This window comes from Amycolatopsis sp. NPDC059021, assembly GCF_042739895.1.
In the GTDB taxonomy this organism is placed as follows: domain Bacteria; phylum Actinomycetota; class Actinomycetes; order Mycobacteriales; family Pseudonocardiaceae; genus Amycolatopsis.
The window spans coordinates 1-55,589 of the sequence record NZ_JBHYIQ010000039.1 but is presented as its reverse complement, the minus strand read 5'-3'; the positions used below and the strand labels follow the sequence as shown (position 1 = coordinate 55,589).

Genomic DNA, 55,589 nt, shown 5'->3' with positions numbered 1-55,589 from the left:
AGCTGCGTTTCGCCGATATCCCGTACACGCCGAAGTCCCGGACACGGACGAAACCGTCGCGAAGGCGGCGTTAGGCGGGCGCGGCCTTGAGCAGTTCGGCCAGCGCGTCGGGCAATGCGTCGGCGAGCGGCCAGAGATCCTGGACGAGTTCCTTCGCGCCGAGCAGCCCGACGTCGACCTTGCCCGCGTTGGACAGCACGGTGATGTTGAGCCCGGCGCCGTGGAACACCGGCCCCAGCGGGTAGAGCCCGGTGATCCGCGCGCCGAGCAGGTACAGCGGCATCGGCGGGCCCGGCACGTTGGAGACGACGAGGTTGTGCACCACCGGGTGTTTTTCGGCCAGCCGCAACGCCGAATACGCGCGCACCGCCAGGCCGAACATCGACGCGGCGGAGAACTGCGCCCAGTCGGCCAGCATGTCGGCGTCGATGTCGTAGTGGTGTGCCTTGGACCGCCGGTTCGCCTCGGCGAGGAAGAACACGCGCGCGGCGGGATCGGGCAGGTGGGTGGGCAGCGAGGCGAAGAAGGCGGACACCTTGTTGCTGCCGCCCTCGCGTTCGGTGCGTTCGTGCACCGACACCGGGACGGTCGCCACCAGCGGGTCGCCGGGCAGTTCGCCGCGATCGTCGAGGAACTGGCGCAGCGCACCGGAAACGAGCGCGAGCACGACGTCGTTCACGGTGACGCGGAAGGCGTTCTTGACGCGCTTGACGTCTTCGAGGTCGAGTTGCGCGTAGGCGACGCTGCGGTGCCCGGTGATGGTCCCGTTGAGCGAGGTCCTCGGCGCGGTGAACGGCACGGGCATTCCCTTGCCCCGCAAGGCTTTCCCGAGCCAGCCGGGGACCAGCTCGACCAGGTCGGGCAGCAGTTTCACCAGCGCGTAAGGACGTTTGACCACCGTGGCTACACCCGAGCGCAGCAGGTCGAACCTGCCCGGCACATGCGCGTTGCGCCGCTCTTCGGGTTCGATGTCCGGCGGCGGTGCGTCCGGGGAAAGCCCGGCCAGATAGGCGATCAGGCTGGCGCCGCTGACACCGTCCACACTGGCGTGGTGCATCTTGATCAGCACCGCGATCCCGCCGTCGGCGAGGCCCTCGATCACGTAGAGCTGCCACAGCGGATGCGTGCGATCCAGCTGCTGGCCCGCGATGTGCGCGCACAGCTCGGCCAGTTCGGTGCGGTCGCCGGGCGCGGGCACGCCGATGCGGTGCACGTGGTGGTCGAGGTCGAAGTCCTCGTCCTCCACCCACACCGGATGCCCGACATTCCAGAGTGGATTGTGCAGTTTACGGCGGAATGCCGGGATCAGCAGGACCCGTTCGGCCAGCTGCCGCTTGAACTCCGCGAAGCTGTACCCGCCCGGCATCGTCGTGCCGTCGAGGGTGATCAGGCCGCAGACGTGCAGGACCTGCGAGGACGTCTCGAGGTAGAGGAAGCTCGCGTCCAGGCCGCTCAGTCTCTGCATACCGCAAGCCTAAGGCAGATCCAGTAACCCGGCCGCCGCGTGTACGCGCGGGTAGCATCGGGCGGGTGCAGCCGAATTTCCTGACCCGCCGCGCGATCCAGCTCGCCCTCACGGCCAACGCCGTGCGCCCGGTGCGTTCGAAGCGCGCGACGATCCCGCTGTTCTTCGCGGGCTGGCTGGCCGACGAACTGGCGCCCCAGCAGCTCGCGCTCACCGCCGCCGACACGGCCGTCCACCTGGCACGGCACGGTGCGCGCAGGCCGTCGGACCGGATCGGGCTCGCGCTGGCCGGGCTGACCGCCGCCGGGCTCGGTTCGCTGATCGCGACGGCCCGGCGCGCCAGGGGCGAGGTCGAGGACGCGCTGACCGAGGCGCTCGGCGAGGACTACGGCTCGCGGCTCGCCCACCCGCCGAACCCGCGCGACCTGGCGACCCCGTGGGGCCAGCTGCTGCTGCCGTTCCGGATGCACGACCCGGAGGTGGTGGTCGAGCGGAACATCGCCTACGCCCCCGGCGGCAAGCGGTACCTGCTGGACGTCTACCGCCCGCGGAAACCCGTGTCGGACGCGCCGGTACTGCTGCAGGTGCACGGCGGGGCGTGGGTGATCGGCAACAAGGAGGAGCAGGGCAGGCCGCTCATGCTGCACATGGCGCGGCGGGGCTGGGTCTGCGTCGCGATCAACTACCCGCTCGCCCCCGCCGCCCGCTGGCCCGCGCACATCCTCGGGGTGAAGCAGGCGCTGATCTGGATCCGCGAGCACATCGCCTCCTACGGCGGGGACCCGCGGTTCGTCGCGGCCACCGGCGGTTCGGCGGGCGGGCACCTCGCCGCGCTGCTCGCGCTGACCGCGAACGATCCGATGTACCAGCCGGACGCCCCCGGTGTCGACACGAGCGTGCAGGCCTGCGTCCCGCACTACGGCGCCTACGACTTCGCCGCGACCACCGGCTCCCGGTCGAGCACGCTCCGGCGGGACCAGCTGCTGGCGCGGCGGGTGTTCGCCCCGGACCGCGATCCGGTAAACCACCTCGACGACTACGTCGCGGCGTCCCCGCTGGACCGGATCACCGGGGACGCGCCGCCGTTCTTCGTCATCCACGGCAAGCACGATTCGCTGATCCCGGTGCGGGAGGCGCGCGAATTCGTGCGGCGGCTGCGGGAGAAGTCGCGGGAGCCGGTCGCGTACGCGGAGCTGGCCGGGGCACAGCACGCGTTCGACGTGTTCCCGTCCATCCGCAGCGCGCACGTGGTGCGTGGAGTGGAACGGTTCCTGGAGCACAGTTACCGGAGCTGGGCGGCGAAGTAGGCGAAGTCGCGTACCCGGACGGACGACTCGCGTAGCTGACCGGTCGGCTCGCGTGCCTCGGCGGCGGGCTCGCGTGATTGGACGGCGCGCTCGTGTGATTGGGCGCGTAACTCGCGTGATTGGGTGGCGATCTCACGGGGTGGGGTAGGCGAGGTCTAGGGGGTCATCGGAGGGCGGGGCGTCCAGGCGCCATTCGGGGCCTTCGCGGACGAAGCGGTACCAGCGGGCGTCGCGGCCGTAGCGGAGCTGGACGTCGCCCTGGGTGACGCGGTTGCGCCAGACCTTCACCTGACCGGTCAGGCCGGCATCGGCGAGTTCGGCGCGGGCGCGTTCGAGGGGGCCGGGACCCGGCTGCCAGGATTCCCGGAGCACGGCAAGGCCGCCGCGGCCCGCCTCCCGCCAGGCATGGGCCCAGCGGGTCAGCTCGCGGAGCGGGACTTCCGCCTCGGCGGCGAGCGGGCCGAGGTCACCAGGGCGGGTGGCCGCGCGGCGGGCCAGATCCTCCTCGAACGTCAGATCCGCCACCGCGGGCGCGCCGTGGACCAGCAGATCGCGGGCCAGCGCGGCGGCGTCGGCGGCGAGAGTGGTCAGCGCGGCGGCGGTCCAGCCGGTGCTCGCGGGCGGATCCAGATCGAGGACGGCCGGGGTGCCCGCGGCCTCGGGCGCGGCGGGCAGCGGCGGGACCGGGCCGACGCGTCGGGAGAACGCGGCACGCGGGGTCAGGCCGGGATTCTTCTTCGGTGGCAACGCCTTTCCGGGCTTCTCGCCGTCGCCGCCGCGGGGTGTGCGGCGGGCGCGGAGTTCCGCGAGGACGTCGTCACGGGATCTGCCGCGGAGCAGGAACAACACAAACGGATCGGCGTCGACCTCGTCGGCGACGACGTAGTACACGGCCGCGACGTGCTTGCAGGGGTTGGCCGAGTCCGGGCAGGAACACCGCGGCTTGAGGTCGCCGGGGCCGGGGAGCAGATCGGCCCCGGCTTCGCGGGCCTGCTCGGCCAGTTCCTCCGGCAGTTCGCCGTCGAGCAGGGCCGCGGCATGACCCAGCCGCGTACCGGCGACCTCGAGCAGGGCGTCCCACTCCGCCGGGGCGAACTCCCGCATCCGGATGGTCACCTTGTACGGGACGGGGCGGCTCCCCCGGACCCGCGCGGAGATCTCCCCGACACCGACGGCCAGCCCGCCGACGGTGCCCTTGCGGGCGTACGTCCGCCCGCGCGGCAGCCGGTTCGGGTCCAGCTTCGCCCGCTGTTCCAACGCGTCGACCCAGGCCCGCCCCCACCAGGTGTTGCCGAACGTCCGGCGCGGCGGCATTACCCCGAACCCAGGCGGACCAGATCGGCGAGCTGATCGTCGGACAGCTCGGTGATCCAGTCCTCACCCGCGCCCACGACGGCGTCGGCGAGACCCCGTTTCTGTTCCAGCACGGCCGCTATCCGCTCTTCCAATGTTCCCTCGGCGATCAGCCGGTGCACCTGGACCGGCCGGTCCTGCCCGATCCGGTACGCCCGGTCGGTGGCCTGGTCCTCCACCGCCGGATTCCACCAGCGATCGTAGTGGATGACGTGCGTGGCCCTGGTCAGGTTCAGCCCCACGCCGCCCGCCTTGAGCGAGAGCAGGAACACCGGGATCTCGCCCGCCTGGAACCGCTCGACCATGTCCTCGCGCTCGGCGGGTGTGTTCTTCCCGGACAGCAACGCCACCGGCAGCCCGCGTTCGGCCAGCCTGCGCTCCAGCAGTTCGCACAGCTTGACGTACTGGCTGAACACCAGCACGCTGTCGCCCTCGTCGAGGATGACGTCGAGCAGTTCCTCGAACGCGGCGAGCTTGCCCGACCGCCCGGTCAGCGCGCCACGGGGCTCCTTGAGGTACTGGGCGGGATGGTTGCAGATCTGCTTGAGCTCGGTGAGCAGCTTGAGCACCTGGCCGCGCCGCTGCACGCCCTCGGACTCGCGGATCAGCGCGAGGTTCTCCCGCACCACCGCCTCGTACAGGGTCGTCTGCTCGGCGGTGAGCGGGACGAACCGGTCGGTCTCGGTCTTGCGGGGCAGCTCCGGCGCGATGTCCGGGTCGGTTTTGCGGCGCCGCAACAGGAACGGCCGCACGGTGCCGGCGAGCCGCTCGGTGACCGCCGGATCGCGGTCGCGCTCGATGGGCTTGGCCACGGTGCGGCGGAAGCGGTCCAGCGGGCCGAGCAGGCCGGGCGTCGTCCAGTCCACAATGGACCACAGCTCGGTGAGCCGGTTCTCGACCGGGGTCCCGGTGAGCGCGACCCTGGCCGCGGCCGGGATCTTCCGCAGTTCCTTCGCCGTCGCCGACAACGGGTTCTTGACGTGCTGGGCCTCGTCGGCCGCGACCAGACCCCAGTCCACTTCGGACAGTGCGGCCCGATCCCTGCGCAGGACGCCGTAGGTGGCGAGCACGACCTCGCCGGGCCGCAGCTCGTCCAGATGCCGCCCGCCGCCGTGGAACCGGCGGAGCGGGACCCCCGGCGCGAACCGGGCGAACTCGCGTTCCCAGTTGCCCAGCAGCGACGTCGGGCACAGCACCAGTGTCGGCCCCGCCGCGGTCTCCTGCCGGTGCAGATGCAGCGCGATCAGCTGGATCGTCTTGCCCAGCCCCATGTCGTCGGCGAGGCAGGCGCCCAGGCCCAGCCCGGTCATGGTGGCCAGCCACGCCAGCCCGGCCCGCTGGTACGGGCGCAGCGTCGCGCACAGCCCCGGCGGCGGTTCGACCGGCTCGCCGGCCCGTTCCCGGATCCGTTCGACGAGCCCGCCCAGTGCCGAGGGCGCCTCGAACTCGACGCGTTCGCCGTCGAGCTCCAGCTCCCCGGACAGCGCGGCGGCCAGCGCCTCCGCGCCGGTGAGCGTGCGCTCGCGGCGGGCGCGCATCCGCGCGAGGAGGCCGGGATCGACCCGGACCCACTGGCCGCGCAGGCGGACAAGGGGCCGTTTCGCCTCGGCGAGCGCGTTCACCTCGGCGTCGGTCAGCTCCTCGCCGCCGAGGCTGAGCCGCCAGCGGAACTTCAGCAGCCCGTTCAGGTCGAACACCGGGCCGGTGACGCTCCCCGGCTGCTGGGTAGCCCCCGCCTTCGCCTTGACCTCGCCGCTGAAGAGGCCCTTCTGCCACAGCACCTCGATCCCGGCGCCACCGAGATCGCGGCTGCCGTCGGTGAGCAGGTCGACGACCTCCTCGTCGCTCAGCGGCAGCTCGGCAGGCGCGGGTTCGGCCAGTACCTTGCCCAGCGGTGCCCATGCCCGCGCCCCGCGGCGCAGGCCGAGCAGCAGCTGGGTCTCGACCCCGTCCCCGAGCCGGTTCAGCACGGCGTCCGGCGCGTCCCAGAGTGTCGCCGCCTCGACCACCAGGCTCGGCTCGGCGACGCTGCGCACCGCCAGCACTCCGGCGAACGTGGACTCCTGTTCGGGTTCCTGTCTCGCTTCGACGCGCAGGAGGAGCTGAGCACCGCGAGGCTGACGCGCGTCCAGCTCGGCGAGCCAGGCCGCGCCGTCCTCACCGACGAGGGCAGGCTCGACCGCCGAGAACGCCGCCGGGCCGCCCGCCGCTGCCGCCGGAGTGCGCACCAGCACATCCGCCGTGGCATCCCACAGCGCGCGGACGAGCGACTCCGGCGAATGCAGCCGGATCCGTTTCAGCCCGGACAGCGGCAGCGCGTGTGCCTCGGGCGGCAACGCGCCGGCCAGGCCGCGCAACAACTCCTCGTCACCCGCGTCGAGCGGGCCGACTCGCCACGAGCCGACGCCGCTCGGCGAGACCGAGGGCCGCAGCCTGCCGCGTGCGACGAGGTTGACCCCGGCGTTGACCGCGGCCGACCACGCCGCCATCGCCGGGCTCGCGTCCTCCCCGACCACCAGCAGCCGCGGGATGGCGCGCGCCAGCGGGACGACGCTCGCCTCGACCTTCGTGCGCCGGAACTTCTTGCCCTCCGGTAACACGAGCTCGATGGCGGTATCGCCCTCGACGCCTTCTCCCCACAGCGCGAGTACGCCCTCCCTCGGCGGATCCGAGGGGACGTAGGTGGCCTGGGTGCCTGCTGCGAACTCCACGCCGTGCACGGTATGCCACGGGTACGACAAACGGCGGTACCGCGCCCACCGGGAAGGTCACCGGGGCAGGCCGAGCAGCCGTTCCGCCGTGAGCGAACGCAGCACCTGCGTGGTGCCGCCCGCGATGGAAAGGCAGCGGGACACCAGGAATTCGTGCTGTGCTTCGGCCGCCGCCCCGCCCGCGGCGAGGATGTCCGCGCCGTGGAATTCGAGCGCGAACTCGGCGACCTCCTGGCGATGCCGGACGCCGAGCAGCTTCCGGACGCTCGACTCCGCGCCCGGGTCCTGTCCGCCGAGACGCCGCAGTGCCGCGCGGAGGTCGAGCACGGAACACGCGCTGCCCTGGCCGATCAGACCGCCCAGCCGTTCACGGGCGGTGACGTCGAGCTGCGCGAGATTCAGTGTCGCGACAAGGTTTTCCACGCCTTCGCCGACCGAGGAGCCACTGCCGAGCGCGACGCGCTCGTTGGCCAGCGTCGTCCGCGCCAGCCGCCAGCCGCCGTCGATCTCCCCGACGACGTCGGAATCCGGCACGAAGACGTCGTCGAGAAACACCTCGTTGAACACCGCCTCGCCGGTGATCTCACGCAGCGGCCGCGTCGTGATGCCCTCGGCACGCATGTCCACCAGGAAGTACGTGATCCCCTTGTGCTTGGGGGCCTCGGGATTGGTACGGGCGAGGCAGATGCCCCAATCCGCTTCGCGCGCGAGCGACGTCCACACCTTCTGCCCTGTGAGCCGCCAGCCGCCGTCGACGCGGCAGGCGGCGGTGCGCAGCGACGCGAGATCCGAACCTGCGCCGGGCTCGCTGAACAGCTGGCACCAGGTGAGTTCGCCGCGCAGCGTGGGCAGGGCGAACCGGGCCCGCTGCTCGTCGGAGCCGTGTTCGAGGATGGTCGGCACGGCCCAGGCGCCGACGACGAGGTCGGGGCGGCGGAGCCCGGCGTCGGCGAGCGCGTTGTCGATGCGGAGCTGCTCGGCGGCGCCGGCGTCTCGGCCGTACGGGGCGGGCCAGTGCGGGGCGAGCAGGCCGGCGTCGGCCAGTGCTGCCCGTTGCTCTTCCACCGGCAGGTAAGCGATTTCGGCGACCTGTTCGCGCAACGCCGCGTCGTCCCCGACGTCGACGGCGAGGGTGCGGTGCGCCCCGCCGAGGGCCAGATCGGCGGCGCGGCGGCGCCAGCGCGCGGACCCGCCGAGCCACCGCCGGACGGCGATCGCGCGGCGCAGGTACAGATGCGCGTCGTGCTCCCAGGTGAACCCGATGCCGCCGAGGACCTGGATACAGTCCTTGGCGTTCTCGACCGCGGCGTCCAGCGCGACCGACGCGGCGGCCGCGACGGCGAGCGGATGGCCGGCGGACGCGGCGTCCCAGGCGAGCGCCTCGGCGGCCTCGGCGCGGGTGAGCATCTCGGCGCACAGATGCTTGACTGCCTGGAACGACCCGATAGGACGGCCGAACTGCTCACGGACCTTCGCGTACTCCACCGCCGTCGTGAGACACCACCGCGCGATACCCGCCGCCTCCGCGACGCCCAGTGTCGCGGCGAGGTCGTCGACATCGGACAGCGCCAGTACGGCGTCGGCAGCGACCTCGACGCCGCTGAGCCGGACGCGGCCGAGCGGCCGGGAGAAGTCGAACGGCGCCAACGGTTCCACGGTCACCCCTGGCGTTCCCGGTGCGAGCGGGACGTACCCGCCGTCGCAGGGCACCAGCAGCCAGGACGCCGGATGCGCGTCGAGCACCGGACCGCTTTCGCCGTCGAGGACCAGCCTGTCGCCCGAAGTGGCGAACGACACGTCGAGCACGACCGCGGCCTGGGCGGTGCCCTCGGCCAGCGCGGGCAGGATCTCCTTGGCGGACGGGCGATCCGGATCACGGGCGAGCAAGAGCGCCGCGAGCGCGGTGCCGAGCACCGGGCCGGGGACCAGCGCTTCGGCGGACGCGGCGATCCCGGCGGCCAGATCGGCCACCGTGCCGTCCGCTCCGCCGACGTCGTCCGGGAGCGCCACGCCGAACAGCCCGAGCTCGGCGAACCCCGGCGGGAGCGCCCCGCCGCACGTGCTTTCGGCGGCGCGGACGGCCTCCACCGGATGGCGCGCGGCCGCCCAGTCGTGGATGGCGGCGGCCAGCGCGGCCTGTTCCTCCGTCAGCGCGACCGGCATCGGCGACCTCCTCGCGGTAGGACCTGCGGGTACCCACGGGTACCGGCTCGGACTACTCGCGAGTGTAGAACGTGTTACAGTTTTTCGGCCAGTGGGTCGACCGGCGCGGAGTCCGCCAGGACAGGTACGCTACGTCGGGAACTGGAACAAGTTCCGAAGCCAGCTTTGGGGACGGGAGAGGGGCCCATGCCAGGAAAGGCGAAGGCACCGGTGGCCGCGAAGGGGCGCGGCAACGGGCTGAGCGGCGCGGGGACCGAGGAATTGGGCTCGGCCGCCCAGCGGGACCGGCGGCGCCGGATCATCGACGCGACGCTGGCGCTCGCGGCCAAGGGCGGCTACGACGCGGTCCAGATGCGGGCCGTCGCGGAGAAGGCCGACGTCGCGCTGGGCACGCTGTACCGGTACTTCCCGTCCAAGATCCACCTGCTGGTGTCCGGGCTGGCCAGGGAGTTCGAACGGGCGCAGGAGAAGCTGGAGCGGTCGGCCATCCCCGGCGACACCCCGGCCGAGCGGCTGATGTTCGTGCTCGGCCGCAACACCCGGCTCATGCAGCGCGACCCGCATCTGACCGAGGCCATGGTGCGCGCGTTCATGTTCGCCGACACCTCCGCCGCGGCCGAGGTCGAACAGGTCGGGCGGCTCATGGAGAACATGTTCGCCAAGGCGATGGGCATCACCGACCCGACCGAGGCCGACCGCGACATCTTCCACGTCATCGCCGACGTCTGGATGGCGAACCTGGTCGCCTGGGTGACCCGGCGCGCCTCGGCCGCCGACGTCGCGCACCGCGTCGAACTCTCGGTGCACCTGCTGCTGGACAAGTAGCGCCCCCGTGTGCTGAAGGGGACGTTCGTCGCGTCTCATGCGATGAAGGGGACTTTCCTCGCGTGTAACGAGAGGAAAGTCCCCTTCAGCTCACGCGGTGAGCTTCGGCAGGACGTCGCGCCCGAAGGTCTCGATGAACGCGTCCTGATTGCGCCCCACGTTGTGGACGTAGATCCGATTGAACCCGGCGTCGACGTACTTCTGCAGCGCCGCGCGGTGCACGTCCGGATCGGACGAGACGACCATGCGGCCCTCGAAGTCCTCCCGCCGCACGAGCTTCGCCATCTGCGCGAAGTCGAACGGCGAGCGGATGTCGGCCTTCGGGAACTTCATGCCGCCGTTGGGCCACTGGTCCAGCGCGTTCGCCCACGCCGTCTCGTCGTCCTCGGCCCAGGACAGGTGCACCTGCAGCAGCTTCGGCATCGTGTCCGGGTCCTTGCCCGCCTTCTTCGCGCCCTGGTTGAAGTTGTCCAGGATCCCGCCGAGCTTCTCCAGCGACGCGCCGGGCGTGATCAGCCCGTCGGCCAGTTCGCCGGTCTTGCGCGAGGTGTACGGGCCCGCCGACGCGATGTAGATCGGCGGCGGCGCTTCGGGCAGTGTCCACAGCCGGGTGGTGTGCAGCTTGAAGAACTCCCCCGAATGCTTGACGTCCTTGCCGCCGAACAGTTTCCGGATGATCTCCAGCGCCTCGAACATCCGCCGGACCCGCTCGGGCGCCTCGGGCCAGTAGCCGCCGATGATGTGCTCGTTGAGCGCCTCGCCGGAGCCGATCCCGAGCCAGGTGCGGCCCGGATAGGTCGCCTCCAGCGTCGCCGCGGCCTGCGCGACCATCGCCGGGTGCAGCCGGAACGACGGGCAGGTCACCCCGGGCCCGAGGTCGCCGGTGGTGTTCTCCGCCAGCGAGGCGAGCACGCTCCACACGAACGAAGCTTCACCCTGCTGAGGGACCCACGGCTGGAAGTGGTCCGCCGCCATCTGGCCGGAGAATCCGTGCTGTTCGGCCAGCGCCGCCAGCCGGATCGACTCCCGCGGCGAGAACTGTTCCAGCGCCGCGGCCAGGCCGATTTGTACGTCACTCACGTGGTCATCAAACCCTTCAGCGGTTGGCCCGCGCGAACGCGGCCAGTTCGTCCAACTTCCGCAGCGTCTCGCTCTCCGGCAGGGTCGGCAACATCAGGTTCACCTGATCGACGCCGCCCTCGGCGTAGCCGTCGATCACCGCCTGGTCGGCGGGCGAGCCCCACACCACGAAGGGGACGTCGGTGCGGCCCTGCTCGCCCAGCCACTTCCGGACGCGGTGCAGCTCCTCGGGCGACGCCCCCGGCGTGGGCAGCCAGCCGTCCCCGTGCGCGACCAGCCTGTTCAGGGCCGCCTTGCTCGCGCCGCCCACGAAGATCGGCGGATGCGGCTTCGCCACCGGCTTCGGCCACGAGAAGATCGGATCGAAGTCGATGTGCTTGCCGTGGAACTCGGCCTCGTCCTTGGTCCAGATCTCCTTGAGCGCGGCCAGCTGCTCGTTCATCAGCGCCCCGCGGGTGGCCGGGTCGGTGCCGTGGTTGCGCATCTCCTCCTTGTTCCAGCCGACCCCGACGCCGAAGTCGAACCGCCCGCCCGACAGCAGGTCGAGCGTGGCGACCTCCTTCGCGGTGTGGATGAGGTCACGCTGGATCAGCAGCGTGATCCCGGTACCGAGCCGGAGGGTCTTCGTGGCCACGGCGGCCGCGCTCAGCGCGAGGAACGGGTCGAGCGTGCGGTAGTAGACCCGCGGCAGCTCACCGCCCGAGGGATAGGGCGTCTCGCGGCTGGCCGGGATGTGCGAGTGCTCGGCCAGCGACAACGCCGTGAACCCCCGCTCCTCCACCGCCTTGGCCAGCACGTCGGGCCGGATTCCTTCGTCGGTCACAAAAGTCCCAATACCGAAGTCCATGTCAGTCAACTACTCCCGCGGCGCGCCCGATATTCCCGCGACCGTGTTGACACCTCACCAAGATCGGCAGCATGATGGAACTCATCGGGCGTTGAATAACCTGGGAGGATGCGATGACCAAGCCGGGGATCGATCTCGACGACGTCGACTTCGAGGAGATGTACCAAGGAAAAACGAGCGTCGGGCCCACCATGCCGTGGGACATCGGGGCGCCGCAGCCGGCACTGGTGAAAGTGGAGAGCGCGGGGGAAATCGGCGGAGATGTCCTCGATGTCGGATGCGGTCTCGGCGACAACGCGATCTTCCTCGCCTCGCGCGGGCACCGGGTCACCGGCGCGGACGGGTCCGCCACCGCGCTCCGGCAGGCTCGCGAGCGCGCGGCGGCGCAAGGCGTCGACGTCGAGTTCGTCGAAGCCGACGCGACCCGCCTCGACGGGTTCGAGAACCGCTTCGACACCGTGGTCGACAGCGCGCTCTACCACTGCCTCGACGAGGAAGCGCGACGCGCGTACGTCGCCGCCGTCACTCGCGCCGCGAAGCCCGGCGCCCGCCTGCACATCTTCTGTTTCCCCGAAGGGCTGCCCGAAAGCTTCCCGGTGCCGCATCTGATCAGCGAACGCGATCTGCGCGAAAAGGTCGGGCAGAGCTGGACCATCACCCGGCTCGAAAAGACCGTGTACACCACCTCGATGACAAGGGACAGCATGGCGGCCATGATCCAGGCCGTCGAACCGGAACGCGAGATCGACCGCACCGCGCTCGCCGAGTTCGACGTCGACGAGCGCGGCCGGATCCAGGTGCCGGTGTGGCACCTGACCGCCGTCCGCCCCTAGGCGGCCACGCGCAGGAACCAGCGGACGATGTCGCCGGTGGCGGTCACGTTCGACGCGAGATGCGTCGATCCATTGTAGACGGAGTGCGGCAGCCGCACGACGTCCGGACGAAGCCCGGAATCCCGGAATCCCGCGGCGCAGCGGTCGGTGTTGGCGGTGGCGGCCTGGTCGTCACCGTCCATCACGTACAGCCGCATCGGCGCGCCCGGCTTCCAGCCGGCGCACACGCCGTCCGCGACGCGCAACGCCGCGGCGAACCGGGGCGAGGGATGCCGCAGCAGTTCGATCCCGGCCGGGGTGACCAGTTCGCCGAGGGTGCCGGGCGTGCCCGCCATGAGCTGCTTTCCGGTGTGGTTCCCGTCGAAGAGTCCTTCGATCGTCTTGTCGTAGGGAGCGCGGAAGATCTCCGAAGGCGAACGGTAGAGGTGGTGCAGCCGGTTCCACGAGACCAGCAGGTACGCCGCGTACAGCCCACTCGACTTCGGTTCGAGCTCACCCGCCAGCAACGCTGGGATTTCCGCGTCCCGGAAGGCGTAGCCGCCGCTGATCGGCGCCAGCGCGCGGAGCCGGAACCGCGGATCCGCGTGCCCGTCCAGCGCCCGCGCCAGGCCCAGCGCCGCCGACGCGCCCTGGGAGAACCCGGCGACCAGCACGTCCCGGCCCATCCGGTGCCCGAGGAACTCCCGCGTGGCACGCAGCATGTCCAGTGACGCGGTGGTCTCGGACGGAACGTCCATCCACGGATGGAAGCCGGGCCCGGTGCCCAGCCCGAGGTAGTCGGGCGCGACAGCGGCGAAGCCCGCCGACGCGTAGGTCAGCGCGGGCGACGTCGCGAAGTCCTTGGCACGCATCGAAGGCGCGTCACCGCGATAGCTGGTGGTCCCGTGTTCGGTGACCACAGTGGACAGTTCGCCGGACCCGCCGTCCGGCACCATCAGCAACCCGCTCGCCGTGGCCGGCCGGTTCCGCGCGTCCACCGTCCGGTACTCCAGCCGGAACGCCTGCACGCCGTGACGCGCTTCGCCGGCGTCGAAACCGGTCGCGGTGAGCTCCCCGGCGGCGTCCGCGGCGCTCAAGGTGCGCAGCGGCACGACGCCGGCGAGCCGTCCTCTCTCCTGTGCCTGCGCCGTTCCCGGTCCCGCGACAAGGGCACAGGCGACGACACCCGCGACGAGCGCGGCACCCCAGCGATGTATGGAAGTCATGGTTCCGCACGCTACGAACCCAGGGCCCGGTACACACACCGGTCGGCCACCGGATCCGTGGTAGGGCTCTCCCCCGGAACCCTTGCGCTGGAGCGCACTCCAGCTCCTACCGTCGCCCCGTGACCACACAGCACAAGATCGGCTCGGGCTTCGGCGCCCACAGCACCGCGGACGACGTCCTGGCGGGCATCGACCTTTCCGGCAAGCTCGCGCTCGTCACCGGCGGCTACTCGGGCATCGGCCTCGAAACGACGCGCGCGCTGACCAAGGCGGGCGCCGAGGTCGTCGTCCCGGCACGCCGGCCGGCCGCCGCCCGCGACGCGCTCAGTGGCATCGACGGCGTCGAGGTCGGAGAACTCGACCTCGGTGATCTCGACAGTGTCCGCGTCTTCGCGGAGCGTTTCCTCGCTACAGCAAGGAAAATCGACATCCTCATCGCGGGCGCCGGGATCATGGCCTGCCGCGAAACCCGTGTCGGCCCCGGCTGGGAGGCGCAGTTCGCGACCAACCACCTCGGCCATTTCGCGCTCGTCAACCGGCTCTGGCCCGCACTCGCCCACGACGGCACGCGTGTGGTCATGGTGTCCTCCGCGGGCCACCAGCTCAGCGGAATCCGCTGGGACGACGTCCAGTTCGCCACCGGCTACGACCGGTTCCTCGCCTACGGCCAGGCGAAAACCGCCAACGCGCTGTTCGCCCGCCACCTCGACACCCTGGCGAAAAGCCTTGGCGTGCGGGCGTTTTCCCTGCACCCCGGCAAGATCCTCACCCCGCTGACCCGGCACCTCGACACCGCGGAGATGATCGGCAACGGCTGGATCGACGAGCACGGCACGGTGATCGACCCGTCGTTCAAGACGCCGGAGCAGGGCGCCGCGACCCAGGTGTGGGCTGCGACTTCCCCGGCGCTGGCCGGACTCGGCGGCGTCTACTGCGAAGACTGCGACATCGCCGAACCCACCGACCGTTCCGACATGGTCGGCGGTGTCCGCGCGCACGCGACCGACCCCGGCGAGGCCGAGCGCCTCTGGGCGCTCTCGGCCGAACTCACCGGGGCCGACGCGTTCGCGGCCACACGTGTATGACGCGTCAGACGTTGCGGCGGTACTGCCCGCCGACCTCGAAGAACGCCTCGGTGATCTGACCCAGCGAGCACACCCGCGCGGCATCCATCAGTACCCCGAACAGGTTACCGCCGCGGGTGGCCGCCTCGCGCAGCGCCTTCAGCGCCTGCTGGGCCTCCTCACGGTGCCTGCCCTGGAAATCGTCCAAACGCGACAGTTGCGAACGCTTCTCGTCCTCGGTCGCCCGCGCCAGCTCGACCTCCACGTCGTCCTCGCCCTCGTGCGGGTTGCGGAACGTGTTGACGCCGATGATCGGCAACGAGCCGTCGTGCTTCTTGCGCTCGTAGAGGATCGACTCGTCCTGGATCTTGCCGCGCTGGTAACCGGTTTCCATCGCGCCGAGCACGCCGCCGCGTTCCGAGATCCGGTCGAACTCCAGGAGCACGGCTTCCTCGACGAGGTCGGTCAGCTCGTCGATGATGAACGAGCCCTGCAGCGGGTTCTCGTTCTTCGACAGGCCCCACTCCTTGTTGATGATCATCTGGATGGCCATCGCGCGCCGCACCGACGACTCCGAAGGCGTGGTGATCGCCTCGTCGAAAGCGTTGGTGTGCAAGGAGTTCGCGTTGTCGTAGAGGGCACACAGCGCCTGCAGCGTGGTGCGGATGTCGTTGAAGCTCATCTCCTGCGCGTGCAGCGAGCGCCCGGAGGTCTGCACGTGGTACTTGAGCTTCTGCGAGCGCTCGTTGGCGCCGTACCGCTCCCGCATCGCCACGGCCCAGATCCGCCGCGCCACCCGGCCCAGCACCGAGTACTCGGCGTCCATCCCGTTGGAGAAGAAGAACGACAGGTTCGGCGCGAAGTCGTCGATGTCCATGCCCCGCGCGAGATACGACTCGACGTAGGTGAAGCCGTTGGACAGCGTGAACGCCAGCTGCGAGATCGGGTTCGCCCCGGCCTCGGCGATGTGATAGCCCGAGATCGACACCGAGTAGAAGTTCCGCACCCCGTGCTCGATGAACCACTCCTGGATGTCGGCCATCATCCGCAGGCTGAACTCGGTGGAGAAGATGCAGGTGTTCTGGCCCTGGTCCTCCTTGAGGATGTCGGCCTGCACGGTGCCGCGCACGTTGCGCAGCGCCCACTCCCGCAGCTCCGCGGCCTCCTCGGGGTTCGGCTCGCGGCCGTGCTCGGCGCGGAACGCCTCGATCCGCTGATCGATCGCGGTGTTGAGGAAGAACGCCAGGATCGTCGGCGCCGGGCCGTTGATCGTCATCGACACCGAGGTGTTCGGCGCGGTCAGGTCGAACCCGTCGTAGAGGACCTTCATGTCCTCCAGCGTCGCGATGGACACGCCCGAGGTGCCGACCTTGCCGTAGATGTCGGGCCGGGTGTGCGGGTCGTGGCCGTACAGCGTGACCGAGTCGAACGCCGTCGAGAGCCGCTTCGCCTCGGAATCCGACGAAAGCAGCTTGAACCGCTGGTTCGTGCGGAACGCGTCGCCCTCGCCCGCGAACATCCGCGCCGGGTCCTCGCCGTCCCGCTTGAACGGGAAAACGCCTGCGGTGTAAGGGAAGTAGCCCGGCAGGTTCTCCCGGCGCAGGAACGAGAGCAGCTCGCCGGGGTCGGTGTAGCGCGGCAGCGCGACCCGCGGGATCCGGTTGCCGGACAGCGTGTCCCGCCACAACGCGGTACGCAGTTCCTTGTCGCGGATCTTCACCACGAACTCGTCTTCGCGGTAGGCCTTGACCAGTTCGCGGAAGCGGGCGAGCAGGTTCGTCGACTCACCGTCCACATCGGACTCGGCGGCGGCGAGCAGCCCGTCGAGGGCGTCCGTCGAGGCGTCGGCACCCAGCAGCGCCTCCCGCGCCGCGGCGAGGTGATCCCGCTTGCGCAGCGCGGCGACCTGCTCCTCGGTCTTCGCGTGGTAACCGCGGACGGTCTCGGCGATCTCGGCCAGGTACCGCGCCCGGTTCCCGGGGATGACGGTGCTGGCGTCGGTGGACACCTTGCCCTCGACCTTCGGGAGCACCCCGGCGGACACCGAAAGCCCGCGCTCGGCGAGCGAGTCCCGCAGGTGCTGGTAGAGCGCGGTGACGCCGTCGTCGTTGAATTTCGCCGCACTGGTCCCGAAAACCGGCATGTCGGCGGGGTCGGAGTGGAACGCTTCCCGGTTGCGGACGAGCTGACGCGCGACGTCGCGGCGCGCATCCTCGGCGCCCCGGCGCTCGAACTTGTTGATCGCGACGACGTCGGCGAAGTCGAGCATGTCGATCTTCTCCAGCTGCGACGCGGCGCCGAACTCCGGCGTCATCACGTACAGCGATTCGTCCACGTAGTCGACGATCCCGGCGTCGCCCTGGCCGATACCCGGCGTCTCGACGATCACCAGGTCGTACCCGGCGGCCTTGCACGCCAGGATGGATTCGCTCAGCCCGGCGGGAATCTCGCCACTGCTGCCCCGCGTGGCCAGCGATCGGAAGTAGACGGGCGAGCCGTCGAGGCAGTTCATCCGGATCCGGTCGCCGAGCAGCGCGCCCCCGCCGCGGCGGCGCGTCGGGTCGACCGCGAGGACCGCGATCCGCAGCTTGTCCTCCTGGTCGAGCCGGAAGCGGCGGATCAGCTCGTCGGTGAGCGAGGACTTGCCCGACCCGCCGGTGCCGGTGATGCCGAGGACGGGGGCCGTGCGCTTCTTGGCCGTCTCGGTGATCGCGTCCAGCCAGTCCGGGGCCAGCGTCCCCGCCTGCAGCTGCGTGAGCACGCGGGCGAGCGAAGGCATGTCACCGGAGAGGAACTCGTCGATCGAGGACGGCGGCCGCGCGGCCAGGTCGACGTCACAGGCCTCGATCATCGTGTTGATCATGCCCGGCAGGCCGAGGCGGTAGCCGTCCTCCGGCGAGAAGATCCGCGCGACACCGCGCGAGTGCAGCAGCTCGATCTCGGCGGGGACGATGACGCCTCCCCCGCCGCCGAACACCTTGATGTGCCCCGCGCCGCGCTCGGCGAGCAACTCCACCAGGTACGAGAAGTACTCGACGTGCCCGCCCTGGTAAGCCGAAATGGCGACACCCTGCACGTCCTCGGCGATGGCGGCGGTGGCCACCTCGTCGACCGAGCGGTTGTGCCCGAGGTGCACCACCTCCGCGCCCTGCGACTGCAGGATCCGCCGCATGATGTTGATCGACGCGTCGTGCCCGTCGAACAGGCTCGACGCGGTGACGAACCGGACGGGGTTCGCGGGGCGGTACAGGTCGCTGCTCATCCTTCCAAAATACTTGGACTTCCTACTATTGGAAACCCTAGAGGCCGTGACCCGGCTCTCATGCGAAGACACGACGGGTTGACAAGTCCCAGCTCACGGCTATATTCAACCTAGAAGTTAATTAACCGATCGATTGAGAATCCATGGCCACTGATCAGCTCAGCGCCACCTTCGCCGCGCTCGCCGACCCGACCCGGCGCGCCATCCTCGCGCGGCTCTCCACGGGCGAGGCCACGGTCAACGAACTGGCCGCCCCGTTCGAGGTGAGCCTCCAGGCGGTGTCGAAGCACCTCAAGGTGCTGGAGAACGCCGGGCTCATCAGCCGGGGCCGCACCCGGCAGTGGCGCCCGTGCCGGCTGGAGGCGGCGCCGCTCGCCGGCGTCGCGGACTGGGTCGCCCACTACCGGCGGTTCTGGGAAGACTCGTTCGACCAGCTCGACGACCATCTGCGCCGGCTCCGCGAAGCACAGGAAGGAAACCGGGATGCCTGACCACGAACTGACCATCACCCGGGTGTTCGACGCGCCACGGGAGCTGGTGTTCGCCGCCTGGACCGACCCCGACCAGCTCGCCGCGTGGCTCGGCCCGAAGGGCTACACCGCCCCGGCGGTCACGCTGGACCCGCGTCCCGAGGGCGCCTGGCGTGCCTGCATCCGCAACGAGGCGGGCGACGACGAGCACTGGATGCACGGCACCTACCGGGAGATCTCCGCGCCGGAACGGCTGGTGTTCACCTTCACCTGGGACACCGAGGGCGACATGCGCGGGCAGACCCTGGTCACCATCGACTTCGCCGATCTCGGCGGCAAGACCGAGATGACGTTCCACCAGACCGGCTTCCCGTCCGCCGCCGAGCGCGACGGCCACCACGGCGGCTGGTCGGAAGCGTTCGACGACCTCATGCTCCACCTGGCGTGAAGCACAAGTCCCCCGGACAAGGAGAGCACGATGGGAGAAACCATGACGCTGCCGAAGATCGTCTCGCCCGAGGAATGGCAGACGGCCCGAGACACCTTGCTGGTCAAGGAAAAGGAGCTCACCAAGGCGCAGGACGCGCTCGCCGCCGAGCGGCGCAGGCTGCCGATGGTGCGCTTCGACGCGAAGTACGAGTTCGACACGCCGGCCGGGCCGAAGAGCCTGCTCGATCTCTTCGAGGGACGCCGCCAGCTGATCGTGTACCACTTCATGCTGCACCCCGGTGACGAGGTGGGCTGCCCCGGCTGTTCGCTGGTGGTCGACAACATCGGGCACCTCGCGCACCTGCACGCCCGCGACGTCACCCTCACCGTCGTCGCGCCGGCGACGCTCGCGGAGATCGAGCGGTACAAGACACGGATGGGCTGGACGGTCCCGTGGGTCTCCGCGCACGGCAGCGAGTTCACCGCCGACTGCGGGGTCGGCGGCGGCTTCGGGATCAGCGTGTTCCTGCGGGACGGCGACGAGGTGTTCCGCACCTACTTCACCACCGGCCGCGGCGGCGATCAGCTCGTCGGCACCCTGCGCTACCTGGACCTCACCCCGTTCGGGCGCCAGGAGGACTGGGAGGAGGACAGCCCCGGCACGGACGCACCCAGCTCCTGGTGGCGCCGCCACAACGAGTACTGACCCCCGGCCGCGAAAAACCTCCCGGAAAAAACCGCGGCTGGATGTCAAGGTCGCGCGGGGTGCTCCGACTACCCGGTGAAGGACCCCTTCACCGAACCGAGGAGCACCCCATGCGCGAGATCGTCTACTTCGTCCACACCTCCCTCGACGGCTACATCGAGGGCCCGGCAGGCGAATTCGACTGGCCGGTCATGGGCCCCGAGCTGTCGGCCTACTCGCGGGAGCTGACCGACCGCAGCGACACGTTCGCCTACGGCCGCCGGGTGTGGGAGATGATGGCGGCGTACTGGCCCGAGGCCGAATCGCACTCGGACCACCCGCACGACCTGGCCTTCGCCCCGGTCTGGCGCAAGACCCCGAAGGTCGTCTTCTCCCGCACGCTGGAAAAGGCCGACTGGAACACCCGCGTCCTCGGCGGCGACCTCGCCACGGAAACCGCCGCGCTGAAGCGGGAACCGGGTGGGGACATCGTGCTCATGGGCGGCGCGGAACTGGCCACCGCGCTCACCGGACTCGGCCTGATCGACGAGTACCTGATCGTCGTGCATCCCGTCGTGCTCGGCGGCGGGAAGCACGCCTTCCCCGGCAGCCCGGACAGGTTCGGCCTGGAACTCACGGAATCCCGGGTTTTCGACGGGAAAGCCGTCCTGCTGCGCTACCGGCGTGCTGTCAACGCTGGGAGCTGAACCGGCGTCGCGGGAGAGTTCCGACGGCCGGACCGGGAGAGGGGACAGCACGGGCCAAGCTTGCCGACTCGCCCGCGCCGTCCCACCGTTCACGCTGCCGTCAGCCCCTCGACAAGGCCGGTCGTCGGCCTGCCGAGCAGCCGGGAAAGATCGTCGCCGACGCGGGCGAAAACCCCGGCTGCGATGGTTTCGTCGAGACTCACCAGGAAGCCGGCCAGTTCGCCGTCCATCCCCGAATCGACGAGCGCTGTCTGCAACTCTTCGGGAGTGACAGGCTGATAGGTGACCTCTCGCCCCAGCACGACCGACATCGCTTCGGCAATGTCGGCGTAGGTGAAGTTCGTATCGCCCGAAAGGCTATAAGTGACATTGTCGTGCCCATCGGTGGTGACCACGACGGCCAATGCCTCAGCCAGGTCCTTCCGGCCGGCCGCCGCGACGACGGCGTCACCGGTCGCCGCGGCGAGAACGCCGGTGAAGCGGGGGCCTGCCAGCGCCTGAATGTAGTTCTCGATGTACCAGGTGTTCCGCAGGATCGTGTACGTCACCCCGGAAGCGACAAGAGCGTTCTCTGTCGCCCTGTGGTCCGCATTGATCTCGAACCGGTCATCTTCGGCCCGGACTCCGCTCGTGTAGTAGACGTGCCGGACATTCGCGTTCTTCGCGGCTTCGATGACCGACTCGTGCTGGGCAAGGCGATCCGGGTCGCGGCCCGAGATCAGCACGATGTCGGAGTGCCTGGCCACCAGTTCTTCGACACCGGCCGAATCCGACAGCTCGACGGCGGCGGTGCCGAACCCGGCGGACTCGAGTTCCCCGAGACGCGCTCGATTCCGGCCGGCCGCGGTGATCGTTGCGGGACTGACGCCCCGGGCGACCAGCGCGTCCAGGACGTGGCGGCCGAATGCCCCGGTGGCCCCGAAGACCAGGATGCTCGCCTCAGGCACGGTCATGGAGGGTGACCTGGTAGCCGTCGGGGTCGGCGAAGGTGAACGTCCGGCCGAAGGGGCCGTCGATCGGCGCGGAGACGATGGTGTGACCGTCGGTGGCGAGCGCGTCGTGGATGGCCTGGACATCGGTGGCGTGGAGCCAGATCGCGACACCGATGCCGGGCTGGGCGACGGATGCCAGATCGGTGCCGGGAACGATGTCGCGGAGCGCGAACGCGATCGGCTTCGTCTCGAAGACGACGGCGTGCGGGGGTCCGGCCGGCGAGCGGACGAGGCCGAGGTACCGCTCGTAAAACGCCTGCGAAGCGTCCAGGTCACGCGCTTGCAGCGAGATGAAGTCGGGGCCGATGGCGGGCAAGGTGATACTCCTTCTTTCCATGTCAGTCTTCTGACACGCACCAAGGTATGTCAGAATACTGACATGAGTCAAGGCGGTGTCGACCTGAAGACGTCACTGGGCTACTTGCTGAAGGAGGCGTCGAGCGCCCTGCGCGCGGCCATGGAGGAGGTGCTGCGGCCGCTCGGGATGAGCGTGACGCACTACTCCTGCCTCGAGTTGCTGGCTCAACGACCGGGCTTGTCGAACTCCGAGCTCGCGCGGGGCGCGTTCGTGACCCGGCAGACGATGAACGTGCTGCTGCAGACCCTAGAACGAGACGGCTATGTGACCAGGCCCGCGGAGGCGCCCGTGGGGAAGGTTCTTCCCACGCGGCTCACGCCTCGCGGCAGGCGGAGCCTGGAGAAGGCGAGCGCGGCGGTCCGGTCCGTCGAAGTCAGGATGCTGGCCGGCATGACCGAAACCGAGCAGTCGCAGGCGCTCCGGATCCTGCGGAGCATGATCCGCTCCCTGCGCGACGACGACGCCGGCGCCTAGCCCGAAGCGAAGCGCCGGGCTCGCCGCGTGCGGAGCGGTCGGCGGCCCGAGGCGGGAAACGGGCCGCTGCCGAGTTCAGGTGAGTGATCAAGGGAGGACCTACGCGACCTTCATCGAGGGCGAATCGAAGGCCGAACGGGACCGGCGCGATGACCGGGTTCGTCCAGCCACACCCACTGCTCGTCCGGCGCCACCGTCAGACCGAACCTCGTATACGCGGGACGCCCATGGCTCTCCCACCACGTATGCGCACGCTCGACCTCGTCCCACAACCGCCGCGGCCCGGACTGGCGCACGGGATACCGGCCGGTTTCCACGGTCTCGCCGGTGACTTCGACGGTCGCCCATGATTCCGATTCCTCGTGGAAGATCAGCACGTCGTACTCGGTCCGTTCCTCGTTCCCATACGCGATGCTCCGTTCGCAATCCGGCATGAGCACGCTGACCGCGAAAGCGCCACCGTCGTAGTCACCGCACGGTTCATAGGGATGCAGCTCGGTCACGCTCTCCCGCACACCGGAACGCTCGTCCGTGTCGGGCCAGTAATCACCGATCCGCTGCGCACGCAGCCGCATGAACACCGCGTGATCCACGAAACCGCCCGAGGCTGTCCCGTCGTCAGCCACCGTCAAGCGCAACAACGCACTATTGAGATAGCGCGTTCCTCGTGGCGTCACGATCAGTCCGCCGGGTGCGGTCTGAGCGACCCATGCGTACGGCACCTCGGTCACCGCGACCGTGGCTAGCACCCTGTCGTAGGGCGCACCCTGCGGGTAGCCCTCGGCGCCGTCGCCGATGACCAACGTCGGCAGGTAGCCCGCGCGTTGCAACGCGAACCGCGCCTGTTCGGCGACCGCCGTATCGATCTCGACGCTGACGACGGACTGATCTCCCAACCGATACGCGAGCAGCGCGGTGTTGTAACCGGTTCCGGTACCGATCTCCAGTACTCGCATCCCCTGCCGCACGTCGAGCGCCTTGAGCATCGCGGCCATGACACCGGGCATCGACGAGGAACTAGTGACTCCCTGGCCGATCCGGCCGGGTTCGAGCGGCGCGCCATCATTGACCTGGGTGATCACGAATTCGTTCCGGTGCACCGCCTCGAACCATCCGGCCGGATCCTCGGACCTGCGCAACGGCACGAATCCCCGGCTGCCCGGGTCGTATCGCCAGATCGTCGCCGGAATGAACTCCTCTCGCTCCACAGCAAGGAACGCGTGACGCCATTCCTCGGAGAGATCACCCGACGCGACGATCTTCTCGATCACCTGAGCCCAAGATTCAGTCACACTCATTTTCCGTGTTTTCCCGGCTTGGGCTCGCGCGGATCAGGGTTCAGCCAGTGCGGAGGCAGCTGCCCGTCGCCTTCTCGCCGTTTTTCTTCCTTGTTCTCGTGCTGCGGCTCGCCTTGCGGGTCCTTGCTCACAGTCATCCCCTCTCACCCAGTGTCATCATAGCCATGCAGACGGTACGACAAGAACGGCCACAGCGGCAGGTGTAGTTGGTGTACTTACTGGCACGTCAAGTACACGGGTCGTAACGTTGTGCTCATGGGCAACGACCGGCTGCGGACGCTCCTGACCGAGGTGGGCTGGCGCCCGGAAACGTTCGCCAAGCGCATCGCCGCACGAGCGCGCAGGCTGGGTTTCCGGGTCACCGTCCACGAAAAGACGCCGTACTCCTGGATCCGCGACGGCCGCTGCCCGCACGATCCCCTCCCCCACATCGCCTGCGACGTCCTCGCCGAACAGCTCGGACGTGCTCTCACGCCGTCCGATCTCGGCTGGACTCCCAAGCCCGGCGGCCTGGTCCGGGCTGATGACGGGCTGGCCGATCTATGGTTCGCTGAAGGCACGATCCTCGGCCTTGAGGAGGTGTCATCGGGCGTGCACCGGCGAAATTTCCTTGCACTGACCGGTTCGGCGCTGACCGCGGTGGCGCTGCAGGCAATCGTGGCGGACACACCACGGCTGAACGCGGCCCTCGAAGGTGGCCGCAGAATCGACGAGCGCATCGTCACCGATCTGGAACGGCTGGCCGAACTCCGCCGGAGCATGGACGACCAACTCGGCGGCGGAGCGCTCTACGAGTCGGTCACGGCCGATCTCCGGCTGATCACCCAACTTCTCGCGAACACAAGCTACCCCGAGGCACTGGGACGCCGGATGTACGGAGTGGCGGCCGAATTGGCACGACTCGCGGGTTACGCATGCCACGACAACGGGCACGAAGGTGCGGCCCAGCGATTCTGGCTGGTCGCGCTCCGCGCCGCCCACCAGGCACAGGACAAACCACTCGGCGCGAATGTCATGACCTTCATGGGCGTGCAGGCACTGGAAATCTGCGGTGCGAACGAAGCCGTGACTCTGTTCGCGTCGGCTCAGCATGCGGGCGGGACGGAGATCGGGGCCACCCAACGTGCGGCCATCGCGAGTCTGGCAGCCTGTGCCCACGCCAAGGCAGCGGATTCCTCATCAGCCGGGAGAAGCATCGACGAGGCATTCACTTGGCTGGATCAATCCCAGCCGACGGACGATCCGTCCTGGATCTACTGGGCGGACATGGCCGAACTTTCCGGAAACGCGGGTTCGGCGCTGCTCCGTCTCGGCGAGAACACGCGAGCACTGCCCCATCTGCAGGCAGCAACGGACAGCCTTCGGCCCAGCAGTTCCCGGGATCGCGTGCTGTGGATGTCCACCCTCGCGTCCGCGCACCTGCGGGCAGGCAACGCCGACCAAGCTCTCGCGACCGCACACCAGGCGATCGACATCACCGCCCGGCTCTCGTCGGATCGGATGCGGCATCTGCTCGGCGACTTCTGTCGCGAGGCCACCGGAACGCTCGGCAATCCCGCGTCCGCCGCACTGGTGGAACACGCCCGCACCACAGTGAAACTCTGAGCACCCCGCCTCTGTTGCGAGGTCGCCCGCTGGAGCGCCGCGGCACCACCGTACGGGAGGCGACGCTATGGGGGTCAGCGAGCTGGCAGCAGCCGTCCGGGTGATACTCGGGGTACTGCCGACAAACCTCGACATCGCCGCAAGACATTTGACTGAGAGCTACGAAACCCTTGCCATACTGGCTGCCGGTTCCGCCGCGCGCGAACTCGAAGATGCGGTCCACGCGCTTTCCGAGGCCAGGCAGGACATCGATGCGGTATCGGAGCTAATTGGCCGGGTACGGCACAACCTTGAGACCTACCTCAGACATCTCGGTGTCGACAAGCCAATCAGCACCCCTCGAGCCACGCTTGCCGAGCAGCAGCCAATTCCGGTCACACCGACCGATGCTCCTGGCGCTCGGATCGCTGACTACCGGAAACGGTTGGAACAGCCATGGCCCTACGGCAAGCCCCTACGAGGATGGCGCTTGTCGTCAGCAGGCGAAGAGGGCGATGAGGAGCTGAGTAGTGGAACCAAGCTCAAGTCCGGGGAAACCGATCCACGATACGTCGCCGCGGTCAAGCGAGCGGAGGGCCTTGGACTCGCCCGCGGAGGATTCGTACCTGACATCGCCCGGCACATCGAAGTCAAGGAGGCTTCCGACATGCGCGAAGGCGAAACTCGCGTTGTAGTGCTCGGCAAGGATCCGTGCGGGATCGACCCGGTCACCAACGTAAGCTGCCACCGGTTCCTGCGCCACTTCCTGCCCGCCAATGCGACACTGATCGTGTACGGGCCAACCGGTGAGCCATACCGGTACGAAGGGAAACGCACGCCGTGACGATCCAAGTCCAATACTGGGTGCACACGACCGACCAGGCGCCCGTCGAACACGTGACGAGGCTGTCCACCCCTTCGGACGTCGAGCGCTTCGCGTGGACGCTGTCCGGCGACACCGTCAGCGACGCGATCGTGACCCATGAGCAACGACCCAGGATCGAAACCGCGATCCCTGATGACGATGCCCCCGGGTCGTTCCTGACCATTCCCGATCACTCGATGATCGTCGGCGTACACGGCGACCGGGCCGCACTGTCGTATCGAGGCTGCGACGGATACTCAACCGAAGCGGTCCACCTCTACAGCCTCGGGGACGGTCCCGACCATCCGGTGCTCTACGAAACCGATGAATTCCCGCCCCGCTGCGAAGTACCTGTTCAAGCCATGATTCAGGCCCTCACAGAGTTTCTTCACACCGCCAAGCGTCCCACGCTGATCGCCTGGCAACCTGCTCAGGCGCAGACTCGCATCGACACCCAGTGACCTCTTGGGGGCCGACCACCGCCGCACTCGTGGAACACGCCCGCACCACAGTGAAACTCTGAACACCCCGGCCGCACCGGACACACCACAGTGGACAGTTCCCGCACCGGCACGCGCCCGGTTGGCTGGCGTCATGACCCCAGAGCCGGACAGTTCCGACCTCGTGTACCGGATCCTGCGCACGCTGACCGACAACTACCTGCCCGGCGCCGAGAAAGCAGCCGAGCTGGAGCGGCTCACGGCGGAACTGGAACCCTTCGCCGTCGGCGAAGGGTTCCGCGAGCGCCACCTCCGTGAGCTGTGCGCGCAGCTGCACCGGACCATCGATTCCTACCGGCGGGCAGGAGCCGGGGTCAGCGAGCGTTGGCCGCCCGCAACGCGATCCACTGCCGCATCGCGTACTCGACGAGCGTGATCAACGTCTGCTTCGTCGACTCGCGATCCCGGGCGTCGCACCGCACGATCGGGATGTTCGGGTCGATCGACAACGCCTCGCGCACGTCGTTGATGTCGTGCTCGAGGATGCCGTCGAACGTGTTGACCCCGACGATGTAGGGCAGCCCGCGGTCCTCGAAGAAGTCGATCGGGGCGAACGAATCGGCCAGCCGACGGGTGTCGGCGAGCACCACCGCGCCGATCGCGCCGCGGACCAGGTCGTCCCACATGAACCAGAACCGCTGCTGTCCCGGCGTACCGAACAGGTAGAGGATCAGGTCCGCGTCCAGCGACACGCGGCCGAAGTCCATGGCCACGGTCGTCGTCGACTTGTTCGGGGTCTGGTCGAGATTGTCGATGCCGCGGCTCGCGTCGGTCATCATCGCCTCGGTCGTGAGCGGAACGATTTCCGACACCGAACCGACGAACGTCGTCTTGCCCGCACCGAAACCGCCGGCCACCACGATCTTCGCCGAGGTCATGGTGGGAGGCGCGGTCTCCCGCGGAGCCTTATAGCCGACGGAGTCCACTCAAAACCCTTTCCATCAACACCAGATGTGCCTCGGCGCCGTCATTCCCGGATATCGTCCTGTGCACCGTGACCAGCCCCGCGTCCGCCGCGTCGCTGATCAGCACTCTGGCCACACCCAGTGGTACGCGCAGGGCCGCCGCGATCTCGGCGACCGAACGCGGGGTCCGGCACTCTTCCATGATCGAGATGGTCTCGATCCGATCCGCCGCCCCCTCGGGGAGGCCCCCCGAAGCGGCGTAGTCCTTGGTGGAGATCAGCGTCTCCAGCTCAAGAGCATAATTGGCCCTCGTCCGGCCACCGGTGAGGGCATAGGGCCGCACGATCGCCGTCTCCTCCGCCGGGCTCGGCGGATCGAACACGGCGGGCATCACGAACTCGCCGCTGGGCGGGCCCGGGTCGAACATGCCGCCCGGTCTCGGCCCATCGGCGTCGGTACTGCCCGGGGGAGAGACTAGTGAGGTCACGCGGTCTCCTTGCTCGGCAGGCGGCTGCTCGGCAGCCGGTTCCGCGGCCGCGTGTGCTCCGGCGGCCGGGGGTGGTTGCGGGGACTCCTTGTTCTTCTTCCGTTTCCGCCGGGCACGGCCCGAGTCCAGGGTGAAGCCGTTGAGGACGTCGGCGAACGTGCCGTCGTCCCCGCCACCGGAAACGTCACGCGCTTCCGGCTCTTCGCCGAATCCGGACCCCGTGCTCATCGCGGTATCATCCCACCGGTTCGCCGATCAGCGACCCGCCCGCGCCCTGAAGCTGGGCGCGAAGTTCCGGGGTGAGGATCTGGCCGACCCGGTCGACCAGCATCGTCATCTCGTAGGCGACCTGCCCGATGTCGCAGTTCGGCGCCGCGAGGATGGCCAGGCACGAGCCGTCGCTGATCGACATCAGGATCATGATGCCGAGTTCCATCTCGACCACGGTCTCGTTGACCGCGCCGGCCTCGAAGCACCGCGCGGCGCCCTGGGTGAGGCTGACCAGGCCCGACGCCACCGCGGCGAGCTGGTCGGCGCGGTCGAGCGGCAGCCGGTTGGAGGCGGTCAGCAGCAGGCCGTCCGCCGAGACGACGACAGCGTGCGCCACGCCCGGTACCCGCTCGGCGAAGTCGTTGACGAGCCAGCCGAACTGGTTCTGCTGCGGCTGCCCGGTACTCGGCGAGGTCATTCACCCTCCAGTGTTTCGTGGTTGCTTTCGGCGGCCCGCGCGTTGTGGTGCCGTCCGCGCTGGATGCCCTGCTGGAAGCTGCTCAGGCGACCACGCACGTCGTGCGCGTCGCGTTGTGGTCGGGGATTGGACCCTCCGGCGAGTGGTGCGACGCTACCCGGAAGCAGTTGCTCCCCGCGACGCCGCCGGGGCAATCCTGCCGAAGTGAACGCCGTGGGCGTCGACTGGGACACCGATTGCGCGCTCCGCCAGCCCTCGTCCGAGCCGAACGACCAGGCGGCGTCCGCCGTCCGGTCGGCCACCGTCGTGGCCGGGACCTCGGGCCGCGGCTGCTCCAGCGGTTCGACCAGCGGCGGCTGGGGCGCCTCCGCCGCGGGTGCCTCGGCGGGCTGCTGAGCGGCGGGCGCCTCGGCTCCCGGCTGTGCCACGGGCACCTGGGGCACCGGTGGCTGGGCGACCGGCTGCTGAGCGCCGGGTGCCGCGGCGGCGGGCTGGGCGGCGGGCGGCGGGGTGGCCGGACGGCGCCGGGACGGCAGCACCGGCGGCGGCGTGGCGGGACGGCCCGCGGGCGTGGTGCCCGGCGCGGCCTGCGGCGGCTGCCCGGCGGTGGCCGGATTCGCCTGCTGGTCCGGCTGGTTCGGGGCAGCAGGCTTCTCCGGGGCCGCGGCGGGCGCTTCCGGCGCGGCCTGCCGGGTCTCCAGGCGGCCGCGGTGCACACCCTGCTGGAAGCTGCTGAGCCTGCCCCGGACATCGGCCGGATCCCGCACCGGCAGATCCAGCTTGGGCTCCGCGGTTTCCTCGGCCGGGGCGGGCGACGCCGGGACGGCGCTGCCCGGCAGCAGCCGCTCGCCACGACGGCGGCGCGGCAGCCCGGCCTGGGTGAACGACGTGGGCGTGGCCTGTGCCTGCGTCACCGCCTGCACGGTCCGCCAGTTCTCGTCGCTGGCGAAGTCCCAGCTGCGCCGTTCCTGCTCCGCGAGGTCCGGCTCGGCGGAACCCTTGCCGCCCTGGGCTTTCCCGGTGTCCTTTCCGGATTCGTCCTTTTCGGACTCTTTCGCCCCGGGTTTCGCCGCGGGCTTCTGCTCGCCGTCCGCGGCGGGTTTGGCGGGCTCGCGGAACCACGCCGACAGCATCTCGTCGAAGATCGGCGTCGTCTCCGACCGCTTCGACACCGGCGGCGGTGCCGGAGCGGGCGGCGGCGCCGAGGTGGCCGCCTGCTGCCACCAGTCGGACAGCGCGGTTCCGTTGGCGGAGAACAGATCCTTCCCGGAAGGCAGCTCCGTGGGCTCCTCGGCCGCCTTCGGCTCCGGTTCGGGCTGCCGCGGCGGTGGCGGCGCGGCAGGCGGCGCCGGCGGGGCGGCGGGGGGCTCGTCGCTCGGGATCGGGCTGAACAGCGCGGTACCGGAGATCTCCAGATCCGACGGCGGCCGCGCCACCTGCGCCGGCGTGTGCCCGTTGTTCGTGTGCCCTGCCAGATCGCTCGCCGAGGGCCACCGGTTCTCCCCCGGCTGCACCGGGACGTGCACCGCCGAGCCGTTGACCGGCAGCCGCCGCGGCAGCCCTCCGGTGGTCTGCGTGTTCGGCGCGGGCGGCCGGGTGATCGGCCCGGTCGCCGGGCCCGCGTCGGTCACCGTGACCAGTTCGGCGGGGACGACCACGGTCGCGCGCACGCCGACGATGTCCTTGCCGCCGTGCAGCGAGACGCCGATGCGGTGCCTGCTCGCCAGCCGCCCGACCACGAACAGGCCCATCCGGCGCGAGGTCGCCAGGTCCACCGAGCCCGCCTCGGTCAGCCGGGCGTTCGCCTCGGCGACCTCGGCGGCGTTCATCCCGATGCCCTTGTCGAGGATGTCGATGTTGAGCGAACCGTCCTCGCCGAGCCTGGTCGCCACGGTCACCTGCGTGGCCGGTGCCGAGAACGCCGTCGCGTTGTCCAGCAGCTCCGCCACCAGCCGCATCAGGTCGCTGGCCGCGTAGCCCACGATCGTGGCCGGGGGCGGCGGCTGCACGACCACGCGCTGGTACTGCTCGATCTCCGACACCGCGGCCCGCAGCATGTCGGTGGTGCCGACCGGCCTGCCGGAGCGGCGGCCGGGCTCGGCGCCGGAGAGCACCATGAGGTTCTCGTTGTTGCGCCGCATCCGGGTGGCGAGGTGGTCGAGCTGGAACAGCGTGGCGAGCTGGTCGGCGTCCTCCTCGTCCCGCTCGAGCTGTTCGATGAGCTGCAGCTGCCGCTGCACCAGGCTCTGGCTGCGCCGCGACAGGTTGACGAACACGCTGCCGTACCCGGTGCGCATCGCGGCCTGCTCGGTGGCCAGCCGCAGCGCCTGGTGGTGCACCTTGTCGAAGGCGCGCGCCACCTCGCCGATCTCGTCGTCGGCACCGACCGGGACCGGCTGGACCTCGGTGCTCTGCGCGCGGCCCTCCTGGATGTTGCGGACCGCGTCGGGCAGCTGGTTCTCGGCGACGTCGAGCGCGCTGCGGCGCAGCACCTTCAGCGAGCGCAGCAGCTGGCGGGTGATGAGGAAGACGACCGCGACGGCGAGCACGAGCGCGCCGAACAGCAGCACCGCGAGCAGCCCGGCGCCGCTGCTGGAGTCCTCGACCAGCTCCGCCGACGCCGCGCCGACCTGGTCGCCCATCCGCTTGGCGACCTCGCCGAGCTTCCCGAGCATCGCCGAGGAGCTGTCGTTCCACTCGGCGGCGGCCATCCGGCGCAGCGCCTGGTCGCTCGGCACACCCGTCGTCCCGCGCGCGGCCTTGGCCAGCCGGTCGCGGGTCTGGATCGCGCTGCCCGACACTGTCCTGTCGAAGTCCGCGCGCTGCGCGTCGGTGGCCGCGGCGCGGAACGCCGCGAGCCGGTCGGCCAGCCGCAGTTCGGCCGCGTTGAGCTGATCGAGCGCGCTCGGCGCGAGGCCCGCCCTGGCGATCCCGAAGGAGACCAGCGCCTGGCTGGTCGAGAGCTGGTCGCCGGCGACGGTCAGTTCGTGCAGCGCGTTCGGGGTCCCGCCCAGCGCGTCGTCGGTGGACCCCGCGGCCAACGCGGTGTCCAGGTCCATCAGCGCGCCGGTCATCGTGGAGTACTCGGCGATCGCCTGGAGCGGTTCGAGCTGACCGGAAGCCGCCTGCTTCCGGACCGAGGCGAGCCGCTCGAGCTGACCGGAAGCCGCCTTCGCGAGGCCGTCGACGCCCGGCGCCGCCTCCGCGGCCCGGCCCGCCGCGGCGGTGTAGGGGCCGACCGCGGCGTCGACCTCCGCGCGGGCGGCGGTCAGTTCCGGGGTGCCGCCCACGGTGCCCGCGGTCAGCGTCGCCGCGGTGACGGTGCGCTCGTGCTCGAGCCCGGTGGCCAGCGCGCGGACCTGCGAGCCGAGCGCGACCAGCCGGTCGATCCGCTGGTAGCCGCCCGAGCGGCCGACCTGGCTCGCGATCGTGGTGACGCCCAGTACCAGCGCGATGATGATCGGCACCACGGTGACGGCCGCGAGCTTGACCGGCAGGCTCCAGTCCCGCCAGCGCACCAGCGCCTGCCAGGCCGACGCCCAGCGCGAACGCTGGGGCGGGCGGCCGAGCAGCTTGCCAACAGGCACTTGGCCTTCTCCTGCAACGGTCACGTAAGTGACTCCCTGTCCGGCGTCGTGGAGCCGCGGCGACGGCACCCGGTGCTTGCGGCGCGGTCCCCGGCCTTGCGGCGTGCCGCGCGATCACCCCGTGCGCACTGTAGGCCCGGGCGGCACACGGCGCGGCTCTCGTTCCCGGGCTGCCACCCGGTGCGCTCCACGTGCACTGCGCAACTTGCGTACTGCACGGTCGTCGAGATCAACTTTTCGGTGCCAATCGATCGCTGCGGTCAGCTGGGCCAAAGAATCGTACACCAATGGGGGCCCGGTCAATTCCGTTCCGTATCCGGGTGCTGACCTGGGAAAATACGTTCACCACCCGGCGACCCGCGCACGCATTCCGCCCCGCCGGGGGACAAACGGGTAATTCCGGTTACCGGACGCGTCGGGCTCCGACACCCGGACGTCACCCGTTTAGCCCACGAAGGGTAGTCAATTCCCCCTTCAGGCGTACTCAGCGTGCCCCCATCGGGTGGGTCAAGGGGTGAGATGTGCCCGATGTTGTGGCCTTGCGCAAGCCCCCCACCCGGCGTGGTGATTTCTGACAGGACCTTGCCACAGCCTGGGGATCTTCACCAAGACGCCACTCCGGGAACGCCGCCGGGGCCCTGGCAGGGTGACCCGGCTACCAACGGTCACCGGATCGCGCGGGCCCGGCCGGGCACTACTCCGTTCGCCGCAGCGCCCGGAACTGCCCGCGACAAGGGGTGACAACTGCGCTCACTATTCCGAGTGATCTGTCCGTGATCGTCCTGTCAACGGCGTTTACCGTTATTTTCCCGCCCGGTGAACGAATGCTCATCATGGCGCTCGCCGAACACCAGGTGCCTATTCCCGGCCATCGGGGCCATGACTACTATGCGAGCCTCGTAGTCCGGCCGGGCGAGTGGACCCACTCGGCGAGCGCGCCAGCCCCGCGGCGGACGCAAGTTGCCGGAGGCACCCATGCACAACGTCGCGCGTCCCGACGCGACGAGCAGCGCCCTCGAGGAGACCGGCCGCATCCCGGTCCTGTTCGCGGGCGAGCTGCCCAGTTCCGAAACCCCCGACCGGTCCCGCAGCACGGCGCGGCCCGCCGGACCGGCCACGCCGGACTACGACCGGATCCAGCACAGCCAGGAGTTCCGCTCGCTGCGCAGGCGGTTCCGGTGGTTCGTCTTCCCGCTGAGCGTGGCCTTCTTCGTCTGGTATCTCACCTACGTCCTGCTCGCGGCGTATGCGCACGACTTCATGAGCACGAAGGTGTTCGGCCAGGTCAACGTCGGCATGCTGCTGGGCCTGGGACAGTTCGCCAGCACCGCGCTGATCACCTGGCTGTATGTGCGCTTCGCCCGTCGCCGGCTCGACCCGATGGTCACCGACATCAGGGAACGCGCGGAGGTGGACCCCCGATGACCTCGACGCTCGCCGCCGGGATCCCCGCGAACAACCCGGTCCTCAACACCCTGGTCTTCGCGCTGTTCGTCGCGATCACCCTGTTCGTCGTGTACCGCGCGAGCACGCGCAACTCCTCGACCTCGGACTACTACGCCGCCGGAAGCGCTTTCACCGGACGGCAGAACGGCATCGCGCTGTCCGGGGACTTCCTGTCCGCGGCGTCGTTCCTCGGCATCGCGGGCGCGATCGCGATCCACGGCTACGACGGGTTCCTCTACTCCATCGGCTTCCTCGTCGCCTGGCTGGTCGACCTGCTGCTGATCGCCGAGCTGCTGCGCAACACCGGCCGCTTCACCGTCGGCGACGTGCTCAGCTTCCGGATGAAGCAGCGCCCGGTCCGCGCCGCCGCCGCGACGTCCACCCTGGTCATCTCGCTCTTCTACATGCTCGCGCAGATGGCGGGCGCGGGCGGGCTCGTGGCGCTGCTGCTGAACATCCACGGCAAGTTCGGCCAGGCGCTGGTGATCGGCGGCGTCGGCCTGGTCATGGTGCTGTACGTGCTGGTCGGCGGCATGAAGGGCACCACGTGGGTGCAGATCATCAAGGCGACCATCCTGCTGCTCGCGGGCGCGCTGATCACCGTGTTCCTGTTCGGCAAGTTCGGGTTCAGCTTCTCCAACCTGCTCTCGGCCGCGGCCGAGAAGAGCCCGCTCGGCGAGAAGCTGTTCGAACCGGGTGGCTCCTACGGCAGGAGCGGCGTCACCAAGCTCGACTTCGTCTCCCTCGCGCTCGCCCTCGTCCTCGGCCTGTCGTCACTGCCCCACCTGCTGATGCGCTTCTACACCGTGCCCAACGCCCGCGAGTCCCGCCGCTCGGTGGTGTGGGCGGTCGTCTGCATGCTCGTGTTCTATCTGTGCACGCTGGTGATCGGATTCGGCGCGGCCGCGCTCGTCGGCGCGGACGAGATCAAGGCGGCACCCGGCGGCGAGAACTCGGCCGCTCCCCTGCTCGCGCTGCACGTCGGCGGGACGCTCCTGCTCGGCGTCATCTCGGCGGTGGCGTTCGCGACGATCCTCGCCGTGGTCGCCGGGCTGACGCTCACCGCGTCCGCGTCGTTCGCCCACGACGTGTACGCCAACATCTTCAAGCGCGGCAAGGCCGATCCACGCGACGAGGTCCGCGTCGCCCGGATCACCGCGATCGTGGTCGGCCTCCTCGCGATCCTCGGCGGCATCCTCGCCAACGGGCAGAACGTCGCGTTCCTCGTGGCACTCGCCTTCGCCGTCGCCGCCTCGACGAACCTCTCGACGCTGCTGTACTCCCTGTTCTGGAAGCGGTTCAACACCACGGGCACGCTGTGGGGCATCTACGGCGGGCTCATCGCCTGCCTGGTGCTGGTGCTCTTCTCCCCCGTCGTCTCCGGTGACCCGGACTCGATCGTCAAGGGCATCGACTTCCACTGGTTCCCGCTCAAGAACCCGGGCCTGGTGTCGATCCCGTTCTCGTTCCTCTGCGGGTTCGTCGGCACGTTCGCCGGCCGGTCGAAGGCCGATCCCGCCAAGCACGCCGAGATGGAGGTCCGGTCCCTGACCGGGATCGGCTCCTGACGCGCTAGCCCGCCCGGAGGCCGTCGAGCACGACGCCGAGCATGCGCTCGACGTCCTCCGGGGTGGCGTACTGGCTCACCGAGCCGACCCCGTGACACAGCCGCAGCACGTCGGTTCCCGTGACGTCGTCCCGGATCAGCCCGGCCTCCTGCGCGGCCGACACCAGCGCGCCGGACGCCGCCTGGGTGCGGGAACGGCACAGCGCGAACGTCTCCGACTCGTGGTCGAGCGCCGCCTTGAGCGCCACGGTCAGCCCTCGCCGCTCGGCGTAGTAGCGCACCTGATTCCGCATCCACGCCTCGAGCGCCTCACCCGGCGGTAGCTCGGCGAGCAGGTCGAACGCGTGCTGCGCCAGCGTCTCGACCTCGTCGCGATAGACCGCCTCGAACAGTTTCTCCCTGGTCGGGAAGTGCCGGTACAACGTGCCCGCGCCCACGCACGCCCGCTTCGCGATGTCGTCGAGCGGCACGTCGGTGCCTTCTTCGGTGAAGGCCTCCCTGGCCGTCGCCAGGATGCGCTCGTAGTTGCGCCGCGCGTCCGCGCGCATCGGACGGGCCGCCTCGGCGGTCATCCGGCACCTCCTCGTCGACGAACCGGAGAGATTCTCCGAATTCACTTGCCGAACCGGAGAGCTTCTCCATATTATCAGTCCGCAACCAAGCGGAGAAGTTCTCCGGTTACCTCTCGTTCTCGCACTGGGGAGTATTCCTTGACCGAGCACACCCTCACCACCGAGCCCGCGGCGGGACGGCCCGCCCGCGCGCCGGTGCGCAGCGGGCTCGCGCTGGCGATCATCCTGATCTGCCAGCTCATGCTCATCCTCGACGCGACGGTGATGAACGTCGCCATCCCCCGGATCCAGGCGGACCTGGCCTTCAGCCCCACCGGGGTGTCCTGGGTGATGACCTCCTACAGCCTCGTCTTCGGCGGGCTGCTCCTGCTCGGCGGCCGGGCGGGCGACCTGTTCGGCAGGCGCCGCATGTTCGTCCTCGGCACGGCCGTGTTCACGCTCGCCTCGCTCGCGGGCGGACTGGCGGGCTCGGCCGAACTGCTCATCGCGGCCCGCGTCGCGCAGGGCATCGGCGCCGCGATGGCGGGCCCGAACACCCTGGCCCTGATCACCACGACGTTCACCGAGGCCAAGGCCCGCATGCGCGCGCTGTCGCTGTTCTCGGCCATGGCCAGCGGCGGTTTCGCCATCGGCCTGCTGCTCGGCGGCCTGCTCACCGAGTGGATCTCGTGGCGCTCCGCGCTGTTCATCAACGTGCCGTTCGGGCTGGCGATCGTCCTGCTCGCACCGCGGTTCGTACCCGACCCCGAGCGGCGGCCCGCGCACCTCGACCTGCCGGGCGCGATCGCCGGGACGCTCGGCGTCAGCGCGCTCGTCTTCGCCTTCACCCACGGCGGCTCCGACGGCTGGGACAACCCGGTCACCCTGGGCTCACTCGGCGCGGGAGTGCTGCTGCTGGCCGGGTTCCTGATGCTGCAGGCCCGCGGCAGCCAGCCCCTGGTCCCGCTGCGGCTGTTCGCCGAACGCAACCGGGCCGCCGCCTACGCGAACTTCTTCCTCGGCCCGATGGCGATGATGTCGATGTTCTTCTTCCTCACCCAGTTCCTGCAGGACGTCCAGCACTTCGCCGCGCTGCAGACCGGGTTCGCGTTCCTGCCGATGGCCGCGATGGTGTTCGCGCTGAGCCGCTCGATCCCGCGGCTGCTCCCCCGTTTCGGCCCGAAACCCCTCGCCATCACCGGCACCGTGCTGATGATCGCCGGGGCGGGCTGGCTCACCCAGCTCACGCCGTCGAGCGGCTACGTCGCGACGCTGCTCGGCCCGATGGTGCTCATGGGCGTCGGCGTCGGACTGGCGTTCTCCCCGCTCAACGTGCTCATCATGACCAGCGTGGCGACCGAGGACGCGGGCGCCGCCGGCGGCGTGCTGCAGACGATGCAGCAGGTCGGCGCGGCACTGGGGCTGAGCATCCTGATGACCGTGTCGGGCTCGGTCACCCGGTCGGCCGCGGGCTCCGGGGTGCGGGGACCGCAGCTCATGGTGGACGGGATGACCGCGGCGTTCCTCGGCGCGAGCCTGCTGGCCGGGCTGAGCTTCCTGGTGGCGCTCACCTTCCGCCGCCAGCACACCGCGACTTCCTGACCGGGGGTGCGAAACGGTCCGTGGGGGCCTCCTTGAGGGAGTCTGAGTCCCTCAAGGAGGCCCCCACGGACCGCTGAAGTCAGAGCTTCTGGCCTGCCTGGACCCGGTGGGTGACACGGCGCTCGACCAGGAACGACACGAACGGCACGCAGCCGGCGAGCAGCACCAGCACGGTGCCCTTGATGGAGAACCGGGCCTTGATCGCGAGGTCGATCGTGAGCACCAGGTAGATCATGTACAGCACGCCGTGGATCGGCGAGTAGATCGCGGACGGCTCGGGCATGGCGAAGCCGTAGCGCAGCACCATCACGAAGCACAGCCCGAGCAGGCCGATACCGGTGACATAGGCGGAAACGCGGAACCGGAGGAGCGGGCCGGACAGCGAGGGCGCGCCGGTCCGCGCGGCGTCGGCGTCAGTTCGAGTGGTCATGCGAGTCTTCCTCACTCTGGCCTGCTGGTCTCTGGCCTGCTGGTCTCCTGATCACGGGCGTGCAGCTCGCGCAGGTATCGGTTGTAGGCGGCCAGCTCGTCGTCCTCCTCGGCCGCGGCCGCCACGGGCACGGCGCGGCGCGGGGCCGGGACGTCCACACGCGGCGCGGGCTCCTCGGGCCGCGCGGCCTCCGGCGCGTCCTCCTGCGCGGCGGCACGCAGCCGCAACTGCCGGATCCGCCAGAACATGAACGCAGGGAACAGCCCGAACAGCGGCCACTGCAGGACGTAGCCGAGGTTTTGGAACGTCCCGCTCGCCGAGGTGAAGCGGTCCCACTGCCACCAGGCGAGACCGCAGGCGCCCGCCAGGCTCACCAGGCAGACGCCGACGATCAGGAGTCGGCGCCCGGTGCTGGAACCCGCCGGGGCTGAACGTGCTGGCACGGCTTCGACGCTAGCACTGGCCTGCTGAGAGCGGACGGCTCGGTCCGGGCTCAGGCCCTGCCCTTGGCCGCCTGCGCAGCCTTCGCGTATCCGTCGGCGAGCCCGAAGACCTTCTGCGCGTATTCGGTCGAGTTGTTGTAGGACAGGATCCCGGCCCACCAGCCCGCCGGGCTCGCCATGTCCCGCCCGCCCGCGCACAGGTACCGGGCCGCGGTCAGCGCGGCGTCGTCGATCTGCTGCGGATCGCCCAGCCCGTCGCCGTTGCCGTCCGAAGCCCACTTCCGCCACGTACCGGGAATGAACTGCATCGGCCCCATCGCGTGCGCCGGGCTGTCACCCTCGTTGATCGCCGCGACGCCGGGCGACCCGTCGAGCGGGACGCCGATGATCGGCTTCGACGGCAGCCCGTTCTCCTGGAGCACCGCCCCGCCGTACTGGCCGTGGTTGGACTCGATCCGGCCGATGCCGGCGAGCGTGGCCCACGAGATCTTGCAGGCCGGCTGGTTCGCGCGCAGGGCGAGTTCCGCGTTGCCGTAGGCCCGCAGCGCCCGCGCCGGGATCCCGGTCGCCGCCGCCACCTGGCCTGCCCAGGTGGCGAGCGGGTTCTTGTCCCCCGGCTTCGGCTGTTGTTTCTCGGCCTGCTGCGGAGCGGTCGGCTGGTCGCCGCCCGCGACGACGGCGCTGACCGGCACGACGGAGCCCGGCTGCACGTCCGCGGCCTTGACCTGCAACGCCGGGATGTCCGTGGTGGTCGGGCTCGCCACCGGCGCGGACGCCTTGGTGACCAGCCACACCCCGCCCGCCGCGACCGCGACCACGGCGACCACGATCGCGAGCCTGCCCAGCACCGCGGTGCCCCGTCTCCGCCGGACCGGTGCCGGCGCGGCCGGGGAGGTTGTTTCTTCCTCGGTTTCTCCGGTGGTGCGCACGGAACTCCGGTCCTCCAGCGTGTCGTCGGTCGATCCTTCAACGAGCCCGCGCAGGTTAGCGTTACGCGGGCCCGTCCGATCGGCTCGGCACGCCGGTTTCACCCGGCGGAACGGGGCGAAGTCTTCAGGCGGTCTTCTGCTGACGGGCGAGGCGGGCCACGCACCAGGCGGGCGCGCTGCCGCGGCGCAGGTGCTGGAGCACCGTCATCGGGCCCAGCCTGCGCGCGAGGTCGGACGGCGCCAGGCCGGCCGCCCGGTAGTCGAGCGCGCGCTGGTCGAGCGGGCTGATCCCGGCGTCCCACCACTGTTCGGCCTCGGCGACCCCGCCGACCATCTGCCACCAGCTCGCCGCGGCGACGAGCAGTTCCTCCGGGACTTCGGGCAGCCTGCGGCGCATCGCGTCGAGGTAGCCGGGGTCCGCGGCCTCGACCGGCGCCCAGCGCGCCGGTCCGGACCGTTCGCGCTGGCCGGGAATCCCCGGCGCGGCGTGCGGTGGCGCTTCGGCGAGCCACGCGGACGCGATCCGGTGGACCTCGCGCTCTTCGGCGCTCTGCTCGCGCTCGGCGGCCCACTGCTGGATCAGCGCGTCCACTCCGGGATCTCCGGTCATCCCTGCCTCCTCATTGGTCCCCGACTGGGCGGGCCCCGACGCCCGCTACCCGCACGCTGTGCGCACCACGTTGAACTGCACCAACGACCGACAATCCGCGTGCCCGGCGCGGTGTCCCGGGGAGCGGGGAACCGGCCGATCACGCAATGTGAGGACCGTAGGGCCGGAGTGGTGTCCTCCGCCATACCCCAACTGCTACGAATTCGTTGACCTGGGGTTTTTCGAGGCCAATCCACCCGGATGGTCGAGCGCCCGGACCGGAATCTGGGATCGGTCACAATCCGTGATCCACCCGATGGAGAACGCACGGTAACCGGCGGCGGGATAATGTCCCGCCGCTGGTCACGCAGAGCGCGGAATTACTGGAAGAGGCTCCGGAAGAAGGTCACGATCGCCTCCGCGCCGTTCTTGAGCCAGCCGAGCGCGGTGTGGACGACGCCCGCGGACTGGTTCGGCTGGGTGATCAGGAAGAACAGGACGAGCAGCACCACCGCGATGATGAGGACTTTCTTCAGACCGCTGGACATCTCTCCCCCTTCGGGTCCGGCGCGGTGCCGCCCCGGGAGCCACTGCGTCACCTCGAACCCCGCGCGCACCGCGGAGCGTGCTCCCTACTCTAGGAGGCCCGAGCCGGGAAAACACCCGAACACCACCCACAGGAGCAGTGATGGCGGAAAACGTCCTGGTCGAGCACGCGGATTCGGTGACGACGATCACGATCAACCGGCCGGAGGCCCGCAACGCCGTCGATGGACCCACCGCCGCCGCGCTCGCCGAGGCCTTCCGGGCCTTCGACGCCGACGACGAGGCCTCCGTCGCGGTCCTGACCGGGGCGGGTGGCGCGTTCTGCGCCGGCGCCGACCTCAAGGCCGTCGGCACCGAACGGATGAACCGCATCGTGCCCGACGGGGACGGCCCGATGGGCCCGACCCGGATGGCACTGGGCAAGCCGGTACTGGCCGCGGTCTCGGGGCACGCCGTGGCGGGCGGGCTCGAGCTCGCGCTGTGGTGCGATCTGCGGATCGCGGACGCCACGGCGGTGTTCGGCGTGTTCTGCCGCCGCTGGGGCGTCCCGCTGATCGACGGCGGCACGGTGCGGCTGCCCCGGCTGATCGGGCAGTCGCGCGCGATGGACATGATCCTCACCGGCAGGCCGGTCGACGCCGGCGAAGCGCTCGCCATCGGCTTGGCGAACCGCGTGGTGCCCGAGGGGGAAGCGGTTTCCGCGGCACAGGAGCTGGCCCGGCAGCTGGCCGCGTTCCCGCAGACCTGCCTGCGTGGTGACCGCCGTTCGGCGTACGCCCAGTTCGGACTGTCCGAAGTGGACGCTCTGCGGACCGAGTTCGCCGGTGCCATGGGCGCCGGGTCGCTGGCGGAAGAAGCGGCCGACGGCGCGGCGCGGTTCGCCGGGGGCGCGGGGCGGCACGGCAGCTTCGGCTGACACCCCATCGGCCGCTCGCGACACCGGGCGATCACCCGGCTACGCTCCGGCCATGGACGACGAAGCCGATAGGGACGTGGCCGACAGAGTGGCGCTCCGCCCGGTCTCCGAAGGGGATCTCGGCCTGCTGGAAGCGCTGACCAACGATCCAGAGGCGACCGGCGACTTCCAGTGGTACGGCTGGCACGATCCCGGTTACCTGCGCCGCCGCTGGCACGAAACCGGCATGCTCACCACCGACAGCGGCATGCTGATCGCGACGCTCGGCGATCGCCCGGTCGGGCTGGTTTCCTGGCACCGCAGCCGCACCAGCCCCACGTCGTACTGCTGGACGATCGGTCTCGTCCTGGCGCCCGAAGCACGCGGGCACGGCTACGGAACCGAAGCCCAGCGCCTGCTGGTGCGGTACCTGTTCGCGCACACCCAGCTCAACCGCGTCGAGGCCACCACCGAGGTCGGCAACCGCGCCGAGCAGCGCTCACTGGAGAAGGCGGGGTTCACCCGCGAGGGCGTCCTGCGCGGCTACGGTTTCCGTGACGGGAAATGGCGGGACAACGTGCTCTACTCCGTTGTCCGCGACGATCTCACGGACAACGGAGTAGTCCAGCCTCAAGTCAGGCGATAACGCCCGCTTCCCGCAGCTTCGCGATCTCGTCCTCGCCCACGCCCAGTTCGCCGAGCACTCCGAGCGTGTCGGATCCCTTGTCGTGCGGGGCTTCCGGCGTGCCGGGCGGGGTCCGGTCGAAGCGCGGCGCCGGCGCGGGCTGCACCAGGCCGCCGACCTCGACGAACGTGCCGCGTGCCGCGTTGTGCGGGTGCTGCGCGGCCTCGTCGGGGGAAAGCACCGGCGTCAGGCACGCGTCGGTGCCCTCCGCACGGGCGCAGAGCTCGTCTCGGGTGTGCTTGCCGATGGCCTCGGCGACGATCTCCCGCAGCTTCGGCCACTGTGACTTGTCGACGTGCAAGGGGAGTTCGTCCGGGTTCAGGCCGAGCACCTTGACCAGATCGCCCCAGAACCGCATCTCGATCGCGCCGACCGCGACGTACTTGCCGTCGGCGGTCTCGTAGGTGTCGTAGAACGGGGCGCCGCCGTCGAGCATGTTGTCCCCGCGCTCGCCCGGCCACACACCGGCCGCGCGCATCCCGTGCAGGCTCGTGGTGAGCAGCGCGGCACCGTCCACCATGGACGCGTCGACGACCTGGCCCTTGCCCGACGACGTCCGCTCGTACAGCGCGGCGAGGATGCCCATGGCCAGCAGCAGCCCGCCGCCGCCGAAGTCGCCGACCAGGTTGAGCGGCGGCACCGGCCGCTCCCCCTGCCGCCCGATGGGTTCGAGCGCGCCCGCGATGCCGATGTAGTTGATGTCGTGCCCCGCCGCCTTGGCCAGCGGCCCGTCCTGGCCCCAGCCGGTCATCCGGCCGTAGACCAGGCGCGGGTTACGGGCATGGACGACGTCGGGGCCGAGGCCGATCCGTTCGGCCACCCCGGGCCGGAAGCCCTCGATCAGCACGTCGGCGGTGTCGGCGAGTTTGAGGACGAGTTCGACACCCTCGGGGGTCTTGGTGTTGATCCCGACCGACCGGCGGCCGCGCGCCAGCGGGTCGTTCGAAAGCCCGAGCACGTCCTCGCCGGGAGTGGCGCGGTCGACGCGGACGACGTCGGCACCGAGGTCGGCAAGGATCATGGTGGCGAACGGCCCCGGCGCGAGCCCGGCGAGTTCGACGACCTTCAGCCCGCTCAGCGGACCAGCCTTCATGGGTGTGTCCCTTCTTTGCGGCACAAGCCTTGCGCGGCATACGGATCAGAGCGTACGGGAGATGATTTCCTTCATGATCTCGCTCGTGCCGCCGAAGATCCGCGAAATCCGGACGTCGGCCCACGCCCGCGCGATCGGGTACTCGGTCATGTAGCCGTAGCCGCCGAACAGCTGCACGCAGTCGTCGACCACCTTGTTGACCCGCTCGGTGGTCCACAGTTTCGCCATCGCCGCGCCCTGGACGTCCAGCTCGCCCTTGAGGTGCCGTTCGATGCACTGGTCGAGGAAAGCCCGCGCCACCGCGGCCTCGGTGGCCGCCTCGGCGAGGGTGAACTTGGTGTTCTGGAAGGAGAAGATGGGCCTGCCGAAGGCCGTGCGCTCCTTGGTGTAGTCCAGCGTGAGGTCGATCGCGGCCTCCATCCCGGCCACCGCGGTGACGGCGATGATCAGCCGTTCCTGCGGCAACTGCAGCATCAGCTGGACGAAGCCCTGCCCCTCCTCCTCGCCGAGCAGGTTGGCGGCGGGCACGCGGACGTCGTCGAAGAACAGCTCGGCGGTGTCCTGTCCCTTGAGCCCGACCTTGTCCAGCACGCGGCCGCGGCGGAAGCCCGGGGTGTCGGTCTCGACCGCGATCAGCGACACGCCCTGCGCGCCCGCGTCCGGATCGGTCTTGCACGCGACGACCACCAGATCGGCGTGGTAGCCGTTGGTGATGAAGGTCTTTGCGCCGTTGATGACGTAGTGGTCGCCGTCGCGGACCGCGCGGGTCTTGATGCCCTGCAGGTCCGAACCGGTACCGGGCTCGGTCATCGCGACGGCGCCGACGAACTCGCCGGTGGCGAACTTCGGCAGCCACTCGCGCTTCTTCTCCTCAGCGGCGTAGGCGAGGATGTAGTGCGCCACAATTCCATTGTGGACGGTCACGCCCCAAGCGCTGTCCCCGGCGCGGGCCTGCTCCTCGTACAGCACCGCCTCGTGCGCGAACGTGCCGCCACCGCCGCCGTACTCCTCCGGGATGGACAGCGCGAGCAGGCCGACCTCGCCCGCCTTGGTCCACACTTCGCGGTCGAGCCGCTTCTCCTTCGCCCAGCGCTCCTGGTGCGGCACCAGTTCCTTCTGCATGAACGTCCGGGACAGCTCCCGCAGGTCTTCGAGCTCGGTGGTGCTCCACGAGCTCTTCTGGATCTGCAACGGCACGGCGACGCCTCCTGAGCACGAGCGGTACTGGAAAACATGACGCAGGGAATGTAAGTTCTGGCTGGAATGTACATCCGTACCGGACTGAACGTAAAGCGCTCCAGCAAGGGATTCAGGTGACCGAGGTAACACGGGCGCCCGCGGCGAAGGCCCACCGCACGCAGGCCGAGCGGCGCGAGCAGACCCGCACGGCGCTGCTCGACGCGACGATCGACTGCCTGGTCGAACTCGGCCACGCGCGGACGACCGTGCAGGAGGTCTGTGCCCGCGCCGGGGTGTCGAAAGGCGCGGTCCAGCACCATTTCGCCACGAAGGCCGAGCTCATGGCGACCGCGGTCGAGCACCTGACGACGCGGCTGCGCGAGCAGCTGGCGTCCTCGCTCGCGGAGCTGCCCAGCGGCGGCCGCGGGGTCGCCGCGGCGATCGACCTGCTCTGGGAGGGCTATTCGGGAACGCTGTCCACCGCGGTCACCGAACTGTGGGTGGCGGCGCGAACCGATCCCGAACTGCGCGCGGCGATCCGCCCGGTCGACCGAGCGCTGGGCCGCGCCACCCTCGAGCACGTCACCGAGGTCGCGGGCGAACTGCCACCGGAGCGCGCCCAGCTGCTGTTCTGGCTGACGGTCAACCTGACCAGGGGACTCGCGCTGGACGCCGAACTCGGCGGCGACCCGAAACGCCGCCGTCAGCTGCTCGACGAATGGAAGCGCATCGCCACCATGCTCTACGAGGACGCCACCCCATAACATGAATCTGATTCACGTCTAGCTTGGCCCCGTACCGCCGGTATGGTTTACTCGCGGGTAACACCTTTGCGACGCCGGCGCGCCCGGATGTCGTCTCGGCGGAACGGGAGAGGTCATGACCAGCACGACACCGGCGAACGTGGGCCACGACGGCATCGACCGCACCGTCCTCACCGGAACGGTCGGGGACGTGCCCTCCGGACCCTCGGCGGCCCGCGCGGCTCAGCTCGTCGCCCGGGTGACCGGCGGCGCCGACAACGCGCCGGTCCGGATGCCCGCGCCCTTCACCGGGAAGCCGATCGCGACCCTGCCGCAGGCGGGCGACGCCGAGGTCCGCGCGGCCTTCGCCACCGCCCGCGCGGCGCAGCGCGACTGGGCCGAGCGCCCGGTGCGGGAACGTCAGCAGGTGCTCTTCCGGCTGCACGATCTGGTGCTGCGGCGTCAGCGCGAGGCCCTCGACCTGGTCCAGATCGAGGCGGGCAAGGCCCGGCTCGACGCGTTCGACGAGGTGAGCGCGGCCGCGCTGGTCGCCGCGTACTACGGGAAGCACAGCGCCAGGATCCTGGCGCCGCGGCGCGCGGCGGGTGTCATCCCCGGCCTCACGAAGACCGGCGAGGTCCGGCATCCGAAGGGCGTCGTCGGGATCATCTCGCCGTGGAACTATCCCCTCGCGCTGACCGCGATGGACGTCTTCCCCGCGCTCGCCGCCGGCAACACCGTGGTGCAGAAGCCGGACAACCAGACCGCGCTTTCCGCGCTGTGGCTGCACGAACTCGCCTCCGAAGCGGGGCTCCCGGACGACGTGTGGCAGATCGTGCTCGGCCGCGGCTCACGCATCGGCACCGCGCTGGTCGAGGAGTCGGACTACCTGTGCTTCACCGGTTCCACGCCCACGGGCAAGGAGCTGGCCGGGCAGGTGGCGAAGCGGCTGACCAGTTACTCGCTCGAACTCGGCGGCAAGAACCCGATGATCGTGCTGCCCGACGCCGACGTCGCCAAGGCCGCGGCGGGGGCGGTGACCGCGTGCTTCTCCTCGGCGGGCCAGCTGTGCGTGTCGGTCGAGCGGATCTACGTGCACGAGGACATCCGCGAGGAGTTCACCCGCGCGTTCGTGGCGAAGACGGCCGCGCTGCGGCTCGGCGGCGTGCTGGACTTCCACGCGCAGATGGGTTCGCTGACGTCGGAGGATCAGCTGCGGACCGTTTCGGAGCACGTCGAGGACGCCCGTTCGAAGGGCGCGCAGGTGCTCACGGGTGGCCGGGCGCGGCCCGACCTGGGCCCGCTGTTCTACGAGCCGACCGTCCTTTCCGGAGTCACGCCGGGGATGACGCCGTTCGCCGAGGAGACGTTCGGGCCGGTCGTGTCGGTCTACGGCTACACCGACGTCACCGAAGCCATCGAGGCCGCCAACGACACGCCGTTCGGACTGAACGCGAGCGTGTGGTCGCGCAACGGGCGCGCGGGCTGGGAGGTCGCGGCGCGGCTGAAGGCGGGGACGGTCAACGTGAACGAGGGCTACGCGGCGACGTTCGGCAGTGTCAGCGTGCCGATGGGCGGGATGAAGGAATCCGGTGTCGGACGCCGCAACGGCGCCGAGGGGTTGCTGAAGTACACCGAATCCCAGTCGATCGCGGTGCAGCGCGGGCTCGCGCTGCGGCCGGGGCGCGGGGTGCCCGGCTCGGTGTGGGCGCGCGGCCTGACCGCCGGGCTCAAGGCGCTGCGCCACCTGCCCTGGCGGTAAGCGAGTCCCACATTCAAGAGCTCGAGTCCCACATTCAGGCGCGCGAGTTCCTCCTTCGCGCGGCCCGGGTCCCTGCGGACTCGCAGACGCCACTGTGGAACTCGGGTGCGTGAAAGGGGAACTCAGGTACGCGAATGTGGGACTCGCGCGCTATTCGGACGGGGCGGGGGCGGTGAGGAGGCCGCGGTCGTAGGCGATGGCGACGGCTTCGGCGCGGCGGCTCGCGCCGAGCTTGGCCATCACCCGCGACAGGTGCACGCTCACGGTCTTCTCGCTGATGTACAGCTCCGCGCCGACCTGGCGGTTGGTGCGGCCGAGCGCCACGCGCTCCAGCACGTCGCGTTCGCGATCGGTCAGCGGGTCCGCCGGGGTGCGGGCGCCCTCGGTGCCGGACGGCGCGGCGGCGCCGGTCAGTTCGATGCGGGCGCGGTGCCCCAGATCGCGGAGGGCGTCCCGTAGCGGCACCGCGTCCAGCTCGGCGGCCACCGCGTGCGCGGCTTCCAGCGCGGCCGTCGCCTCGGCGGCGTCGGCGCCGGCGGCGAGCAGCGCCCGCGCGTGCTGCCACCGGCAGAACGCCTGCTCGTACACCGCGCCGTAGCCGAACGCCTCGGCCGCCGCCGCCCACAGCCGTGGTGCGGGATCGCCGCCGAGCCCGCTCGAGGCGGCTTCCAGCCGGGCCACCCAGGCCCGGCCCTCGGGGCCGAGCGTGCCCGACCGCGGCATGCCCTCGGCGGCGCAGCGGCGGCCGTGTGCGAGGAAGCGTTCCCCCGCCGCCACCGCCTGCTCGACGACGCGCTGCTCGCCCCGGCTCCGGCCCTCCGCCGCCAGCGCGGCCGCGGCCGCCGCCCCGTGCGCGGCGATCCTGATCCCGCCGAGCAGCGAGGGTTCGATCTTCTCCAGCCAGTCGATCAGCTCCTCGGCCGCGCGCACCGCCTCGGCGTACTGCCCGCGCCAGTAGGCGAGCTGACTGACCGCGTCCCCGCCCGACAACGCGATCTGGATGTCGGAAGCCCAGTGCCTGCGCAGGCCGGGAAGCAGCCGCTCGGCCATGTCGAACCGCCCGCGCGCGACCACGAACAACGCCCAGACCCCGAGGATGCGGGCCGCGACCGCGCTGGACACGCCGCGCCCCGCCCGGCCCGCCGCGTCCTCGTCCGGCCAGTCCCCGCTGAGGTACCGCAGCTGCAGATGCCGGGCCCGCAGCTCGAGCCCGTACGCGCTCCAGGTCAGCCCGGACTCCTCGGCCCGGCGCACCCCGCGCTCGACGTGCTCCAGCGCCGCCGCGAGCTCGGCCTGGTCGTCGTAGCTCAGCGCGAGGAAGTACATCGCCCGCACCTCGACGTTCAGCGCCCCGGCTTCACGCGCCTTGCCGATCGCCTGACACAGCCGCTCGCGTGCTTCCGCCGGATCCCCCGAGGAGTCGGCGAGTGTGCCGAGGGTGACCAGCGCGGAGGCCTCGGCCCCCATCGCCCCCACCGTCCGCGCGTCGGACACCGCGGTGAGCGCGCTTTCCAGCGCCTCCTCGTACTGGTCGAGCACGCGCAGGATCCCGGCCCTGCTGGCCAGCACCCACGCCCGCGCCGCGCTGGGCTCGGTGTGCTCGACCAGCGCCCAGGCCCGGTCGATCGCGGCCGAGGCCTCGTCGACGGTGCCCTCCTGGGAAAGCAGCGTCTCGGCCAGCCGCCGCCACGCCCCGGCAGCGCGTTCGAGCGGGATGTCCGGCGTCAGTACCTGGGTGGCCGAGCGCGCGTACGCCGCGGCCCGTTCGGGTTCGCCCGCGGTCCCCGCGAAATAGGACGCGTTGTGCAGCAGCCTCAGCTCGTCGACGCCCTCGGGCCTGCCCGGCTCGGGCACGGCGTCCCAGATGGACAGTGCCTGCTCGACGTGCCGGAGCGCGGCGCCCGGCGCGCCCAGCTTCTCGGCCTCCCCCATCGCCCGCCACAACGCCGGGAGCGCCGTCGCGAAGTCCTTGCTCTCCAGGCTGTGATACGCCAGCTTGGCGTCGTGCCCGCGCCCCTGCGGCATGGCCTCGATCCGCGCCGCGTACGCCGCGTGCATCCGGCCCCGCTCCCCCGGCAGCAGATCGCCGTACACCGCCTCCTGCAGCAACGCGTGCCGGAAGGCGTAGAACCCGTTCTCGATCACCAGGACGTGGTGCTGCACGGCCTCGCGCAGTGCTTCGTCCAATTCGGACTCGCCGAGCCCGGCGATCTCGGCCAGCGCCGCGTGGGACACCGAGTCGTCGTTGGCCACCGAGATCACCCGGAGCACGCGCCGGGTGTCGGGGGCCAGCCGTTCCAGCCGGGCGAGCAGCACCTCGGCGAGCCCGGCGGGCAGGTCACGGCATTCGGCCGAGCTGGCCAGCAGTTCCTCGGCGAAGAACGGGTTCCCCTCCGACCGGCTGGCGATGTCGGCCACCACGTCGGCCCCGAGCGGCTCGTCGGACAGCGCCTCGACGAACGCGCGCGCCTCGGCCGTGCCGAACGGGAGCAGGTCCACCCGCTCGACGGTGGCCAGCCGGACCAGCTCGGCGAGCAGGGCCCGCAGCGGATGCCGCCGGTGGACGTCCTCCTCGCGGTAGCTGCCCACCACCAGCAGCCGCTGTGACCGCAGCCGGGTGAGCAGGAAGGAGAGCAGGTTGCGGGTGGAGCGGTCCGCCCAGTGCAGGTCCTCGAGCAGGATGACCACCGGCCGGGCGGCGGCGATCTCGGTCAGCACCCCCAGTACCGCGTCGAACAGCTGCAGCTGACCGAGATCCTGTTCCGCACGGGGCCGTTGCATGGCCTCCCGCTCGTTGGCGGTCACCTGCCCGTACTCCCCCGCCGAGGGCATCTCCGGCTCCTGGCCCTGCGGCAGCAGCCTGCCCAGCGCCGGCCGGGCCCGGACGGCGGCGGCTATCCCCGGATCCGCCGCCGTGCCGAGCGGGGCCAGCGCCTCGGCGAACGGGAGGTAGGGCAGACCGCCCTCCCGCACGTCGATGCAGCGGCCGGTCAGCACCAGCGCGCCACGGGCCGCGACGTGCTCGCCGAGCTCGGTGAGCAGCCTCGTCTTGCCGACCCCGGCGTCGCCGGACAGCAGCACCGCCCCCGCCTCCCCCCGTTCGGCGCGGGCGAAGGCGGCACCGAGCCGCCGCATCTCCTGGGTGCGGCCGACGAGCGCGATACCGGAACCGAGTCTGGGCACGAGAGGCATTCTCGCCTACCCCACCGACAACTTCTTCATCGATTTCGTCCCGCGGGGTCCCTTACCGGGTGGTCTCGCTCACGCCGGCCGAGGCCCGCTCGGAGCCGTGACGGCGCTGCGCGGGCACCTCGACGTCGGTAAACCGCTCGGCCCGCAGCCGGCGCGTCGCCCGCCGGACCCGGCCGACCCACACGCCGCGGCCCGCCTTCTTCAGCTCCTCGGCCCGGTAGGCGGCTTCGGCCCGTACCGCGTCCAGGAGCAGACCCGTGTTCATGTGCTTTCCCCTTGTCCCTGAGTTCCTTGGTGACACTCAGAGTCGTCCTGAGGGGTGGCCCCCGGCATCGGGTGATCACCCCGACCTGGACGCGACTCGACCCCTTACTCCCGCCGAAATCCAGCTCAGCGGGGGTAAGGGGTCGAGTGAGGGCCGCCGTGGCTCAGTCGCGCAGGGCGGCCAGCAGACCCTGCCAGCCCGATGCGGGCAAGCGGAAGGCACCCCCTTCGGGATCCTTCGAATCGCGTACCGCGGCATCGCCGCCGACGAAGGCGATCTCGACGCAGTCGTTGCCGCCGCCGCTGTGGCTGCTCTTACGCCAGTGGGCACGCGAAAGTTCGGTGTCCGGCATCATGACCCCACTTCCTTAGCAATCTTCCTGGACCACGTCCTGGATTCGGTGATGGTGCACTGGAGCCGGCGCGGCCGCCTGTTCGGCGAACCGGCCGGCGGCCTCGGCGATCACCTCGACCGAGTCGTCCGGCTTCAGTGCCGCCGCGCGCAGGTGGTCGAACATCAGCGCGTAGCGCCGGACGTCAGGGGGCTCCTCCAGGTAGAGGCCGCTGGACGTGCTGTCCACGTAGACCACGTCGGCGTCGGCCTGTTCGGGGAAGCCCATGATCAGGAACGGCCCCTCCATCCCGGGATGGGCGCCGGTGCCGAACGGCACGACCTGGATGGTGACGTTCGGCCGCCCGGCCAGCGACACCATCCGGTACAGCTGCTCGGCCATCACCTCGGCGCTGTCCACCACGCGGTGCAGCACGGCCTCGTCGATCACCGCCCAGTACTCCGGCGGCGAGGCGTCGGCGAACAGTTCCTGACGCGCCATCCGCGCGGCGACGCGGCGCCGGAGTTCGGCCTCCTCCGCGTCCGGGCGCATGGCCCTGATCACCGCGCGGGCGTAGCGCTCGGTCTGCAGCAGGCCGGGGACGAGCAGCGCCTGGAACGCGCGCAGCGAACTCGCGTCCGCCTCGAGCCCGACGAAGGTGCCGGTGAAGACCTCGTTGTAGGCGTGCCACCAGCCGCGCTTGCGGGCCTCCCTGGCGAGCTGGACAAGCACCTCCTGCTCGTCACCGGTGATCCCGTACAGCGCGAGCATGTCCCTGGCGTCACGCGGGGTGACCCCGACGTGCCCGGTCTCGATGCGGCTGATCTTCGACGCGGAGCACTCGAGCTTCTCGCCCACCTCGTCGATGGTCAGATCCGCGGCCTCCCGGAACCTGCGCAGCTCGCTCGCGAGTCTCCGGCGGCGAACGGTGGGACCCTGACCCCTTGCCATCACGGCACCTCCGGCTCTCCGGCGCTGAAGCGCTTTCTCGTACTGGCATTCAACCAGCCGACCATGCACTTGGTGGAAGATTAACCCGCGTCGATCCCGGGGTTAACCCGATGATCGATCTGCAATTTGCAGATCGGCCTTGTATCCTCACGGTTGAGCGGGGCGGCAGCGCGCTGACGCCTTGTGAGCAGGGTAGACGACAATGCCCGGGTATCACGGCAGTCGCCCGGTCGTTGCCGGCGGTGGTGAGCCCGGGGCCGTCCCCCGATCGGTCCCGGTCTCACCACCGCACCGCTATTGCCCCGTAATCGCGGTGGCTATTCCGCTTTTCCGTCGCACGAAAGCGTGAATGTCGCCCAGAGCGGTATCACTCAGAGCGCTACCACTCAGAGCACGCGCAGCAGTCCTTCTTGGACCACGGTCGCGATGAGCGTGCCGTCCGCGGCGAAGAACCGGCCGGTGGCCAGCCCCCGCGCCCCCGACGCCGTGGGCGAGGCGCTGTCGTAGAGGAACCACTCGTCGGCCCGGAACGGACGGTGGAACCACAGCGCGTGATCCAGGCTGGCGCCGAGGACCTTGTCGAGATCCCAGTAGACGCCGTGCCGCGCCAGGACCGAGTCGAGCAGGGTCATGTCCGAGGCGTAGGTCAGCACGCAGACGTGCAGCAGCTGCTCGTCGCCGAGCTTGCCGTCGGCACGCATCCACACCTGGTTGCGCGCCGGGTGTTCGCCGGTCTCCCGGGTGATCCACGGCGGGTCGTTGACGTAGCGCAGGTCGATCGGGCGCGGCGTGCCGTGGTGGCCGATCGAGAACCCCTCGGCGCGTTCCATCAGCGTCGGCAGCGATTCCGGGTCCGGGACGTCCGGCATCGTCTCGGCGTGCTCGATACCCGGCTCGTCGGTCTGGAACGACGCCGACAGCGAGAAGATCGCCTTCCCGTGCTGGATCGCGACGACCCGGCGGGTGGTGAACGAGCGGCCGTCGCGGATGCGGTCGACCTCGTAGATGATCGGCACGCTCGGATCGCCGCCGCGGATGAAGTACGCGTGCAGCGAATGGACCTTGCGCTCGGCGGGGACCGTGCGCCCGGCGGCGACGAGCGCCTGCCCGGCGACCTGGCCGCCGAACACACGCACCGGCGAGTGCGCCGGCGAGACGCCGCGGAAGATGTTCTCCTCGATCTTCTCCAGATCGAGCAGCGCGATCAGCTTGTCGAGCACGGGCTGGCCGCTGCCACCGGTGTCCCTGTCCAGTCCGGTGGCAGCTTCCCTGGCCATCTCAGTCATACCCGAACCCTAGGCCCCGTGTGCCCGTTCGGTCCGCTATGCGTGGTCGTCTTCACCGAGGCGATGGACGCGGATCAGGTTGGTCGAGCCGACCGTCCCCGGCGGGGAGCCCGCGACGATGACGACCAGATCGCCCTTGGCGTACTTGCCCATCTCCAGCATCGCGTGGTCGACCTGCCGGATCATCTGGTCGGTCGAGTCCACTTTGGGCACGATGCGGGTGGTGGTGCCCCACGTCATGGCGAGCTGGCTGCGCACGCTCTCCTCCGGCGTGAACGCCAGCAGCGGCAGCCGGGTGTGCAGCCGGGCGAGCCGCCGCACGGTGTCGCCGGACTGCGTGAACGCGACCAGTGCCTTGGCGTTGAGCCGCTCGCCGATGTCCCGCGCGGCGTAGGAGATCACGCCACGCTTGGTGCGCGGGACGTGCGAGAGCGGCGGCACGACCGGCGAGTCAGTCTCGACCGCCTCGACGATCCGGCTCATGGTCTGCACGGTCTCGATGGGATAGCGGCCGACGCTCGTCTCGCCCGACAGCATCACCGCGTCGGTGCCGTCGAGGACCGCGTTCGCGACGTCGGACGCCTCGGCACGGGTCGGGCGCGAGTTGTTGATCATCGACTCGAGCATCTGCGTCGCGACGATGACCGGCTTCGCGTTCTCGCGGCAGATCTGGATGGCGCGCTTCTGCACCAGCGGGACCTGCTCCAGCGGCAGCTCGACGCCGAGGTCGCCGCGGGCGACCATCACCGCGTCGAAGGCCAGCACGACCGCTTCGAGGTTGTAGACGGCCTCGGGCTTCTCGATCTTGGCGACCACCGGCTTGCGGCCCTTGCCGACCCGGTCCATGACCTGGTGCACCAGGTCGATGTCGGCGGGCGAGCGGACGAACGACAGCGCGATGAAGTCGACGCCGAGCTCGAGCGCGAACTCCAGGTCCTCGATGTCCTTTTCGGACAGTGCGGGGACGGAGACGTCCATACCGGGCAGCGAGACGCCCTTGTTGTTGCTGACCGGGCCGCCCTCGGTCACCTCGCAGACGACGTCCTGGCCGTCGACCTCCTTGACCACGAGGCCGACCTTGCCGTCGTCGACGAGCAGCCGGTCGCCGGGCTTGGCGTCCTTGGCGAGGCCCTTGTAGGTGGTCGAGACGCGCTCGTGGGTGCCCGCGATGTCCTCGACGGTGATGCGCACGACGTCGCCGGCGTGCCATTCGACAGGGCCGCCCGCGAACGTGCCCAAACGGATCTTCGGGCCCTGCAGGTCGGCGAGGATGCCGACCGCCTTGCCCGACTCGGCGGCCGCGGCACGGACGAGGTCGTAGACCTGCTTGTGGTCGCTGTGGCTGCCGTGGCTGAAGTTCATCCTCGCGACGTCCATCCCGGCGTCGACGAGGGCCCGCATCTTCTCCGCCGTGGCGGTAGCGGGGCCAAGGGTACAAACGATCTTCGCGCGTCGGCTCACGTTCGCACAGCGTAGTACCTCGTCCCGGTTTCGTCTGTACCGATCCCGAAAGTTCAAGTGGACGTGTTCAGAACAGCCGGGGTCGCGTAACCTCCGTGAACATGTCGCCGGTTGCGCGGATCGCCGTCGTAGTGGCCGTTTTCCTCGCCTCGGCCTGCGGCACCTCGCCCTCCGGGCCCGCGCGCCCGGCCTGGGAATCCGTCCCCTCGCCCGCCCCGGACGCGCGGGTACTGGGATTTGCGCCACTGGGCGCCGAAGTGCGCGCGTTCGGCTCGGTGCCGGGCCCGGAGGGCCGCGCGCCGGGCGCGTGGACGTGGCGCGCCGGGCGCTGGGAACCGATGACACTGCACGCCAGGAGCGGTTACGCCCGGCAAGCCGAGCTGACCGTGCCCGCGATCGACGGCGACCGGATCCTCACGCTGGGCTCGGCGTACGGCGGCGCGCACGGCAACCCGCGGCCGACGATCTGGACCGGCGGGCCGGCGGGTCTGACCGAATACCCGCAGGGCATGGAACTACTGGGCGGGCCGAGGGCGATCACCGTCACCGGCAGCGCGGCCGGGCCGTCCACCTATGTCCTGACCGGACAGTGGGATCACCCGCGCGGGGGTGCCGGCGCGGCGGTGTGGGTCTCGGCGGACGGTGCCGTCTGGTCGCGGCTGGACGACGACCCCGCGTTGCTGAGCACGGAAGGTGCGCGGACACGGATCCTCGCGGCGACCCGGGCCGGGGACGGGTTCGTCGCCGTGGGCGACGTCCGGTCCGAGCGGTTCTCGCCTGCCGCGTGGGCCTCGGGCGACGGCCGGTCCTGGCGCCGGGAAGCGCTTCCCGCGGACGGTACGTGGGACGTTTCGGCCTGGCGGATCAGCTGCCGCGATTCGTGCGTCGCGGTCGGCGTCGCCTCGCGCCCGGACGGTGGCCCGCAACGGCTGGCGTGCTGGCAGCGGGACGGGACCACGTGGCGGCCGATGGTCCTCGGCGGCCCCGAGGTGCCGAGAGCCCAGCTACTGGAGGTGACCGGGGTGAGCCGGGACGGCGGGATCACCGTCGTGGCGGGCAAGGTCGGCGGGAAGGCCCGGCTGTGGCGTTACGGCCCCGGCTGCGAGGGCCCGGCGGAGGTGCCGCTGCCGGAGGACACGCCCGAGATCACGGCGTTCGCGGGCGGCGGCTCTGTGCTGCTCGCGACGACCGGCCGGGACAGCAGCAAACTCTGGCGGCAGCGGATTGTGGCGCCGTGAAGGCCTCCTTCACAGCGTTCAGCGCCGGTAAGGGGTCCTTCACGGCGTTGAGTGCTGAGGAGACTTCCTCGACAGGAGTCCGGCGAGTGCAGGAACGCGCGGCCCGTGGGATGCGTGCTGTTCATGGGGCTGGTCGTGGCGATGGGCTCCGCGGGGCGGCATTGATCGTCGGGGGGGGGGGCGCTGCGGGGGGGTCGGAGGGGGGGGGAGACGGGCGGGGGGGGGCCCGCGCCAGCGCCACCCCCGCGCCCGCCGCGGGCG

The 55,589-nt window shown here is 70.4% G+C and carries 52 protein-coding genes (1 of these 52 running past the window's edge); 22 read left to right on the top strand and 30 right to left on the bottom strand.

All coding sequences use genetic code 11. From position 1 onward, the window contains the following. A protein-coding gene (locus tag ACFWX1_RS23160; protein ID WP_378390528.1) for a TIGR04141 family sporadically distributed protein crosses the window boundary here: on the top strand, positions 1 to 74 show its 3' portion. It extends 1,645 nt beyond the left edge of the window; 74 of the gene's 1,719 nt are visible here — the last part of the coding sequence; its start codon lies beyond the left edge, outside the window; the stop codon is at positions 72 to 74. Here ACFWX1_RS23160 and ACFWX1_RS23155 read toward each other — a convergent pair. Continuing rightward, positions 71 to 1,465, bottom strand: a complete 1,395-nt coding sequence (locus tag ACFWX1_RS23155) for a wax ester/triacylglycerol synthase family O-acyltransferase (RefSeq protein ID WP_378390478.1) — start codon at positions 1,463 to 1,465, stop codon at positions 71 to 73. The genes ACFWX1_RS23160 and ACFWX1_RS23155 overlap by 4 nt on opposite strands. A gap of 65 nt (positions 1,466 to 1,530) precedes the next feature. Between ACFWX1_RS23155 and ACFWX1_RS23150 the strand changes: the two genes are divergently transcribed. Further along, on the top strand, positions 1,531 to 2,772 hold the full coding sequence (locus tag ACFWX1_RS23150; RefSeq protein WP_378390476.1) for an alpha/beta hydrolase fold domain-containing protein: 1,242 nt from the start codon (positions 1,531 to 1,533) through the stop codon (positions 2,770 to 2,772). 132 nt (positions 2,773 to 2,904) lie between these two features. Here ACFWX1_RS23150 and ACFWX1_RS23145 read toward each other — a convergent pair whose 3' ends face one another. The 3 genes from ACFWX1_RS23145 to ACFWX1_RS23135 are packed head-to-tail and all read right to left on the bottom strand — an operon-like array spanning position 2,905 to position 8,999. Further along, on the bottom strand, positions 2,905 to 4,086 hold the full coding sequence (locus ACFWX1_RS23145; RefSeq protein ID WP_378390474.1) for an SWIM zinc finger family protein: 1,182 nt from the start codon (positions 4,084 to 4,086) through the stop codon (positions 2,905 to 2,907). After that, on the bottom strand, positions 4,086 to 6,836 hold the full coding sequence (locus tag ACFWX1_RS23140) for a DEAD/DEAH box helicase (RefSeq protein WP_378390472.1): 2,751 nt from the start codon (positions 6,834 to 6,836) through the stop codon (positions 4,086 to 4,088). The genes ACFWX1_RS23145 and ACFWX1_RS23140 overlap by 1 nt, the downstream gene beginning before the upstream one ends. A 57-nt stretch (positions 6,837 to 6,893) precedes the next feature. Further along, on the bottom strand, positions 6,894 to 8,999 hold the full coding sequence (locus ACFWX1_RS23135; RefSeq protein WP_378390470.1) for an acyl-CoA dehydrogenase family protein: 2,106 nt from the start codon (positions 8,997 to 8,999) through the stop codon (positions 6,894 to 6,896). Positions 9,000 to 9,185: 186 nt separating this feature from the next. Between ACFWX1_RS23135 and kstR the strand changes: the two genes are divergently transcribed. Further along, complete coding sequence (gene kstR, locus ACFWX1_RS23130; protein WP_378327671.1) at positions 9,186 to 9,824, top strand: cholesterol catabolism transcriptional regulator KstR; 639 nt, start codon at positions 9,186 to 9,188, stop codon at positions 9,822 to 9,824. Between the two features lie 90 nt (positions 9,825 to 9,914). On the opposite strand, the gene ACFWX1_RS23125 is transcribed toward kstR, so the two are convergent. Beyond that, entirely contained in the window at positions 9,915 to 10,904 is a 990-nt protein-coding gene (locus tag ACFWX1_RS23125; RefSeq protein ID WP_378390468.1) for a TIGR03557 family F420-dependent LLM class oxidoreductase, read from the bottom strand. 16 nt (positions 10,905 to 10,920) lie between these two features. Next, positions 10,921 to 11,751 carry an LLM class F420-dependent oxidoreductase gene (locus ACFWX1_RS23120; protein ID WP_378390466.1) on the bottom strand — a complete coding sequence of 277 codons (831 nt, stop codon included), beginning with the start codon at positions 11,749 to 11,751 and terminating at the stop codon, positions 10,921 to 10,923. A gap of 113 nt (positions 11,752 to 11,864) precedes the next feature. Between ACFWX1_RS23120 and ACFWX1_RS23115 the strand changes: the two genes are divergently transcribed. After that, complete coding sequence (locus ACFWX1_RS23115; protein ID WP_378390464.1) at positions 11,865 to 12,584, top strand: class I SAM-dependent methyltransferase; 720 nt, start codon at positions 11,865 to 11,867, stop codon at positions 12,582 to 12,584. Here the strand turns inward: ACFWX1_RS23115 and ACFWX1_RS23110 are convergent. Further along, entirely contained in the window at positions 12,581 to 13,789 is a 1,209-nt protein-coding gene (locus ACFWX1_RS23110; protein WP_378390462.1) for a lipase, read from the bottom strand. The two genes, ACFWX1_RS23115 and ACFWX1_RS23110, sit on opposite strands and share 4 nt — an antisense overlap. A gap of 119 nt (positions 13,790 to 13,908) precedes the next feature. Between ACFWX1_RS23110 and ACFWX1_RS23105 the strand changes: the two genes are divergently transcribed. After that, positions 13,909 to 14,874, top strand: a complete 966-nt coding sequence (locus ACFWX1_RS23105) for an SDR family NAD(P)-dependent oxidoreductase (RefSeq protein ID WP_378390460.1) — start codon at positions 13,909 to 13,911, stop codon at positions 14,872 to 14,874. 4 nt (positions 14,875 to 14,878) lie between these two features. Here ACFWX1_RS23105 and icmF read toward each other — a convergent pair whose 3' ends face one another. After that, on the bottom strand, positions 14,879 to 18,115 hold the full coding sequence (gene icmF, locus ACFWX1_RS23100; RefSeq protein WP_378390458.1) for a fused isobutyryl-CoA mutase/GTPase IcmF: 3,237 nt from the start codon (positions 18,113 to 18,115) through the stop codon (positions 14,879 to 14,881). A gap of 143 nt (positions 18,116 to 18,258) precedes the next feature. Between icmF and ACFWX1_RS23095 the strand changes: the two genes are divergently transcribed. The 4 genes from ACFWX1_RS23095 to ACFWX1_RS23080 all read left to right on the top strand — a co-directional run bounded on the left by ACFWX1_RS23095 (position 18,259) and on the right by ACFWX1_RS23080 (position 20,406). Continuing rightward, the gene (locus ACFWX1_RS23095; protein WP_378390456.1) at positions 18,259 to 18,606 is read left to right on the top strand and encodes an ArsR/SmtB family transcription factor; all 348 of its coding nucleotides are present in this window, start codon (positions 18,259 to 18,261) and stop codon (positions 18,604 to 18,606) included. Beyond that, positions 18,599 to 19,033: an SRPBCC domain-containing protein gene (locus ACFWX1_RS23090; RefSeq protein ID WP_378390454.1), complete on the top strand. Its 435-nt coding sequence runs from the start codon at positions 18,599 to 18,601 to the stop codon at positions 19,031 to 19,033. The genes ACFWX1_RS23095 and ACFWX1_RS23090 overlap by 8 nt, the downstream gene beginning before the upstream one ends. 30 nt (positions 19,034 to 19,063) lie before the next feature. Next, positions 19,064 to 19,720 (top strand): DUF899 domain-containing protein, encoded by a 657-nt coding sequence (locus tag ACFWX1_RS23085; protein WP_378390452.1) that lies wholly within the window; start codon positions 19,064 to 19,066, stop codon positions 19,718 to 19,720. 110 nt (positions 19,721 to 19,830) lie between these two features. After that, on the top strand, positions 19,831 to 20,406 hold the full coding sequence (locus tag ACFWX1_RS23080) for a dihydrofolate reductase family protein (protein ID WP_378390450.1): 576 nt from the start codon (positions 19,831 to 19,833) through the stop codon (positions 20,404 to 20,406). 89 nt (positions 20,407 to 20,495) lie between these two features. On the opposite strand, the gene ACFWX1_RS23075 is transcribed toward ACFWX1_RS23080, so the two are convergent. Together ACFWX1_RS23075 and ACFWX1_RS23070 are read right to left on the bottom strand one after the other, a co-directional pair. Beyond that, complete coding sequence (locus ACFWX1_RS23075; protein ID WP_378390448.1) at positions 20,496 to 21,359, bottom strand: NAD(P)H-binding protein; 864 nt, start codon at positions 21,357 to 21,359, stop codon at positions 20,496 to 20,498. Beyond that, positions 21,346 to 21,714: a VOC family protein gene (locus ACFWX1_RS23070; protein WP_378390526.1), complete on the bottom strand. Its 369-nt coding sequence runs from the start codon at positions 21,712 to 21,714 to the stop codon at positions 21,346 to 21,348. The genes ACFWX1_RS23075 and ACFWX1_RS23070 overlap by 14 nt, the downstream gene beginning before the upstream one ends. A gap of 63 nt (positions 21,715 to 21,777) precedes the next feature. On the opposite strand from ACFWX1_RS23070, the gene ACFWX1_RS23065 reads away from it, so the two are divergent. Next, positions 21,778 to 22,230 carry a MarR family winged helix-turn-helix transcriptional regulator gene (locus ACFWX1_RS23065; protein WP_378390446.1) on the top strand — a complete coding sequence of 151 codons (453 nt, stop codon included), beginning with the start codon at positions 21,778 to 21,780 and terminating at the stop codon, positions 22,228 to 22,230. Between the two features lie 110 nt (positions 22,231 to 22,340). Here ACFWX1_RS23065 and ACFWX1_RS23060 read toward each other — a convergent pair whose 3' ends face one another. After that, complete coding sequence (locus tag ACFWX1_RS23060) at positions 22,341 to 23,522, bottom strand: methyltransferase domain-containing protein (RefSeq protein ID WP_378390444.1); 1,182 nt, start codon at positions 23,520 to 23,522, stop codon at positions 22,341 to 22,343. Between the two features lie 2 nt (positions 23,523 to 23,524). Next, positions 23,525 to 23,659, bottom strand: a complete 135-nt coding sequence (locus tag ACFWX1_RS23055; protein ID WP_378390442.1) for a hypothetical protein — start codon at positions 23,657 to 23,659, stop codon at positions 23,525 to 23,527. Between the two features lie 124 nt (positions 23,660 to 23,783). Between ACFWX1_RS23055 and ACFWX1_RS23050 the strand changes: the two genes are divergently transcribed. The 4 genes from ACFWX1_RS23050 to ACFWX1_RS23035 all read left to right on the top strand — a co-directional run bounded on the left by ACFWX1_RS23050 (position 23,784) and on the right by ACFWX1_RS23035 (position 26,853). Further along, the gene (locus ACFWX1_RS23050) at positions 23,784 to 25,133 is read left to right on the top strand and encodes a tetratricopeptide repeat protein (RefSeq protein WP_378390440.1); all 1,350 of its coding nucleotides are present in this window, start codon (positions 23,784 to 23,786) and stop codon (positions 25,131 to 25,133) included. Positions 25,134 to 25,200: 67 nt separating this feature from the next. Further along, a complete protein-coding gene (locus tag ACFWX1_RS23045; RefSeq protein ID WP_378390438.1) occupies positions 25,201 to 25,956 on the top strand; it encodes a DddA-like double-stranded DNA deaminase toxin in 756 nt (251 codons plus the stop codon). Further along, entirely contained in the window at positions 25,953 to 26,438 is a 486-nt protein-coding gene (locus ACFWX1_RS23040) for an Imm1 family immunity protein (RefSeq protein ID WP_378390436.1), read from the top strand. Before ACFWX1_RS23045 ends, ACFWX1_RS23040 begins: the two co-directional genes overlap by 4 nt. A gap of 133 nt (positions 26,439 to 26,571) precedes the next feature. Then, the gene (locus ACFWX1_RS23035; RefSeq protein ID WP_378390434.1) at positions 26,572 to 26,853 is read left to right on the top strand and encodes a hypothetical protein; all 282 of its coding nucleotides are present in this window, start codon (positions 26,572 to 26,574) and stop codon (positions 26,851 to 26,853) included. On the opposite strand, the gene ACFWX1_RS23030 is transcribed toward ACFWX1_RS23035, so the two are convergent. Genes ACFWX1_RS23030 through ACFWX1_RS23015 form a run of 4 tightly spaced genes read right to left on the bottom strand, consistent with a single transcriptional unit; the run spans position 26,792 to position 32,144 of the window. Then, on the bottom strand, positions 26,792 to 27,355 hold the full coding sequence (locus ACFWX1_RS23030) for an ATP/GTP-binding protein (protein ID WP_378327692.1): 564 nt from the start codon (positions 27,353 to 27,355) through the stop codon (positions 26,792 to 26,794). The two genes, ACFWX1_RS23035 and ACFWX1_RS23030, sit on opposite strands and share 62 nt — an antisense overlap. 28 nt (positions 27,356 to 27,383) lie before the next feature. Beyond that, entirely contained in the window at positions 27,384 to 28,097 is a 714-nt protein-coding gene (locus ACFWX1_RS23025) for a DUF742 domain-containing protein (protein ID WP_378390433.1), read from the bottom strand. A gap of 7 nt (positions 28,098 to 28,104) precedes the next feature. Beyond that, positions 28,105 to 28,557 (bottom strand): roadblock/LC7 domain-containing protein, encoded by a 453-nt coding sequence (locus ACFWX1_RS23020; protein WP_345387883.1) that lies wholly within the window; start codon positions 28,555 to 28,557, stop codon positions 28,105 to 28,107. Continuing rightward, a complete protein-coding gene (locus ACFWX1_RS23015) occupies positions 28,554 to 32,144 on the bottom strand; it encodes a nitrate- and nitrite sensing domain-containing protein (RefSeq protein ID WP_378390431.1) in 3,591 nt (1,196 codons plus the stop codon). The genes ACFWX1_RS23020 and ACFWX1_RS23015 overlap by 4 nt, the downstream gene beginning before the upstream one ends. A gap of 975 nt (positions 32,145 to 33,119) precedes the next feature. Here ACFWX1_RS23015 and ACFWX1_RS23010 point away from each other — a divergent pair. Both ACFWX1_RS23010 and ACFWX1_RS23005 read left to right on the top strand, forming a co-directional pair. Continuing rightward, positions 33,120 to 33,569 (top strand): DUF485 domain-containing protein, encoded by a 450-nt coding sequence (locus ACFWX1_RS23010; RefSeq protein WP_378390429.1) that lies wholly within the window; start codon positions 33,120 to 33,122, stop codon positions 33,567 to 33,569. Then, a complete protein-coding gene (locus ACFWX1_RS23005; RefSeq protein ID WP_378390427.1) occupies positions 33,566 to 35,158 on the top strand; it encodes a cation acetate symporter in 1,593 nt (530 codons plus the stop codon). The genes ACFWX1_RS23010 and ACFWX1_RS23005 overlap by 4 nt, the downstream gene beginning before the upstream one ends. 4 nt (positions 35,159 to 35,162) lie before the next feature. Here the strand turns inward: ACFWX1_RS23005 and ACFWX1_RS23000 are convergent, their stop codons facing one another. Further along, positions 35,163 to 35,729 (bottom strand): TetR/AcrR family transcriptional regulator, encoded by a 567-nt coding sequence (locus tag ACFWX1_RS23000; protein WP_378390425.1) that lies wholly within the window; start codon positions 35,727 to 35,729, stop codon positions 35,163 to 35,165. Positions 35,730 to 35,867: 138 nt separating this feature from the next. Here ACFWX1_RS23000 and ACFWX1_RS22995 point away from each other — a divergent pair, with 138 nt between their 5' ends. After that, positions 35,868 to 37,310 carry an MFS transporter gene (locus ACFWX1_RS22995; protein ID WP_378390423.1) on the top strand — a complete coding sequence of 481 codons (1,443 nt, stop codon included), beginning with the start codon at positions 35,868 to 35,870 and terminating at the stop codon, positions 37,308 to 37,310. A gap of 79 nt (positions 37,311 to 37,389) precedes the next feature. On the opposite strand, the gene ACFWX1_RS22990 is transcribed toward ACFWX1_RS22995, so the two are convergent. From ACFWX1_RS22990 to ACFWX1_RS22970, 5 genes are all read right to left on the bottom strand, one after another. Then, entirely contained in the window at positions 37,390 to 37,740 is a 351-nt protein-coding gene (locus tag ACFWX1_RS22990) for a DUF3817 domain-containing protein (RefSeq protein WP_378390421.1), read from the bottom strand. An 11-nt stretch (positions 37,741 to 37,751) separates the two neighbouring features. After that, the gene (locus ACFWX1_RS22985; RefSeq protein ID WP_378390419.1) at positions 37,752 to 38,183 is read right to left on the bottom strand and encodes a hypothetical protein; all 432 of its coding nucleotides are present in this window, start codon (positions 38,181 to 38,183) and stop codon (positions 37,752 to 37,754) included. Between the two features lie 50 nt (positions 38,184 to 38,233). After that, entirely contained in the window at positions 38,234 to 39,112 is an 879-nt protein-coding gene (locus ACFWX1_RS22980; RefSeq protein ID WP_378390417.1) for a lytic transglycosylase domain-containing protein, read from the bottom strand. Positions 39,113 to 39,236: 124 nt separating this feature from the next. Then, the gene (locus ACFWX1_RS22975; protein ID WP_378390415.1) at positions 39,237 to 39,722 is read right to left on the bottom strand and encodes a helix-turn-helix transcriptional regulator; all 486 of its coding nucleotides are present in this window, start codon (positions 39,720 to 39,722) and stop codon (positions 39,237 to 39,239) included. 359 nt (positions 39,723 to 40,081) lie between these two features. Then, on the bottom strand, positions 40,082 to 40,249 hold the full coding sequence (locus ACFWX1_RS22970; RefSeq protein ID WP_378331084.1) for a hypothetical protein: 168 nt from the start codon (positions 40,247 to 40,249) through the stop codon (positions 40,082 to 40,084). A 140-nt stretch (positions 40,250 to 40,389) separates the two neighbouring features. On the opposite strand from ACFWX1_RS22970, the gene ACFWX1_RS22965 reads away from it, so the two are divergent. Next, positions 40,390 to 41,163: a crotonase/enoyl-CoA hydratase family protein gene (locus ACFWX1_RS22965; protein WP_378390413.1), complete on the top strand. Its 774-nt coding sequence runs from the start codon at positions 40,390 to 40,392 to the stop codon at positions 41,161 to 41,163. Positions 41,164 to 41,215: 52 nt separating this feature from the next. Beyond that, positions 41,216 to 41,788 (top strand): GNAT family N-acetyltransferase, encoded by a 573-nt coding sequence (locus ACFWX1_RS22960; RefSeq protein ID WP_378390411.1) that lies wholly within the window; start codon positions 41,216 to 41,218, stop codon positions 41,786 to 41,788. On the opposite strand, the gene ACFWX1_RS22955 is transcribed toward ACFWX1_RS22960, so the two are convergent. Together ACFWX1_RS22955 and ACFWX1_RS22950 are read right to left on the bottom strand one after the other, a co-directional pair. Then, a complete protein-coding gene (locus ACFWX1_RS22955) occupies positions 41,778 to 42,920 on the bottom strand; it encodes a CaiB/BaiF CoA transferase family protein (RefSeq protein WP_378390410.1) in 1,143 nt (380 codons plus the stop codon). The genes ACFWX1_RS22960 and ACFWX1_RS22955 overlap by 11 nt on opposite strands. 45 nt (positions 42,921 to 42,965) lie before the next feature. Next, the gene (locus ACFWX1_RS22950; protein ID WP_378390408.1) at positions 42,966 to 44,117 is read right to left on the bottom strand and encodes an acyl-CoA dehydrogenase family protein; all 1,152 of its coding nucleotides are present in this window, start codon (positions 44,115 to 44,117) and stop codon (positions 42,966 to 42,968) included. 116 nt (positions 44,118 to 44,233) lie between these two features. On the opposite strand from ACFWX1_RS22950, the gene ACFWX1_RS22945 reads away from it, so the two are divergent. Together ACFWX1_RS22945 and ACFWX1_RS22940 are read left to right on the top strand one after the other, a co-directional pair. Further along, positions 44,234 to 44,863 (top strand): TetR/AcrR family transcriptional regulator, encoded by a 630-nt coding sequence (locus ACFWX1_RS22945; protein ID WP_378390406.1) that lies wholly within the window; start codon positions 44,234 to 44,236, stop codon positions 44,861 to 44,863. A gap of 115 nt (positions 44,864 to 44,978) precedes the next feature. After that, complete coding sequence (locus ACFWX1_RS22940) at positions 44,979 to 46,604, top strand: succinic semialdehyde dehydrogenase (protein WP_378390404.1); 1,626 nt, start codon at positions 44,979 to 44,981, stop codon at positions 46,602 to 46,604. Positions 46,605 to 46,754: 150 nt separating this feature from the next. On the opposite strand, the gene ACFWX1_RS22935 is transcribed toward ACFWX1_RS22940, so the two are convergent. The 6 genes from ACFWX1_RS22935 to pyk all read right to left on the bottom strand — a co-directional run bounded on the left by ACFWX1_RS22935 (position 46,755) and on the right by pyk (position 54,090). After that, complete coding sequence (locus ACFWX1_RS22935; protein WP_378390402.1) at positions 46,755 to 49,796, bottom strand: AAA family ATPase; 3,042 nt, start codon at positions 49,794 to 49,796, stop codon at positions 46,755 to 46,757. 52 nt (positions 49,797 to 49,848) lie between these two features. Then, positions 49,849 to 50,061 (bottom strand): hypothetical protein, encoded by a 213-nt coding sequence (locus ACFWX1_RS22930; RefSeq protein ID WP_378390400.1) that lies wholly within the window; start codon positions 50,059 to 50,061, stop codon positions 49,849 to 49,851. A 163-nt stretch (positions 50,062 to 50,224) separates the two neighbouring features. Further along, positions 50,225 to 50,416, bottom strand: coding sequence for a DUF397 domain-containing protein (locus ACFWX1_RS22925; RefSeq protein WP_378390398.1), 192 nt, complete (start codon positions 50,414 to 50,416; stop codon positions 50,225 to 50,227). Positions 50,417 to 50,428: 12 nt separating this feature from the next. Continuing rightward, positions 50,429 to 51,343: a helix-turn-helix domain-containing protein gene (locus tag ACFWX1_RS22920; protein WP_378390396.1), complete on the bottom strand. Its 915-nt coding sequence runs from the start codon at positions 51,341 to 51,343 to the stop codon at positions 50,429 to 50,431. 386 nt (positions 51,344 to 51,729) lie between these two features. Continuing rightward, positions 51,730 to 52,629, bottom strand: coding sequence for an acyl-CoA thioesterase II (gene tesB / locus ACFWX1_RS22915; RefSeq protein ID WP_378390394.1), 900 nt, complete (start codon positions 52,627 to 52,629; stop codon positions 51,730 to 51,732). Between the two features lie 36 nt (positions 52,630 to 52,665). Beyond that, a complete protein-coding gene (pyk, locus tag ACFWX1_RS22910) occupies positions 52,666 to 54,090 on the bottom strand; it encodes a pyruvate kinase (RefSeq protein ID WP_378390392.1) in 1,425 nt (474 codons plus the stop codon). Positions 54,091 to 54,191: 101 nt separating this feature from the next. On the opposite strand from pyk, the gene ACFWX1_RS22905 reads away from it, so the two are divergent. Beyond that, positions 54,192 to 55,328 carry a hypothetical protein gene (locus tag ACFWX1_RS22905; protein ID WP_378390390.1) on the top strand — a complete coding sequence of 379 codons (1,137 nt, stop codon included), beginning with the start codon at positions 54,192 to 54,194 and terminating at the stop codon, positions 55,326 to 55,328. Positions 55,329 to 55,589: the final 261 nt, after the last annotated feature.

What these genes read in the sequence shown, in the direction of transcription:
- ACFWX1_RS23155 (WP_378390478.1), bottom strand. Translation starts at nt 1,465, where the DNA reads ATGCAGAGACTGAGCGGCCTGGACGCGAGCTTCCTCTACCTCGAGACG.
- ACFWX1_RS23145 (WP_378390474.1), bottom strand. Translation starts at nt 4,086, where the DNA reads ATGCCGCCGCGCCGGACGTTCGGCAACACCTGGTGGGGGCGGGCCTGG.
- ACFWX1_RS23135 (WP_378390470.1), bottom strand. Translation starts at nt 8,999, where the DNA reads ATGCCGGTCGCGCTGACGGAGGAACAGGCCGCGCTGGCCGCCGCCATC.
- kstR (WP_378327671.1), top strand. Translation starts at nt 9,186, where the DNA reads ATGCCAGGAAAGGCGAAGGCACCGGTGGCCGCGAAGGGGCGCGGCAAC.
- ACFWX1_RS23120 (WP_378390466.1), bottom strand. Translation starts at nt 11,751, where the DNA reads ATGGACTTCGGTATTGGGACTTTTGTGACCGACGAAGGAATCCGGCCC.
- ACFWX1_RS23115 (WP_378390464.1), top strand. Translation starts at nt 11,865, where the DNA reads ATGACCAAGCCGGGGATCGATCTCGACGACGTCGACTTCGAGGAGATG.
- ACFWX1_RS23110 (WP_378390462.1), bottom strand. Translation starts at nt 13,789, where the DNA reads ATGACTTCCATACATCGCTGGGGTGCCGCGCTCGTCGCGGGTGTCGTC.
- icmF (WP_378390458.1), bottom strand. Translation starts at nt 18,115, where the DNA reads ATGAGCAGCGACCTGTACCGCCCCGCGAACCCCGTCCGGTTCGTCACC.
- ACFWX1_RS23095 (WP_378390456.1), top strand. Translation starts at nt 18,259, where the DNA reads ATGGCCACTGATCAGCTCAGCGCCACCTTCGCCGCGCTCGCCGACCCG.
- ACFWX1_RS23090 (WP_378390454.1), top strand. Translation starts at nt 18,599, where the DNA reads ATGCCTGACCACGAACTGACCATCACCCGGGTGTTCGACGCGCCACGG.
- ACFWX1_RS23085 (WP_378390452.1), top strand. Translation starts at nt 19,064, where the DNA reads ATGGGAGAAACCATGACGCTGCCGAAGATCGTCTCGCCCGAGGAATGG.
- ACFWX1_RS23080 (WP_378390450.1), top strand. Translation starts at nt 19,831, where the DNA reads ATGCGCGAGATCGTCTACTTCGTCCACACCTCCCTCGACGGCTACATC.
- ACFWX1_RS23075 (WP_378390448.1), bottom strand. Translation starts at nt 21,359, where the DNA reads ATGACCGTGCCTGAGGCGAGCATCCTGGTCTTCGGGGCCACCGGGGCA.
- ACFWX1_RS23065 (WP_378390446.1), top strand. Translation starts at nt 21,778, where the DNA reads ATGAGTCAAGGCGGTGTCGACCTGAAGACGTCACTGGGCTACTTGCTG.
- ACFWX1_RS23050 (WP_378390440.1), top strand. Translation starts at nt 23,784, where the DNA reads ATGGGCAACGACCGGCTGCGGACGCTCCTGACCGAGGTGGGCTGGCGC.
- ACFWX1_RS23045 (WP_378390438.1), top strand. Translation starts at nt 25,201, where the DNA reads ATGGGGGTCAGCGAGCTGGCAGCAGCCGTCCGGGTGATACTCGGGGTA.
- ACFWX1_RS23035 (WP_378390434.1), top strand. Translation starts at nt 26,572, where the DNA reads ATGACCCCAGAGCCGGACAGTTCCGACCTCGTGTACCGGATCCTGCGC.
- ACFWX1_RS23030 (WP_378327692.1), bottom strand. Translation starts at nt 27,355, where the DNA reads ATGACCTCGGCGAAGATCGTGGTGGCCGGCGGTTTCGGTGCGGGCAAG.
- ACFWX1_RS23025 (WP_378390433.1), bottom strand. Translation starts at nt 28,097, where the DNA reads ATGAGCACGGGGTCCGGATTCGGCGAAGAGCCGGAAGCGCGTGACGTT.
- ACFWX1_RS23020 (WP_345387883.1), bottom strand. Translation starts at nt 28,557, where the DNA reads ATGACCTCGCCGAGTACCGGGCAGCCGCAGCAGAACCAGTTCGGCTGG.
- ACFWX1_RS23010 (WP_378390429.1), top strand. Translation starts at nt 33,120, where the DNA reads ATGCACAACGTCGCGCGTCCCGACGCGACGAGCAGCGCCCTCGAGGAG.
- ACFWX1_RS23005 (WP_378390427.1), top strand. Translation starts at nt 33,566, where the DNA reads ATGACCTCGACGCTCGCCGCCGGGATCCCCGCGAACAACCCGGTCCTC.
- ACFWX1_RS23000 (WP_378390425.1), bottom strand. Translation starts at nt 35,729, where the DNA reads ATGACCGCCGAGGCGGCCCGTCCGATGCGCGCGGACGCGCGGCGCAAC.
- ACFWX1_RS22990 (WP_378390421.1), bottom strand. Translation starts at nt 37,740, where the DNA reads ATGACCACTCGAACTGACGCCGACGCCGCGCGGACCGGCGCGCCCTCG.
- ACFWX1_RS22975 (WP_378390415.1), bottom strand. Translation starts at nt 39,722, where the DNA reads ATGACCGGAGATCCCGGAGTGGACGCGCTGATCCAGCAGTGGGCCGCC.
- ACFWX1_RS22970 (WP_378331084.1), bottom strand. Translation starts at nt 40,249, where the DNA reads ATGTCCAGCGGTCTGAAGAAAGTCCTCATCATCGCGGTGGTGCTGCTC.
- ACFWX1_RS22965 (WP_378390413.1), top strand. Translation starts at nt 40,390, where the DNA reads ATGGCGGAAAACGTCCTGGTCGAGCACGCGGATTCGGTGACGACGATC.
- ACFWX1_RS22960 (WP_378390411.1), top strand. Translation starts at nt 41,216, where the DNA reads ATGGACGACGAAGCCGATAGGGACGTGGCCGACAGAGTGGCGCTCCGC.
- ACFWX1_RS22955 (WP_378390410.1), bottom strand. Translation starts at nt 42,920, where the DNA reads ATGAAGGCTGGTCCGCTGAGCGGGCTGAAGGTCGTCGAACTCGCCGGG.
- ACFWX1_RS22940 (WP_378390404.1), top strand. Translation starts at nt 44,979, where the DNA reads ATGACCAGCACGACACCGGCGAACGTGGGCCACGACGGCATCGACCGC.
- ACFWX1_RS22935 (WP_378390402.1), bottom strand. Translation starts at nt 49,796, where the DNA reads ATGCCTCTCGTGCCCAGACTCGGTTCCGGTATCGCGCTCGTCGGCCGC.
- ACFWX1_RS22930 (WP_378390400.1), bottom strand. Translation starts at nt 50,061, where the DNA reads ATGAACACGGGTCTGCTCCTGGACGCGGTACGGGCCGAAGCCGCCTAC.
- ACFWX1_RS22925 (WP_378390398.1), bottom strand. Translation starts at nt 50,416, where the DNA reads ATGATGCCGGACACCGAACTTTCGCGTGCCCACTGGCGTAAGAGCAGC.
- ACFWX1_RS22920 (WP_378390396.1), bottom strand. Translation starts at nt 51,343, where the DNA reads ATGGCAAGGGGTCAGGGTCCCACCGTTCGCCGCCGGAGACTCGCGAGC.
- tesB (WP_378390394.1), bottom strand. Translation starts at nt 52,629, where the DNA reads ATGACTGAGATGGCCAGGGAAGCTGCCACCGGACTGGACAGGGACACC.
- ACFWX1_RS22905 (WP_378390390.1), top strand. Translation starts at nt 54,192, where the DNA reads ATGTCGCCGGTTGCGCGGATCGCCGTCGTAGTGGCCGTTTTCCTCGCC.